Origin of the sequence: Pseudonocardia sp. Ae505_Ps2 (assembly GCF_001932425.1) — a bacterium.
Taxonomy (GTDB): Bacteria; Actinomycetota; Actinomycetes; order Mycobacteriales; family Pseudonocardiaceae; genus Pseudonocardia.
The window spans coordinates 27,790-74,895 of record NZ_MCIP01000003.1; the positions used below are offsets into that span (position 1 = coordinate 27,790).

35 protein-coding genes and 2 pseudogenes are annotated in these 47,106 nt (G+C 69.4%); 27 read left to right on the forward strand and 10 right to left on the reverse strand.

The window, feature by feature from the left end; translation table 11 throughout:
* Window positions 1-1,008: 1,008 nt before the first annotated feature.
* Together dnaB and Ae505Ps2_RS31580 are read left to right on the forward strand one after the other, a co-directional pair.
* Window positions 1,009-2,313: pseudogene (gene dnaB, locus Ae505Ps2_RS29205) on the forward strand (replicative DNA helicase); the annotation flags it as partial.
* Between the two features lie 231 nt (window positions 2,314-2,544).
* Entirely contained in the window at window positions 2,545-3,423 is an 879-nt protein-coding gene (locus Ae505Ps2_RS31580) for a hypothetical protein (RefSeq protein ID WP_139320290.1), read from the forward strand.
* Window positions 3,424-3,492: 69 nt separating this feature from the next.
* Here Ae505Ps2_RS31580 and Ae505Ps2_RS32915 read toward each other — a convergent pair whose 3' ends face one another.
* The 4 genes and pseudogenes from Ae505Ps2_RS32915 to Ae505Ps2_RS30710 form a co-directional block, all read right to left on the reverse strand.
* Complete coding sequence (locus Ae505Ps2_RS32915) at window positions 3,493-6,120, reverse strand: UvrD-helicase domain-containing protein (RefSeq protein WP_075554365.1); 2,628 nt, start codon at window positions 6,118-6,120, stop codon at window positions 3,493-3,495.
* Window positions 6,121-6,236: 116 nt separating this feature from the next.
* Window positions 6,237-6,689, reverse strand: coding sequence for a hypothetical protein (locus tag Ae505Ps2_RS29220; protein WP_139320291.1), 453 nt, complete (start codon window positions 6,687-6,689; stop codon window positions 6,237-6,239).
* 167 nt (window positions 6,690-6,856) lie between these two features.
* Window positions 6,857-7,354, reverse strand: coding sequence for a hypothetical protein (locus Ae505Ps2_RS32920; protein WP_212567733.1), 498 nt, complete (start codon window positions 7,352-7,354; stop codon window positions 6,857-6,859).
* 36 nt (window positions 7,355-7,390) lie between these two features.
* Window positions 7,391-7,564 (reverse strand): annotated as a pseudogene (locus Ae505Ps2_RS30710) (IS5/IS1182 family transposase); the annotation flags it as partial.
* Between the two features lie 900 nt (window positions 7,565-8,464).
* Between Ae505Ps2_RS30710 and mobF the strand changes: the two are divergent.
* Both mobF and Ae505Ps2_RS31590 read left to right on the forward strand, forming a co-directional pair.
* On the forward strand, window positions 8,465-12,655 hold the full coding sequence (gene mobF, locus Ae505Ps2_RS29230) for a MobF family relaxase (RefSeq protein ID WP_075554368.1): 4,191 nt from the start codon (window positions 8,465-8,467) through the stop codon (window positions 12,653-12,655).
* A 49-nt stretch (window positions 12,656-12,704) separates the two neighbouring features.
* On the forward strand, window positions 12,705-13,340 hold the full coding sequence (locus Ae505Ps2_RS31590; protein WP_139320292.1) for a hypothetical protein: 636 nt from the start codon (window positions 12,705-12,707) through the stop codon (window positions 13,338-13,340).
* Window positions 13,341-13,414: 74 nt separating this feature from the next.
* On the opposite strand, the gene Ae505Ps2_RS29235 is transcribed toward Ae505Ps2_RS31590, so the two are convergent.
* The 3 genes from Ae505Ps2_RS29235 to Ae505Ps2_RS29245 all read right to left on the reverse strand — a co-directional run bounded on the left by Ae505Ps2_RS29235 (window position 13,415) and on the right by Ae505Ps2_RS29245 (window position 15,852).
* Window positions 13,415-13,972 (reverse strand): hypothetical protein, encoded by a 558-nt coding sequence (locus Ae505Ps2_RS29235; protein ID WP_349289849.1) that lies wholly within the window; start codon window positions 13,970-13,972, stop codon window positions 13,415-13,417.
* A gap of 78 nt (window positions 13,973-14,050) precedes the next feature.
* Entirely contained in the window at window positions 14,051-15,184 is a 1,134-nt protein-coding gene (locus tag Ae505Ps2_RS31595; protein WP_139320293.1) for a DUF6545 domain-containing protein, read from the reverse strand.
* Between the two features lie 221 nt (window positions 15,185-15,405).
* Window positions 15,406-15,852, reverse strand: a complete 447-nt coding sequence (locus tag Ae505Ps2_RS29245) for a hypothetical protein (protein ID WP_075554387.1) — start codon at window positions 15,850-15,852, stop codon at window positions 15,406-15,408.
* A 1,619-nt stretch (window positions 15,853-17,471) separates the two neighbouring features.
* On the opposite strand from Ae505Ps2_RS29245, the gene Ae505Ps2_RS29250 reads away from it, so the two are divergent.
* The 11 genes from Ae505Ps2_RS29250 (at window position 17,472) to Ae505Ps2_RS29300 (ending at window position 31,313) form a co-directional block, all read left to right on the forward strand.
* Complete coding sequence (locus tag Ae505Ps2_RS29250; protein ID WP_075554371.1) at window positions 17,472-18,110, forward strand: hypothetical protein; 639 nt, start codon at window positions 17,472-17,474, stop codon at window positions 18,108-18,110.
* Window positions 18,110-19,489 (forward strand): MinD/ParA family protein, encoded by a 1,380-nt coding sequence (locus Ae505Ps2_RS29255; protein ID WP_139320294.1) that lies wholly within the window; start codon window positions 18,110-18,112, stop codon window positions 19,487-19,489. The genes Ae505Ps2_RS29250 and Ae505Ps2_RS29255 overlap by 1 nt, the downstream gene beginning before the upstream one ends.
* Window positions 19,490-19,524: 35 nt before the next feature.
* Entirely contained in the window at window positions 19,525-20,646 is a 1,122-nt protein-coding gene (locus Ae505Ps2_RS29260) for a glycoside hydrolase family 16 protein (protein WP_170917174.1), read from the forward strand.
* 290 nt (window positions 20,647-20,936) lie between these two features.
* Window positions 20,937-22,856: a transglycosylase family protein gene (locus Ae505Ps2_RS34370; RefSeq protein ID WP_349289850.1), complete on the forward strand. Its 1,920-nt coding sequence runs from the start codon at window positions 20,937-20,939 to the stop codon at window positions 22,854-22,856.
* Window positions 22,853-23,863, forward strand: a complete 1,011-nt coding sequence (locus tag Ae505Ps2_RS29270; RefSeq protein WP_084786552.1) for a hypothetical protein — start codon at window positions 22,853-22,855, stop codon at window positions 23,861-23,863. The genes Ae505Ps2_RS34370 and Ae505Ps2_RS29270 overlap by 4 nt, the downstream gene beginning before the upstream one ends.
* 41 nt (window positions 23,864-23,904) lie before the next feature.
* On the forward strand, window positions 23,905-24,261 hold the full coding sequence (locus Ae505Ps2_RS29275) for a hypothetical protein (RefSeq protein ID WP_212567734.1): 357 nt from the start codon (window positions 23,905-23,907) through the stop codon (window positions 24,259-24,261).
* Window positions 24,258-25,013, forward strand: coding sequence for a hypothetical protein (locus Ae505Ps2_RS29280; protein WP_139320296.1), 756 nt, complete (start codon window positions 24,258-24,260; stop codon window positions 25,011-25,013). Before Ae505Ps2_RS29275 ends, Ae505Ps2_RS29280 begins: the two co-directional genes overlap by 4 nt.
* A gap of 92 nt (window positions 25,014-25,105) precedes the next feature.
* Window positions 25,106-26,860, forward strand: a complete 1,755-nt coding sequence (locus Ae505Ps2_RS29285) for a hypothetical protein (protein ID WP_075554373.1) — start codon at window positions 25,106-25,108, stop codon at window positions 26,858-26,860.
* Complete coding sequence (locus tag Ae505Ps2_RS29290; protein WP_075554374.1) at window positions 26,860-28,413, forward strand: SCO6880 family protein; 1,554 nt, start codon at window positions 26,860-26,862, stop codon at window positions 28,411-28,413. Before Ae505Ps2_RS29285 ends, Ae505Ps2_RS29290 begins: the two co-directional genes overlap by 1 nt.
* Window positions 28,410-30,158, forward strand: a complete 1,749-nt coding sequence (locus tag Ae505Ps2_RS29295) for an ATP-binding protein (RefSeq protein WP_249265423.1) — start codon at window positions 28,410-28,412, stop codon at window positions 30,156-30,158. Before Ae505Ps2_RS29290 ends, Ae505Ps2_RS29295 begins: the two co-directional genes overlap by 4 nt.
* Window positions 30,159-31,313: a C40 family peptidase gene (locus tag Ae505Ps2_RS29300; protein ID WP_249265424.1), complete on the forward strand. Its 1,155-nt coding sequence runs from the start codon at window positions 30,159-30,161 to the stop codon at window positions 31,311-31,313.
* A gap of 47 nt (window positions 31,314-31,360) precedes the next feature.
* Here Ae505Ps2_RS29300 and Ae505Ps2_RS29305 read toward each other — a convergent pair whose 3' ends face one another.
* Window positions 31,361-31,720: a hypothetical protein gene (locus tag Ae505Ps2_RS29305; RefSeq protein WP_139319165.1), complete on the reverse strand. Its 360-nt coding sequence runs from the start codon at window positions 31,718-31,720 to the stop codon at window positions 31,361-31,363.
* Window positions 31,721-31,807: 87 nt separating this feature from the next.
* On the opposite strand from Ae505Ps2_RS29305, the gene Ae505Ps2_RS29310 reads away from it, so the two are divergent.
* The 3 genes from Ae505Ps2_RS29310 (at window position 31,808) to Ae505Ps2_RS29320 (ending at window position 34,491) form a co-directional block, all read left to right on the forward strand.
* Complete coding sequence (locus tag Ae505Ps2_RS29310) at window positions 31,808-32,164, forward strand: hypothetical protein (RefSeq protein ID WP_075313408.1); 357 nt, start codon at window positions 31,808-31,810, stop codon at window positions 32,162-32,164.
* A 334-nt stretch (window positions 32,165-32,498) separates the two neighbouring features.
* A complete protein-coding gene (locus tag Ae505Ps2_RS29315) occupies window positions 32,499-33,980 on the forward strand; it encodes a helix-turn-helix domain-containing protein (protein ID WP_075554375.1) in 1,482 nt (493 codons plus the stop codon).
* A 169-nt stretch (window positions 33,981-34,149) separates the two neighbouring features.
* A complete protein-coding gene (locus Ae505Ps2_RS29320) occupies window positions 34,150-34,491 on the forward strand; it encodes a hypothetical protein (RefSeq protein ID WP_139320297.1) in 342 nt (113 codons plus the stop codon).
* Between the two features lie 49 nt (window positions 34,492-34,540).
* Here Ae505Ps2_RS29320 and Ae505Ps2_RS29325 read toward each other — a convergent pair whose 3' ends face one another.
* Together Ae505Ps2_RS29325 and Ae505Ps2_RS29330 are read right to left on the reverse strand one after the other, a co-directional pair.
* Window positions 34,541-35,674: a hypothetical protein gene (locus tag Ae505Ps2_RS29325; RefSeq protein ID WP_075554377.1), complete on the reverse strand. Its 1,134-nt coding sequence runs from the start codon at window positions 35,672-35,674 to the stop codon at window positions 34,541-34,543.
* Between the two features lie 280 nt (window positions 35,675-35,954).
* Window positions 35,955-37,073: a DUF2637 domain-containing protein gene (locus tag Ae505Ps2_RS29330; protein WP_083696453.1), complete on the reverse strand. Its 1,119-nt coding sequence runs from the start codon at window positions 37,071-37,073 to the stop codon at window positions 35,955-35,957.
* A gap of 1,752 nt (window positions 37,074-38,825) precedes the next feature.
* Here Ae505Ps2_RS29330 and Ae505Ps2_RS29340 point away from each other — a divergent pair.
* The 9 genes from Ae505Ps2_RS29340 to Ae505Ps2_RS29380 all read left to right on the forward strand — a co-directional run bounded on the left by Ae505Ps2_RS29340 (window position 38,826) and on the right by Ae505Ps2_RS29380 (window position 46,231).
* The gene (locus Ae505Ps2_RS29340) at window positions 38,826-39,047 is read left to right on the forward strand and encodes a WhiB family transcriptional regulator (RefSeq protein WP_249265425.1); all 222 of its coding nucleotides are present in this window, start codon (window positions 38,826-38,828) and stop codon (window positions 39,045-39,047) included.
* 14 nt (window positions 39,048-39,061) lie between these two features.
* Complete coding sequence (locus Ae505Ps2_RS31600; protein WP_139320298.1) at window positions 39,062-39,436, forward strand: hypothetical protein; 375 nt, start codon at window positions 39,062-39,064, stop codon at window positions 39,434-39,436.
* A gap of 111 nt (window positions 39,437-39,547) precedes the next feature.
* Window positions 39,548-40,012 (forward strand): hypothetical protein, encoded by a 465-nt coding sequence (locus Ae505Ps2_RS29350; RefSeq protein ID WP_075554381.1) that lies wholly within the window; start codon window positions 39,548-39,550, stop codon window positions 40,010-40,012.
* Window positions 40,012-40,470 carry a hypothetical protein gene (locus Ae505Ps2_RS29355; RefSeq protein WP_075554382.1) on the forward strand — a complete coding sequence of 153 codons (459 nt, stop codon included), beginning with the start codon at window positions 40,012-40,014 and terminating at the stop codon, window positions 40,468-40,470. The genes Ae505Ps2_RS29350 and Ae505Ps2_RS29355 overlap by 1 nt, the downstream gene beginning before the upstream one ends.
* Window positions 40,471-40,531: 61 nt before the next feature.
* Entirely contained in the window at window positions 40,532-41,497 is a 966-nt protein-coding gene (locus Ae505Ps2_RS29360; protein ID WP_075554383.1) for a hypothetical protein, read from the forward strand.
* A 17-nt stretch (window positions 41,498-41,514) separates the two neighbouring features.
* Entirely contained in the window at window positions 41,515-41,853 is a 339-nt protein-coding gene (locus Ae505Ps2_RS29365; RefSeq protein ID WP_139320299.1) for a hypothetical protein, read from the forward strand.
* 409 nt (window positions 41,854-42,262) lie between these two features.
* Window positions 42,263-44,251, forward strand: coding sequence for a hypothetical protein (locus Ae505Ps2_RS29370; RefSeq protein WP_075554385.1), 1,989 nt, complete (start codon window positions 42,263-42,265; stop codon window positions 44,249-44,251).
* Complete coding sequence (locus Ae505Ps2_RS29375; RefSeq protein WP_084786548.1) at window positions 44,248-44,976, forward strand: HNH endonuclease family protein; 729 nt, start codon at window positions 44,248-44,250, stop codon at window positions 44,974-44,976. The genes Ae505Ps2_RS29370 and Ae505Ps2_RS29375 overlap by 4 nt, the downstream gene beginning before the upstream one ends.
* A gap of 433 nt (window positions 44,977-45,409) precedes the next feature.
* Window positions 45,410-46,231, forward strand: a complete 822-nt coding sequence (locus Ae505Ps2_RS29380; RefSeq protein ID WP_139320301.1) for a hypothetical protein — start codon at window positions 45,410-45,412, stop codon at window positions 46,229-46,231.
* The last annotated feature ends 875 nt before the right edge of the window (window positions 46,232-47,106 follow it).

Below are 47,106 nucleotides of genomic sequence, written 5' to 3' on the forward strand. Positions count from 1 at the left end.
CGACGACGTCGAGCGGGTCGGGTCGGCGATCCAGTCCGGTCTCGACGCCGGCATCACCCTCGTAGAGGCCTCTGAGATCGCCTGTGCGGCGATGAGAGACGCCACGGGTACTCAGCGGTCACCTACGTGTCTCAAGCCTTCACGCGGCATCTGAGCCGGTGGTTGCGGATCATTCAAGTCGCACCTCTCGACGAGAACCCGCTCCCGCTGGCACCCGCCCCGCCGACGTCTCGTGACGCCACCTGTGACACCACCCACGACGTCAGCTGTGACGTCAGCTGTGACACCTCACCTATCGCCGGCGGCGGCGAGACTGGTGCTGAGACCAGCCCTGACCAGCACACGAGCGCTGTCAGTGCTGACCGGGCTGACAGCTCCGGCCAGGATCGCGATGGTGGCCTCTGCGACTCCGCTCTTGCTGACCCGGCACCCGAGCCCGCGACCCGCGCCGGCCGTGAGGCGGCGATGGCGATGATCCGCGCTCACCTCGAGACCACCCCGTCCGGTCGCCGTCGGGCGGCCTGCCACCTGGGTGCGGTCTGCCCCGACCGGCCAGAGCTCGACCGGCCGGTGCTCGACCGAACAGGGGCGGTGCCGGTGTGAACCTGCCGGAGTTGCTGACAGGTGCTGCCGCGCCGCTTCCGGTCCTCGCCGCCTGGGGGCGGCTGCGGTCCGGGTCGGCTTGCCCACGACCCGGTGGGCAGTGGTGTCGCGGGTGTCTGGGTGACCGACCCGGTGAGCGTTGATGGGTGCGGTGCCGGTCAGGATGGCGCGGTGAGCGACCCGTCAGGCACCTCCCCGCATCCGGGGGAAGCGGCGATGCCGGAGGTGGGGGTGGTGCCGTTGCCTCCGGAACCAGACGCTGACGATCAGGTCCCTCCCGACCCTGCCGGCTGGGGCGAGGTGCCGCTGCGCGCGGTGGACGGCTCCTCCACCCGGCCCCCCACCCGGGGGACAAGGCCCCGGTCCTGGGGAACATCCGGATCGTCGAGAGCCGCGGAGCCGTCGGGATTCGATCGTCAGCCCCCGCAGGACCTCACCGCCGAACAGTCCGTGCTCGGCGGCATGCTGCTGAGCAAGGACGCGATCGCCGACGTGGTCGAGGTGCTGCGCCCGGAGGACTTCTACCGGCCCGCGCACCAGACCGTCTACGAGACGATCCTGGACCTCTACGGCCGTGGTGAGCCGGCCGACGCGGTGACCGTGTCGGCGGAGCTGCAGCGGCGCGGCGAGCTCGTGCGGCTGGGAGGCGCGCCGTACCTGCACACCCTCATCGCGACCGTGCCCACCGCGGCGAACGCCGCCTACTACGCCGAGATCGTCGGGGAGAAAGCGATCCTGCGTCGCCTGGTCGAGGCCGGCACCCGGATCGTGCAACTGGGCTACCACGGCAACGAGTCCGGCGAGGTCGAAGAGGTCGTCGACCGGGCCCAAGCCGCGGTCTACGAGGTCACCGACCGCACCACCACCGAGGACTACACCGTCCTCGAAGAGCTTCTCCAGCCCACGATGGACGCCATCGACGCGATCGGCTCCCAGGGCGGAGCGGCAGCGGGTGTCCCGACCGGGTTCACCGACCTCGACCGGGTCACCAACGGTCTGCACCCCGGGCAGATGGTCGTCGTCGCGGCCCGGCCGGGTCTGGGCAAATCGACCCTCGGTCTGGACTTCGCCCGCTCCTGCTCCATCGGCCACGGCATGACCAGCGCGTTCTTCTCCCTCGAGATGAGCAAGTCCGAGATCGTCATGCGTCTGCTGTCCGCGGAGGCCCGGATCCGGCTGGCCGACATGCGCGCCGGCCGGATGTCCGAGGACGACTGGACCCGCATGGCTTGCCGCATGTCGGAGATCTCCGAGGCGCCGCTGTTCATCGACGACTCCCCGAACCTGACCCTGATGGAGATCCGCGCCAAAGCCCGCCGGCTCAAGCAACGCCACGACCTGAAGCTGATCATCCTGGACTACCTGCAACTGATGACCTCGGGCCGCAAGGTCGAGTCCCGCCAGCAGGAGGTCTCGGAGTTCTCCCGCCAGATCAAGCTCCTCGCGAAGGAACTCGAAGTCCCGGTGGTCGCGATGAGCCAGCTCAACCGGGGCCCCGAGCAGCGCACCGACAAACGCCCCATGCTGTCGGACCTGCGCGAGTCCGGCTCGATCGAGCAGGACGCCGACATGGTCATCCTGCTGCACCGCCCCGACGCGTTCGAAAACGACGACCCCCGAGCCGGTGAGGCCGACCTCATCCTGGCCAAACACCGCAACGGCCCCACCGTCACCGTCACCGTCGCCCACCAACTGCACTACAGCCGCTTCGTCTCGCTGGGCGCCGAAGACCCCTTTCAGCAGCGCCCACCAGCGGCCTCGATCCGCCCCGCCGGCCCCCGCACCCTCCGCTCCCACCTATGAGCCTTTTCCAACCTGTTGTCCGTAGTTCAGCCCGGGCCCGGGCTAGGGCGTACCCGCTCCTCTGGTATTCGTCCACCTGACCTGCACAAGCAGGTCAGCGAAGGCTCATACGCCATCATGTGAAATAGGTGATCGATAATGGCTGAGTCCGATTATGTTCGGAAGCTTGTAGGAAAGCATGGTGAGGTGTTCGCCTGGATCGTTGAGATGTCGGCGATGCCGAAATCTATGGTGTGGAACATGTGCGGCGGGCTGACCGGTGTGGAAATGGAGCAGCTGCTGCGCCGGTGGGAGAGAGCCGGGCTGGTCAAAACTGCCACGATCGGTACCGTGCGGTGGGTGTGGTGTACCACGTACGGAAACGAGATCGCCGGTGCGGCTCCCTACCGGGACGAAATACCACCGACGGAAACCACGTGGCGGCACCTTCGAGCGGTCTGTCTGGTTCGTGCCGCGATCGAATCCATGGGCGGAGAATGGATGTCCGGCCGCTATCTACGCTGGGAATCCGAACACCGCGCTCCCGCCCCGACCCGACCGCGGACACCCACTCAGAAAACAGGCAGGACTCCCAACGGGGCGCCGCCCGGCCCGCTGACCTATCCCGATGGTCTGGCCTGGCTGGTTCCCCGCTCGACCGGCACGGGATGGCCGTGGCTGGTCCGCGTCAACCTGAACGCCAACCTGAACGCCAACCTGAACTCGTCCTCGTCGTCGGACCCGTCGTCGGACCCGTCCTCGAATTCGAAGGCGACCCCGGGGTGGGATGAGGACTGGACAGCGCTGATTGCCACCGGTACAGCGCTGACCTCCAGCGAAAAGTTCTGTGTGCTCTACGTCGTCAGCGACAACTCCTACGGCCTCGCTGAGGCGTCGCTGGAAACACGCCCCGACCGAGACCGATTCCAACTCCAACGCCTGAGCGAGCTCGCTCCACTCGGCAAACAATGGTTCAGGACCCGGACATCCAGCACCAACTGGAACCCCCGAACCGGGACACGCCAACCAGATCGGTGAACGCGATTCTTGTCGCATGAGAACGAGAACGGATCACGATTTCATGTCGCTGGGGAAGGTGTGATTCGGTTACCAGCGGGAGGCGAGGCCGGTCATGACCCGGGCCCAGCGGCGGGCCTCAGCGGGGATGGTGGGGTCGGTGGGGTGGCGGGTGGCGGTGCAGGTGCGGTGGGCGGCGAGGATCTCTCCGATGCGTTGCGGGTCGCGGTCGTGGTGCAGGTCCTGGCTGTCGGCGGGGTCGTGGCCGGCCGCCTGATAGCGGCGAGCACCGCCGATACCGCCGCCGCCGCTGTCGGTGTCGGTGTCGATGGTGCCGATGCGTAGCCCGGTGTGGTGCTGGGTGCTGTGTGGTGGGTGCCGGGTGCGGAGGGCGGCGGGTGGGTGGTGGATCCAGTCGAGGCTGCCGGGGTCGAGGTGGTGTTGGGCGCGGGTGACCGCGACGTAGGCGAGGCGGGCGTAGTCGGGGTCGAGCTCGATGATCTTCTCCCCGGGGGTGTCGGGGTCGGGTTGGAGCGGGGGTGGGGGGAAGTCGCCGGCGATCCGCACGACGGGCCATTCACGGCCTTTGGCTTTGTGTGCGGTGGAGACCACGACCTCGGCGTCGGGTTCGGCCGACAGTTGCTCGAGGGTGGTGAGGACGGCGGGGACCCCACGCCGGTCGATGATGTCGACCAGGGGTTTGAGGTCGTGTCCGGCGGGGTCGTGCTCGGCGTAGTCACCGACGGCGTCCCAGCTGGTGAACAGCTGGAGTTCGGGGTGGTTGGTGGGACGCCCGGCTTGGAGGTCCCGCGCGGCCAGGGCCAGGGCGCGTAGTGGGCCGCCGCCGCCGCAGAGCGCGACCCGTCGGCCGGCGGCGAGCAGGGCCATGACCTCGCCCATCGCGCCGCCGTTGGTGCGGCACAACACCGCATCCGGCACATCCCCACCGGCCTCGTCGAGGGTGCCGATGGTGCTGGCGAGGTCGGGGTTACCGGTCAACCGGAGGGTTTGCCCGGTGTAGGGGAGCCAGCGGTTGGCTTCGTCGGCGATGGCGGCACCGAAGCGGAACGACCGCGACAGGGTCAATCCGACACCGTCGAAGTCGGTCATGACATCGCGGGCGCCGCGCCAGCCGTAGATCGCTTGGGCGGAGTCACCGACCATGACCAGCTGCGCGTGCCCGCGCTGGTCGCGGAAGATTTTCTCCAGGGCGGGGTTGGTGTCCTGGGCCTCGTCGAGGAGCAGGAACGCGCAGTCCAGACGGGGTTCGGTCAGCGCCCACATCTTGAAGTAGTGATCGTGGCTGAACGGGAACACGCCGGTGCCGCCATCGCCGTCGCCGGTGCCGTCGGGATGCTGGAGGTCGTTCCAGATGCGGCGGGCGTAGTCCACGACGATCCCGGCGAAGATCCGGTGGGCGCGGCGGTCGGGCATCCCGGTCAGGTGGGGGACGTGGTGGCGGCTGATGGTGTCGTCGGCGGAGTGGCAGAAGTTCAGGACGGTCTTCTGCGCCGCAGCGCACTGCCCGGTCGGGGTCACCCTCCGTTCACCGAAGGTCAACGGGGTGTCGATCCCGAGAACAGGGGCGAGGTCGGTGCTCGGGATCCGGGGTGCGTTCAGGCGGGCCTGGTAGCGGTGCCCGAGGGCGGCGTAGGCGAGGGAATGGGAGGTCACCGCCTGCACCGACGGGGGGAACGAGGCCCCGGCTTCGGTGGCGATGGACTTGTTGAACGCCAGATACAGACCCCGCGCGGTCGTGGTCGCGGCCAGGGCACGCAGGGTGGAGGTCTTCCCGGCCCCGGCCCCGGCCTGGATGGTCAGGTCGTAGCCGGCGGTGAACGCCTCGACCGCGGCCCGCTGCTCACCGGTCAACGGCTTCTTCGACGTCTTTTTCCTCGTTGTCTTCCCTGCTGCCCGGGTGCGCGGCGCCGCGGCGCGTTGCCGGGGCACCGAGGGGGAACCGGTCGTGTCCGGGGCGGGCGTTGTCGGTGCGGGTGTGTCGTGGGCGAGGGTCTTCTCGGCGATCTGCGCCCGTTCCTGTGCCCGGGGTGGGCGTCGCAGGCCGATCCCGGCGGCGGTGAGGATCCCCAGGTCCAGCTCCCACGTCCGAGCCGAGCGCTGTTCCCAGGTCCGGATGGCCTCAGCGATATGCGCGACGGCCTGCTCCTCGGTCCAGCTGTTCACCGTGCACAGGTGTGTCAGGGCTTCCTCGGTGCGGCCCTGGACGTTCGCGTATCCGAAGTGGGTCACCAGGTGACAGTCCGAGCACAGGCACACCAGACGGCGCAACGTTTGCACCCCGGTCGCGTCGTCGTAGGTCCAGCGTTCGTGGACGTGGAGATAACGGGCGATGTCGGGCCGGCGGTCCTCGCCGCGGCCGCAGGCCTCGCAGCGATACCCGGTCCGTCCCAGGACCGGGCGGCGTAGCCGCTCCCAGTCGGCAGGGTCGACACACGAGCGGACGTTGGTGAACCAGCACGAGGACGGGACCAGGTCCACGAACAGCCCGTCCCCGACCGTGCGGTCCTCACCCGGCAGCACCTGGGGCACCTCCGGGCGGGCCGCCCACCGGGCCAGCGCCGCGGTCGGCGGGGCCGGATCGAACCACCGCCGTGCCCGAGCGTCCCAACGGGCCCCCGCCGCTTTCGCGACGTCCTTCTCCACGAACGGCACATCCAGCCAGCACCGGTCGGGGCTGCGATCGGGTCGGGCCACCATCACCTCTCCGAAGGTCCTCACACACCCAGTGCGTCGACCCAGCGTGTCGATGAACACTGTGAACACCGTCCAGGGTCGCACATATCGGCCCTATCGGGTTCCTTCTCCGGGACAGCTCAGGAGAACAGTTCGGCGCGTAACCGGAGTTCGTCGCGGTCGGCCCAGGACACGCTCATCGCGTCCCCGGCGACGGAGGCGAGTAGATCCGCGGCCTGCGCGGGGTCGAACTGGTCGGGTAGCGCGGCGATCGCTGCGCTGATCCCGGCACGGAGTGCCGCGATCCCGCCCTGCAGGCCCGGGTTGATGCTGGTGGCGATGACCTGGACCCGCACGACGAGGACGTCCCCACCCGTCTCGCCCGGGTCGAGGGGGCGGCCGGTGACTCGGTCGTGGTCGGGCCCGGCGTAGCTGTCGACGATCTGGCCGCGGCGACGGGCCCGTTCGAGATGGTTCCCCACGACCCGTGAGATCGCGACGAGGTTCTTCCCCGGCAACGGGAACTTCTGCGACACCGCGACCACCACATCACCCGGCCCCATCCGCGCCGCGATCCGTTTCTCGGCACTCACAGCCCGCTCCCGCCCCGAAAAACACGAACACGAACCAGGGTGGGTGTATCTGCGTCGCCGATCATTCCGGACGCACCGGTGAACCTCATTCGACCCAGGATAGTGCCGCCGGCCGCGCGCCGTTCGAGACGTCGAGCACCGGGCCGTAAGACGTGTGACCGCTGCGCTCAGTCGAGCGAGCCCGGCACCGGTCTGCCGCCCCCGCCGCCGCCCCCGCCGCCGCCCCCGCCGCCGGTGTCGTCGCCGGTGTCGAGGTCGAACAGGGTGGTCTGGAACGGCGGCGCCCGCCGCGCTGCGGTCCGGCTGCCGGCGAGGGCGCATTTACGGCAGTTCGCGGGATCGTCGGTGGCTGTCAGGTCATCGGCGGCGGCGAGCCCCGCCCACCCTTGATTACACGCCGCAACAGGTAAAGCGAGGTCCCCGAGCCACGCCTTCCACGCGACGTCATGCACGACGGCCGAACGACCGACCCGGAGACGCCGGCCGGTGAAACGGCGAGCCTGCGCGGCAGCGAACACGACCGGGTCGATCTCCACCTTGAGCTCCCGTTCCCGCCAGCCTGTCCTCACCAGCACCGACAACGGGCAGGCTGACCGGCTCACCCACCTGCCTGCCTGCACCCGACAAGTGCCACCGTCGCTCACGTGTCGACGTTCGTCGATCACTCGCACCACAATGAGGTGTTCTCAGTAACGGGTTGATCATGCCGTGCGGTCGTACTCGGTGTGGAGCAGTACGAGCGCAGCGGCGGTGATCGCGCCGGTGTGCCAGGGGCATGGCGTGACTCGCCGTAGCGCGGCGAAGGTGGTCTTGGGTAGCCGGTCGACTTCGCCTTCGTAGCCGAGGTCGCCGAGCGCGGCGTGGGTGTCGTCGGTGAGCCTTTTCGATCCGGCGAGCCAAAACAGAAGTCCGGCTAGTCGTAGAGAAGGCCCAGGGCCGCTACGAAATGATGATCAGGATACGGTTCCATTTCGAACCCAGAAGCCCCGCCCGAATAGCATCAAGGGCCGCTCGAAGCGAGTTTGGGGTGTCGTAGTGGCGACCGGGTTGACATTCCTTGCCCTGCTTGCAGCGGCAGGGTTTCTGCTCATGCCAGAAGGCGCTAGGATCCCCATAGAGGGCAAGCTCGTGGGCTTGATGACCGCACCTTCTCGGAAAATTCCTGACGGGTTCACCCCTCTGTCTTCTGGTGGTTGCGCTGGATTCGGAGAATTCGGTGAAATCCGAGCAGGAGCGCAGATCTCGGTGCTAAATTCAAAGAGGGAATTAATCGGCTCTGGACATCTGAAGGATTCCGTCATCGTGGGGAGTTCGTGCCAGTTTAGCTTTAGAATCGATGGTGTCCCGAAAAGTGACTCCTATCGAGTCAGTGTTGCCGGCCGCAAGCCGTTGTCCTGGTCGGCAGCGGAGGTTGAAGCCCCTGGCGGGATTCGAATGTTTCTCGGGGCGTGAGCGCTGGGGAATTTTTGCGGGGAAGGTTCTTCGCGAGGCATCGAGAGGTGTCCGCCGCGGGCTCGGGGCAGAGGGGGGGGGCAGTGCGGGCGGGTGCTGCCGCGCCGCTTCCGGTCCTCGCCGCCCCGAGGTCGACTGCGGTCCGGGGTCGGCTTGCCGTTGCGCGGCGCCGGCCGGTCGCCCCCGTGACGCCGCAGTAGTAGTGGGTCCGCCGGCTGCTGCTGCCTGTGTGCACAGTGAAGCCCACCCCAAGATCAAAGTCAAGGCCACAGGACCTATGCATCATCTGATGATCTTCGGCTGGGTGGGGTAGGGTGGCCGGTGTGTTGCGGGTGATCGCGGTGGGCGCGGGGGCGGTGGAGTACCTGGTGCGTGGGTCGGGTTGCGCCGCGCACGAGTCTCGGGGGGAGGCTGTGGACGGGCCTGGTTATTACGCGAAGGCGGTGGCTCGGGGGGAGCCGGCGGGTCGTTGGTTCGGTACGGGGATGGCTGGGCTTGGCCTGTCGTTCGCCTCGGGCGAGACGGTCGCGGCGGATGACGTTCGTGCGGTGTTCGGGCAGTTGCGGCATCCGGATTCGTCGGAGAGGGATCCGGTGTTCATTGGGTCTCGGCCTCGGAAGTATCTGTCGGCGGAGCAGCGTGTCGAGCGGGCTCTGGGTCGGGAGAAGGGCTCGCCAAGCGCGGAGCGGGTGGAGGAGGTCCGTCGGTCGGCGGAGTCGGATGGGCGCCGGTCGGTGGCGTATTACGACTGGGTGTTCGCGGCGCCGAAGTCGGTGAGTGTGTATTACGCGGCGTTGATCGCGGCGGGTGCGACCGAGGCTGCGGAGAAGGTTCGTGGGGCGCATGAGTCGGCGGTGGAGTCGGCGGTGTCGTTTGCGGATGCGCGGGTGGCGGTGACGAGGACGGGTCGTCATTCGGGTCCGCGGTCGGTGGCGGGTATGGGGGTGTTCGAGCAGGGTTCGGGGACGACGTGGTCGTTGTGGGCGCATTCGACGAATCGTGAGGATGAGCCGCATCTGCACACGCATGCGGCGTTGCTGAATCGCACCTCGACTTCTGGGGGGAAGGTCGGCGCGTTGGATGGGGCGTCTTTTCGTGGGCTGAAGCAGGCGGTGGACGCGGTCTATCAGCAGTCCTTGGAGCAGCGTTTGACGGCTGAGTTGGGTGTGGGGTGGCGGGATCGTCCGGATGGGTTCGCCCGGGAGATCGCGGGGATCGATCAGGCGTTGATGGATGCGGCGTCGACGCGGACGAAGCAGCTTGAGGACCGTGTCGCGGCGATGAAAGCGGAGCTGTCGGCGCGGGCTGGGGGTGGGGAGTTGTCGGCTGCGGTGTTGCATCGTGTGGCGCGGTTGGCGTCGTTGGAGACGCGTGCGCCGAAGTCAGCCGATGCGGGGCCGCGGGCGTTGGCGCGGTGGGCGCGCGCGCATGCTGATGCTGCGGTCGAGGTGTTGTCGGGAGCTGCGGAAGCTGCGGTGGGTGGCGGTGTCAGCGCCGATGAGCCGGTTGATCGGGATGCGGTGTTGTCGGCGGCGGTAGAGCGGGTGTCGGCGTTGTATGCGGTGTGGGACATCGGGAACCTGGCTCTGGCGGTCAAGGCGCAGGTCGGGGATCGGTGGGAGGTTCTCGGGTTGGCGGGGGCGTCGGAGTCTGAACGCGGTGCGGCGTTGTTCGATCTTGCTCGGGAGGCGGTGGGCCGGCCGGATGTGGTGCAGGTGTCGATGACCGAGCCCGCGCCGATCCCGGATGGGTTGCGCCGGGAGCGGGGCGGGCGGGTGGACGCTGACGGGTCGAGGGTGGTCGGGGACGGCGGCTATGTCCTGCGGGGGGCGCATCGTGAGCGTTACACCTCGGCGGCGCATCTCGGGCGTGAGGAGGCCGTGGTCGCGCGGGTGTCGGGGCCGCTGGATGTCGGTCTGGCACCTGGGAAGGCTGCGGGGGTGCGGGCGGAGCTGTCCGGGCACGGCCTGAGCGACGATCAGGTCCACGCCGCCTTGACGGTGCTGACCTCCCGGGTCGCAGGGGATGTCGTCGTCGGTCCGGCGGGTGCGGGGAAGTCGCGCACCATGTCGGCGCTGGCGCAGGTGTGGTCCCGTGAGGTCGGGGGGCGGGTGTGGGGGTTGACGACGTCGCAGATCGCGGCGAACAACCTCGCCGACGCCCACATCGACGCGATCAACACTGCTGTGTTCGGTGGCCGGTTCACCCCCGGCCCCGACGGTCAGGTCCGCGACCGGCTGGGGGCGGGGGATCTGGTTGTCGTCGATGAGGCGGGGATGACTTCCACCGTCGATCTGCACCTGATCACGAGCCTTGCTGCTGAGGCGGGCGCGAAGGTCGTGTTGACCGGGGACCCGGAGCAGTTGGGCGCGGTCGGCGCGGGCGGGTTGTTCTCCCATCTGGTAGGTACGGCGTCGTCGGTGGTCGAGTTGCAGACGGTGCACCGGTTCGCCCAGGAGTGGGAGAAGGCGGCGTCACTGCAGGTTCGGGCGGGGGACACGGCGGCGGTCGCGGAGTATCTGTCCCGGGGTCGGTTGCACGCGGGCTCGGTGGAGGAGATGGAGGCGGGTGCGTCGCGGTCGTGGCTGGCCGACACCGTCGCCGGCCGTTCGTCGTTGCTGATCGTGGCGGGCAATGAGCAGGCCGCGCAGCTCTCGAGGCGGTTGCGGGAGCAACTGATCGGCCTCGGTCGTGTCGACCCGGCCCCGGTCGGGCGGGTGCACGGTGTTGAACCGGGTGGTCAGGCGGTGTCGATCGGCGACAAGGTGCAGGCGCGGCTCAACGATCGGTCGGTGCGGGTGGATCTCCCGGCTGGTGCCTGTGGGGGGGTGCAGCTGTGTGCGTTCGTCACCAACCGGGAGACCTACACGATCATCGGTGCTCACCGTGATGAAAACAATGATCACTTTCTGTTGGGGCGTGACCAGCACGGAGTGATCGCGTATTTCCCGGTCGAGTACGCCGCCCGGCATCTGCGGCTGGCCTATGCGGGGACGGTGCATGCGGCGCAGTCGTTGACGGTTGACACCGGGCACTCGGTCATCACCGAGGAGATGGGCCGGGACGCGGTGTATCCGGCGATCACCCGGGGCCGGGTGGAGAATCATGTGTGGCTGGTCGCCGCCCGCCCGGCGGATGCTCATGATCCGCAGGCCCTAGCGGAGACGGCGAGGTCGCGGTTTTCGGCGGTGATCGAGTTCAGTGGGGCGCAGACCTCGGCGGTGGCTGCCCGTGCCGAGGCCCAGGATCAGGTGCGGTCGTTGGTGACGCTGGCCGGGGACTGGTTCGACCTGGCCCGGATGCAGCACCGTGAACGGGCCGGCCGGCTTCTGACGGGGGCGTTGGGTGCGGTGAACGCGGCCCGGGTCGAGGCTGAGGGCGGTCGCGGGTCGCTGCTGGCGGTCCTCGCGGAGTCGGAGTTGGCCGGGCATGACCCGTTCCGGCTCCTGTCCCAGGTTGCGGGCTCGCGGGAACTCGATAGCGCCGAGTCGGTGTCGGATGTGCTGCGCTGGCGGATCGCGGGTGCGGTGTCGAGGAGGGTGCCGGAGGACCCGGTCGGCGGCGCGGGCCGGTTCGAGTCGTGGACAGTGACCGGTAACAACGTTCATGATCAGCAGCGGAACCTGTTGGCTCCGTTGATCGTCGACCGGATCGCCCAGCTGGGCCGGCAGGCTGCTGAGCAGGCACCCGGGTGGGCGGTCGAAGCGCTCGGCGCGGTGCCCGGGCCCGGTACCGGCGAGTGGTCGGAGTGGGTGCGCCGCGCGGGTGTCGCGGCCGGGTACCGGGAATACAGCGGGATCGCTGATACCGCGGCCAGTCTGGGGCCGGCGCCGGCAGCTGATGACGTCTATGCCCGGGCGTGGTGGACCCGGGCGGTCGCCGCCCTCGGCGTGGATGCCGCGTTGGTGGAGCATCGGCGGCTGCCGGACGCGGTGCTGGCGGAGAAGGTCCAGACCTGGGAACGCGTGCACGCCGGCGCCCCGATCTATGCCGCCGAGCAGTTGTGGGCGGCACACGAGCGGCTGCACGACGCGCGGGTGAACGCGCACCTCGCGGCCGCGGCACGGGACAACCCGACCGGTGGCGCGGCGGCGCGGGAGCTGGCCGAGATCAACGCCCGGACCGCGCAGACCCTGGCCACGCTCGCTCACGACCAGGTCGAGACGTGGACGGCGGCACACGAGCGGCGCACCGGCTGGTACACCGGTGTCCGTGACCTCGCCGAGGACGCCCGGCACGCGGCAGAGGAGCTACACCGGCGGGGTCGCAGCCCGGTGGTCTCTGCGCCAGCTGAGGACGGGCCTCGGTTCAGCGCCACCGCGCAGGATCAGGAACAACAGCATGCCCGTCGTCGCTCCTCCGTGCCCGTCGACTCCGGTACTTCTCTCGTGACGCGGCAGACAGACGCTGGGGCTCGTGAACGGGTTCGGGCCGAAGAAACATCCCGTCAGCGCTATTTCGACCAGCGCGACTCGCCCAGCCTCGGCCAGCACCGCAGCCACGGCCTGAAATAGAAACCTTCTACGATTTTATGCGTTGCGGCGAGAGGGACGTGATATTTTCGTGGGCGATGAGGAAGAGCAGAGCACAGGCATGACCAGAGGAGAACCGACGACGTCCAAGGAACAGAAGTCGGCCGCCACTACGATCGACAACAACGCTGCCAGGACTGCACCAACGAAACAGAGGCGGCGGTCGGGGGCCGCGGCGCAGCGGCCGGTACGGCCCCGCGAGAAACCGCCGGCGGCGGATGCGAGTGTGCCAGAAAAACTGCGTTATCTGCAGAGCAACAAGGTGCAGCGCAGCGGGGAGCGGTGGACGGCGAAGGCCGCGGTCGTGGAGATGACCGCAGCGGGTGCAGCGATCACCGAAGGATATTACTCCGAGATCCGGCTCGGCACTAAACCGAATCCGTCCGTGCGCATGATCCAGGCTCTAGCTGATCTGTATAAGGTGAGTCCTGCATATTTTTTCAACGATCCTGCCGCGGTCGAACATGTCGTCTCACAGGTGGAGCTGGAGGTAGATTTACGTGAAGTTTGTGCCAGCCATGTCAGTGCCTGCGGCGGACAACTCAGCCGGAACCAGTACGCAGCGTTGAACCGCGCGGTGGCTCAAGCGCTCCTCCGAGCTGGCAACGGAGAAGATCCGAACGTAGAACACACTCCAGGCGAGGAATGTTTCAGCACAGACGAGTAGCAGGAACCACGGGGCCTGTCCCGTGGTTCCTGCGCGTCACGAGCGATGAGATTCGGTGCTGCGCCCCGAGCCTTCTACTGTGTTAATAGCGCGAACAATCCAGCGGCGAGCATTCCAGTCAACGCACCGACGATGACCTGTGCAGTCGTGTGATCCTGAAGATGCACACGGGACCACCCTACTGCGCCCACCAGTAGCGTCGCGAACCACCATTCAGGACCGCTTGCAATCGCCATGATCGCAACAGCGCTCATGGCCACAGCAGCGTGGATCGATACTTTCCATTTGAGCGTGATTGCGCTCGTCACGAACAGTGTGGCCAGGAACGTGATATCAAGCGCGATCAGGGGCCACGGCGCGCGGAATACGATGAGCAGAACTAGGCCGATCGCGCTGAATCCAATAACGGCGAGCAGCGGGACCAGTCGCCCCCGCCGGTTACGGACGTGATGCCCATCCCAACGGCCTGTGCGGGCACCCCAGATGATCACTACCATCGGCAGGATGCTGCTTGTGAGCGCGATGAGCAGTCCCCATCCCAACGTAGGTAGCAGCGCTTTCGTGACGACCCAGGCGAGCCCCAACGGTAACACCATGATCACCACGGATGGGGCTAGAATCTCAGTCAGCACCCGAGCGACCCGGTCGATGACTGTGTGACTGCGGCGCGGTGTCTGATCAGGACATGTCATAGTTTGCGGAACGCTACTCTACATAGTTTGCTGATTTCCTGTCAGGTTCACTCGCGCACCTGACAAGGGCGAAGCGAGCATCCTTTGGAACTCTGGCGACGCCTGAAGAGCCCGGTGGACGCGTAGCAGTCGCTGCACTTGGACTTCTATGTCAATGGCAGGAATAGCGTCAGCCTCAGGAAGAGCCTCCTCCTCCTCCTCCTCCTGGAGCTGTTGTTGTTCGATGGACACTCCTTTCGCGAGGACGAAGGCGTCGCTGAGGGCGGACACGCCGAGATACCCGCGTCCGGCGGCAATCTCAACGGCAACTGCAACGTCTTTATCGGCGTCAGTCACATGACGAGAAGCTCGAAGTTCGACGTCGCAGATTTCAACGACCCTTCCGCACAAGCGGGTCGTGGGGCTGACAGACGGATGGTGTCGCGCAGCAAAATACAGGTCCCTGAGGTCGCCTTGGTCGATCAGTTCCCACAGCGGCTCGAGCCGGCGGTATAGATATCGATGCCGATATTCTGTTCGCTTACGGCCGATGAATTCAACGAACTGGGGAGCCCAGAATCGCGAGAGCCAACCAAGGGCACCGAGGATCAGAGCACACAACGGAAGTATCGTGCTGATGACGAGTTCAAGTGAGTCCTTGTGGGCAGTGCCCCACTCTGGGAGCAGCCCGACGGCATGAGCCCCGACGCTCCACAAACGACCAGCCAGGTAGATCAGCACTATGACACACACAGTGCGATGAAGATGCAGGCTGACGCGGCGCCATGGCTCAGGCTCCAGGCGGAGCTGCCTGGAGAGGAGTGCGGTGAGGCCGATTATCGCCCACCCGAAACCGACACTATACAGTGCGTAATACGTTATTACTGAAGGATGCAGGTGGGGAACTAAAAACACGGCCTCGCTGATACGAGTGACAGTGAAGCACCCCGCCATTCCGGCCGCGGCGGCCGCCAGGAGCGCTCCGCGCCGCAGGATTAGCCGCCACGCAGATGCCAAGTCCATCTGGCTGAACGCTACTACGGCAGTAACACTCAGCCCCGCCACAAGAACCAAGACATTACCCAAGAGCTGGGAAATGTTGGGATAGATGATGTCGATGAGCCCTCGACTGGGCGGGGCCATAACGGCCACCGCGAGACCCAGACTCGTCATGTAAAACAACATTGCTCGGAATTCGGGCGGCGTAGTCTTATCCGCTGCGCGTCTGTAATGTGCCCAGCGTATCGCTGCAACGCTGAAACAGACCGCGGGGAAAAGGTAGTACACGGTGGTGTTAGCAACTAGCGCAGGAGACATCTCTTGATCGCATTCTTCTACGTTGAAGCGAAGGGCGTGGCATCGAACTCGGCATCGAACTCGGTGTCGCCGAGGACTTATCCCGACCTCTCTGGGCTGGAATTTTCCCTAGCCGAGAAGCTGCGCAAGATGCGCAAGATAACTGCTCGATCCTGCTCCTCAATTTCAGTACTGCGAAAGAAGATCTCCTTGACCTGAGCGGCCAGAGCCTCCTCTAGGATTTCAAGCTGCTTTTTGATATCTCCCGCTTCTTCGCAGTCGAAGAAGTATCCTGCGGGGATTCCGAAGAACTTCGCCAAAGCGCCTAGAAGATCTAGGGTCGGGTTGGTGCGTCGCCGAGTGCGGAGCATCCACAGGTAGTGGCTTGTCACCTTATATCCGGCTCGCTCCACTCCGGCTGCGACCTCGGCATTCGAATAGGGCCCGCGCCCGACGGGGTAAAGGTTGTCGAACAAATAGTTCAAACGGTCCGCAAACGAATCGCTCGGACCGCTTGCCAGTTTCCGAGTCTGGTTCTCTGGCATGTCCAACGACGCTCCCTCGTAAATGTTGTGATGTAGCGAATCCACTTCAGCTCATCGCTCTTCTCCTGTATTTTCAGCCGCCAAAGGTACCCCTGATTCTGAGGGCTACGGAGTCATTCACTGCGGCTGGCTTCTTGGGCCTTGACCTCGACGTCGCACTCTCGGCAGATAGTAATGATGCGAACGCCTCCGCTTCTCTTTCCGACCGGCACTCGTAAACGCTCCTCCCAAGATATACCGCTAGCGCTTCGGGTGCGATACTAGCCATGCTCCGAAAGAGTGGGGACTCCTCTGGATTCCGTGCCTCCGCATGATCAAATACCATGTGTCCAACTTCGTGCAAAATTATGTGAGTTGCGTGCGGAGCATCCAACGGAAACCCGATCTCGTCGTAGGTTCGCCGAGGGATGAATATTCCACACTCGCTTTCCTTGAGCTCCCTAAATAGGAAGGTCCGCACCCTTATGGGCCGCCCCCGATGCGCTTCCAGCCTTGTCAGATACTCCCGGATCGAGCCGTCAAACGGGCCGATAGATTCATTGAGAGCTGCGATCATACTGGAGCAGCGTTCAAGTACATCTACATCGGATAGATGCTCAGTTGCAGAGCTTGGCGCGTTCCGGGCGGCACCGTGTCGGCGAGAATTGATTCGCGCCTGACTCAGCCGGGGCCAGGGGCCTCTGCAGCAACGAGGAACACTCCAGAATGCCACGTTCATATCGTGAACCTCTTTTCTCGAAGAGGACGAGGGGAAGGTTATTTCGTCAGACTCCAAGAGAGCGGCGAGCCATCTCTCATCATGGGCGCGTAGCGCCATGAGGCGCCGAAAGCAACTTTCGACTAGGCTCCATCGTTCCGCCGGGGCGGTCAGGGAATCTGCGGGGATGCCAATCCCCACCGCGACCCGTACGGCCTGTTCGTTGGTCAGCACGAGATTGCTTCCCGCCGCCGCCTGGTCAAGCACTCTGCGAGCCTCGGGGTCCGGCCACAGAGAGTCGTCGGCCAGCCCTCGCGATCTGCGATCCAACCTCAGGACGGTCGACGACAGGAAGCGAAGTCTTCCAGATAGCGTGCCGCCTGGTGGTCGCGTCATCGCACGCGACCACCGCAGCCGCCGAGCAGCAGTGCTGAGCCCGGTCGGGCGAAGATGATTCCCATCATGTCACTCCCGCGACTCTAACTATAGTTACAAATCTAGCAGTGCTGGCCCTCGCTGGTCAAGGCTAGATCCTACGTCTAGGCAGCTCACCTAGGATTTCTGTAGCTACTTGCGATATGTCTGTTGAGCCTTGCACGTCCGTCGGAGCTCTGTCTATAGTTTGCATCCTCCCGCGAGAGAGGTGCGCGATGACCGCTTCGAGTCGGGCAGTACCCCGCTCTCTGTTTGTTTCCGGCTGCGGTGGGCCGGCCTGATGCCTCGACGAGCTCGGCTTGCTGCGGAGGAGCGGTCGGCGCCGTGGGAGTCTGCGCCAGGCCTCGTCGCTGATGTCTGCACTAGCGCAGCCACGACAGGGCTCGAGGCGGCTCTTCCCGTCGACGGGGCGGCCTCTGTACACGTCATCGCCGCCCGGCGCCGACCAGCTCTCCCGACGTCGGCGGGGCAAGAAACGCTTTCCGCGATGCCAGCTACCGATGTCGAGGTCGCGAAACCGCGCATCACGTTCGACGAGGCGCTCCCGCGGCCAGAGCCGCAGGCCCGCCCGACACTCACTCAGGTACCCGCAGAGTCGTCGTTTCTGCGGTCGGTGCGCTCGTGGGAGCCGGTGTCGGATGTGGAGGCGTCGTCGTTCGCGGGCCGGTTCGCGTGTGACTTCCAGTCCTTCGATCAGGACGCGCCGTGGCGGCGGGCGGAGGTGCTGCGTGAGGTCCTCGCGGATGCGCAGGCGTGTACGTGGGGCTGGTCGGGTTCGGGGCGGCAGCGGGCGGATTCCCCGTTGCCGGGGCGGATCTACCGCCGCTCGGCGACGGTGGTGTTCGTCGAGGTCGTTGTCCGTGTGACGTCGTATGTCCGTGCTGGAGCAGTAGCCGGGGCCGATGGCCATCCCGAGAACGACGGTGAGCGCGGTGAGGTGGTGGAGCCGGCGGGGATGATCGGCCGTTCGTGCGCGCCGCCGGAGGCGGACTCGGCGTGGGCTGCGGCCCAGGCGTGGTGGGTCCGGATGACGGTGCCGGTCACCCGCGCTGGTGAGGACGGTCGTCTGGTCGTCGATCCCGGTCTGCTGTCCGGACCTGCTGGTGAACAGGCAGGTGAGCGCTGATGTCATCGAGCAACCATGTACCGGCGCCGGAGCAGACCTCGGAGAAGACGTCGGCGGGTGAGACGCCGTCGTGGCTGGCTGATGGTGCTGCGGCGTGGGCTGTTCCCGGCTCCCCGGGTGCGGCAGAGTCGCCGGTTCCTGTGGTCCCGGTCGAGCGGCCGGTTCCGGACGAGTCTCCGGAGCAGCTGTTGGCTGCCGGTTCCGGCGCTGGCCTGCAGCCGGGTCGGCCGGTAGCCGAGCCGCCGGCGCCGCCGGCGCCGCCGGCGTCGCCGGTGTCGGCGGCGCTCTGGAGCGTCGACGCCGCCGACGCCCCCGGTGTCGCTGCCGGTCTGGATGCGGGTTTCTCTGATGGTGGTGTGTTCGCTGATGTGGTGCGGCCGCGGCCGGCTGCGCCGACACACGGCTGGCGGGCTGCGCTCTACGCGGTGACCGCTGGTCGCTGGAATCCGGGTTTGTCCGCTACCGAGCTGCGCCTGAAAGACCAGGTCCGGCGGGTCACGACACCACTGTCGGGGCCGTTCTCGGTGGCGGTCGGGTCGATCAAGGGTGGTGTCGGGAAGACGACGGTGACCTCGCTGCTCGGGTTGGCGATGGCCGAGTACCGCGGGGACCGGGTCATCGCGATCGATGCCAATCCCGATGCCGGCACGCTCGGGGACCGTCTGGTCGGGGAGGTGCAGGCTGGGCGGCGGACGGTGCGGGACCTGCTCCACGATCTGGATCGGGTCCAGTCGTCGACGCAGTTGTCGGGTTACACCCACCTCGCCGGTCGCCTGCGTGTGCTGACCTCGGAGCAGGAGCCGGCGTTGTCGGAGATGTTCTCCGAGTGCGACTACGAGGCCGTACTGCGGTTGTTGTCGGTCTATCACGAGTTGCTGCTCACCGACTGCGGCACCGGCCTGGTGCATTCGGCGATGCAGGGAACGCTGCGGCACGCTGATGCGCTGGTCGTGGTGGGTGCGCCGACCAAGGACGGGGCGTCACGCGCGGCGCGGACGCTGCAGTGGCTGGCCACCCACCAGGACTCTTCCGGCGGGTTTCCGTATCGGGACCTGGTCGCTGACGCCGTCGTGGTCCTGTCCTGTGACCGGGCGTCGCGGTATGTCGATGACACCGTCATCGTCGACTACTTCCAGTCCAGGGTGCGGGCGGTGGTGGAGCTTCCCGCCGACCCGCACCTGGCGACCGGGGACGTCATCGACCTGGCCGCTCTGGCCCCGGGCACCCGCGATGCGGTTCTTGAACTGGCTGCGGCGGTCGCCGACGGCTTCCAGGCCCGGACCTGTGGCCTGGCCTCCCACGGCTTCCGCCACCGCACCAGCGACTTCCACACCCGCGCCCGCGCCGGCCACGGCGGCGGTCAGGCCGGTCGGCGGTGATCGGGTCCGGCCCGACCAGCGCCGCAGTAGCGGTGGTGACGTCGCTGGGTGTCGTGTTCGCTCCGGCCGCCCCGACACCGGCGGAGGCGCGGGTGGAGTGCGGATGGCGGATCACCGCGACCCATGTCCTGGCCGAACTCGACGGTGATGAGTCCGAGCGGGCGCAGGTGTGGCGGGCCGCGCTCACCGAGATCGGCGCGGACCGCCCCGGGTTCGTCCCCACCACCTGCTACACCACCCCGAGCCCCCGCGACACCCGCGACCGCAGCGACAGCGGCGACAGCGGGGCGTCCGGTGGTGCCGGTAACACCGGGAACCGGTCAAACGATCATGAAAACGGATCCAGTGCTGCCCCCGACGCTGGATCGCCCGGACCGCCGACCGGGCCGACGTCCGGGACACCCGCATCAGGTGACACTGCTGGTGAGGTGTTCGGGTGGGGTGTCCCGGACGTCGTCGACGACTTCACCGGCACCGGCCTGGGTGCGGGGTGGAATGCCTATGACGGCCCGGGTCATGCCGGGAACGGCACCCGCTCCCCGGACGCGGCGACCGTCGCCGACGGTGTGCTGACGATCGACGGCACCGGGGACGGCACGACTGCCGGGCTGGCGTGGTCGGCGCACTCCCAGAAGTACGGGCGCTGGGAGGTTCGGATGCGCGCCCCGACCGGGTCGCCGTCCTACAACGCGCTGGCGCTGTTGTGGCCGACGCAGGAGAACTTCCCGGTCGGTGGGGAGATCGACTTCGCCGAGATCATGAACCCGGCCCGCGACACGATCGAACTCTTTCTGCACTACGGCGCGGACAACTCCCAGGTCCACGGCGAACTGAACATCGACGCCGCCGCATGGCACAACTACGCGCTCGAGTGGACCCCGCACGGTGTGACCGCGTTCGTCGACGGCCGCGAATGGTGGAAGACCACCGACACCTCCATCCTGCCGCCGGGTCCGATGCACCTGTGTCTGCAGCTGGACTGGTTCCCGCGCGGAGACGGCGAGACCGGGCGGATGCAGGTCGACTGGGTCAAGCAGTGGGGCCTCGCCGCCGGCGAAGGCCCATCGACCGACACCGCCGGCAGCGAAGGGTCGACCGACGCCGACTCCTCCACCACGGTCACCGACGAGATCAACAACAACACCGGCTGGTCCTAGACGCCGTTCCGCCGCCCGACCGACACCCGCGCTTGTTCTCGTCTGCTCCCTTGCTGACCTGGAGGTTTCCCCGCATGTCTCCGCTCCCCCGCCGCGGCGGTCGGCGTGCTGTGCGGCCGTCGTGGGCCGACCACGTCCCTCGCCGCCCTCTCCTGCCGGTCCGTCTGCCGGACGGGTCACCCGCCCGCCGCTCAGCGGTCGCGGTGCTGACCGCGACCGCGCTACTGGGCGTCGGGACCTGGACCACCGTCACCACAGCTACCCGGGCCCCGGAGGCGCAGCCTGTGACAGTGCTCGGGCTGACCGCCGCCGGAACTTGCGATAATCGCACAGCCGCACGTCAACACGCCGCCGCGACCGAAACCCGCACCCAGGCACGCGCGCTGCTCACCGACCTCACACTGTCCGCCGACCCGGCCGACCACGCCCTCGCCGACCAGATCACCGAGCTCGGGTTCCGCCCCGCAACCCAGCCGCCCGGGTGGCGCCAGCACGCCGTGGACGTCGCCGACCACCTCCACCACCTGGACAGTGCCGACCCACACAGTGCTGACCCGCAGCTCAGCGAGGTCGGGGTGCGGCTAGCCGCGGCCGGGCTCGGCCCCACACCCGCCGACCTGATCGACCCGCCACCCGCAGCCGACCTCATCAACGACACCGCAGCCGGGGCCGCGGTCGCCCTCGGCGCTGTCGACCAGGCCCTAGCCGCAGCCACAACTCCACCACCAGCAGCAGCAACGCCGCCGGTAGCCCGGCCGCGGTCTGCGGCGCCGCCGATCCCAGCGGCCTGCACCGACCACCACCCGGGCACGCCTACGGCGCCCCCGGAACAACCACCCGCGGAGGACAAGACCGCACCGGTCAGCCTTGGCCCGACCCGTGAACCGGCACCGGCACCGGCAGCGACCACTGCCGAGCTGCCTGCAGCAGCTCCACCGACCACCATCAGCAGCAGCAAGGACCGGGCCGCCGACACCACCACCGATCTCGCCCCGACCAGCACCAAGCCGGACAGCACCAAGCCGGGCAGCGCGCCGGGCGGGCCCCGAACCTCGACACCACCCGCGACACCGTCTTTGGCGCCGCCTGCAGCGTCGAATCGTGTGGTCACCGATGCCCAGACCGGGCCGGGACAGACACCGTCGGTCGAGGACGTGACCAACGACGCTGCGGCGGCGCGGGCGGCGATCGGGATGGTCAGCGACCTGATGGCCGCGATCGCCGCTGACGGCGGCGCCGACGCCACCCGGATCGGATCGACCATCCTCGACGCTCTGGACACCGATCGTCTCGCCGCGCTCGGCGCCGACCCTGCCGACCTCGACACCCTCGACCACCTCCGTGACACCACCACCAGCGGCAGCAGCGGTCGGAGCGACCAGCCCACGACGGCGTCCCCGAAGCCGACGCAGGCGCAGGCGCAGGCGCGGACATCGGAGCAGGCATCGTCGGGCGAGACCGAGGTCCGTCCCGGCGCGGCGATCACCCGCACCCAACCCAGCCAGTCCAGCCGTGCCAGCACCACCGCCGACGCCGCATCCGGCGATGAGAGCAGCGACGCGAGCAGCGCTGGTCAGCGCACCAGTACGAGCACACCCGAGACCCAGACCCGTAGCCCGGGGTCGGTGTCGGTGTCGGCGGGCATCGAGAAGCTGAGAACACAGGCCCGCGCCGCAGCAGAGGTCGACCCGGTCGCCCAAGACCTACTTGACGCCCTCGACCGCACCGGCACCGGTGCCGGTACGGAGGACAGCAAGGACGGTGTCGAGCACGGTGTCGAGCGTGGTCGGGTCAGCGGCTCGACCGGTGGTACCGCTTCCACCAGGAACGACACCACCGACGGCGACACCGCTGACGGTGCTGACGATGGTGCTGACGGGCTCGACCGCAGAGCTGGTGAGCAGTCGCGCGAGCCCGCGATGAGGGCCGAGCCGTCGCCGGCGACCGGAGATGCAGAAACGGGTCCGGCGACGGACTCGACTTTCGACAACCTAGCTCAGTGCGAGTCCGGCGGGGACTGGAGCACGAACACCGGTAACGGCTACGTCGGTGGCCTGCAGTTCAGCCCGTCGACCTGGCGGGCGTTCGGTGGGCAAGGAGCCGCGCATGAGGCGTCCCGGGCTGAGCAGATCGAGGTCGCGAAACGCGTCCAGGCCGTGCAGGGCTGGGCGGCGTGGCCGACCTGTTCGACACGGCTCGGGCTCCGATGAGCACCACACAGCAGGACCCGGCCCAGGCCACGGGCAGTGTGTTCGAGCTCAACCATCGTCTCGGGGCCGCCGCGCGGGCGCGGGCACCCCATCTGGGTGTGGTCGATGTCGAGGCCATCGTCGATACCGCTGCCGCGGCCGCGGCCGGCGGCGCACCCGGCGTCGACCCGATCGATATCGCCGCTGAACTCGGGGCGGCCACCGACGCCGTCCACACCCGGACTGTGTTCCCCGAGACCCGCCCGGTGTCGTGGGCGGCGTTCGGGGCACTGATCCCGGTCCTGGCCGGGTCCGCCGGGGCCGGCGCGTCGTGTGTCGCCGCGGCGATCACCGACGCGTTGCAAGCCGACCGGCGCTGCGCGCTGCTCGTCGACGCCGACGACCCGGCCCGGTCCGGGTTGGCGTGTGCCTCCACCTGGGAGGGGCCGTGGCAACGGCCGGTCAACGAGCAGGTGTCGGTGCGCTACAGCTGGCGTGACAACGCGCTGCTCGCCCGGGTGGAGACTCCGCTCCCGGCGATCACGCCGGGGATGGTGCCGGTGCCGCCGGACTGGCTGCCCGACCCGCCGCCGACCCCGCTGCACACCACGGTGGTCGATCTGGGTCACGGCGGGTGGCGGGCCGCCGCGACCCCCGTCTACGGCGCCGGGGGCTGGCTGCGCCGCGGCCTACCCGCTCAGCGCCCGATCCTGGTCGTCCGCGCGACCCGCCCGTCGCTGCGCCAGGCCGAGGAACTCCTGGCCCGCCTGGAGCCGTGGGTGAGCAGCGGGGCTGCGACACCGATCTACCAGCTGGTCGTCAACAACGCCCGGAAATGGCCTCCCGGTGTCACCGGCGCCGCCGGCCCCCGGATCACCGCACTCCTCGACGACACCCTGTTCGTCCCCCACGAACGCAGCTGGGAGATCGCCGGTGTCACCGACGACCCCAGCCCACCCAAAGCCGTCGACGCGCTCCGCCCACTCCTCGCCTCCTGGGGCCTGATCACCTCCCCCCGCCACCGCTAACCGTCCCCGCCGCCCCCGGACTTTCGGAGCACCCAGCCACGATGTCGCTTCCCCACCTGCTCACCGACACCCTGCTCACCGACACCCTGTTCAGGGAGGCCGTGTTCGGTCAGGGCCCCGGACACGTGCCGACCCAAGGGATCCCGAACCCGCCGCCGCAGGCCCCACCCGGGGCCGCCGCGATCGAGAACGTCGTGAGCTACGTGCGGTGGGTCGCCGGGATCGCCGTGCTCGGGCTGTTCTTCGGCGGGATCGTCGCCGCGACCGCCGGACGGATGTGGGACCACCACGGCTCCGGACGCCTCGGGGCCCGCATGATCGTCGGCAGCCTCGCCCTCGCCGTACTGTTCGGGCTCGGCTACACGCTGATCTCCCAGTTCGCCGGAGCCACCGCATGACGGGCCACCCGATGAACACCGGCCCGGCACCCGAGCGCGGCGGGAACCGCCGGCGGGCGCTGCTGACCCTCGCCGGCGCCGCACTGCTGGTGCTGGCCCTGCTGGTCGGCGTGGTCGTGTCAGTGACCAGCATGTTCACCAGCAACAGCTCAGAAAGCCCGGGCTCGGCTGGGTCGGGTTCCTCGGCCTCGCCTGGGCCGGTCGGGGCGAGCAGCGGTAGCGGGCCGGAGGCAGAGGCGGCGCTGGCCCGGCGCCCGATGCTCGGCCTCCCCCCGCAGGCGGCGATGCCGCACACCCTGTCGACGCGTAGCGCGGGGCCTCCGATCACGTTGCCTGAGCCCGAGCAGGTGTCCGGCGTGCTCGTCCCGACCGGGTTCCCCGACAGCGAGGAGGGCGCGATCGCGCAGGTGATCGAGCTGGCCCGTGCGGGGTTCTCCGGTGCTGATCCGCAGGTCTGGGCCCAGACCTACAACTCGATGGCCGAGCCAGGTGCCACCACGGCGGAGCAGACGCCCGCCGCGCGGAACTTCGTGGGCCTGCGCCGCGCCGCGCACATGCGCGAGACCGGGCCGCTGAGCTTCGGGATGACGATCTCCTGGACCCCGACCAGCGCACTGGTCAAGGGCCGCACCGACGACGGCACCTACATCGTGGCGTGTGTCCTCGGCGAGCTCGTCGCCGAGGACAAGGGCCGCGTGGTCAACGCCGGATGGGGCACCTGCCTGCCGATGCGCCGCGTCGACGACCAGTAGCGGATCGCCTCCGGCCCGGCGGCGGCAGATGCCCCCGCAGCATGGCCGGGAAGCGACGAGGCAGTCGCCGCCGGATACCGGGACATCATCCGATGACCGCACCGCACTGGCCGGCCCAGGACCCGCCCCAGCCCCCAGCCGACGACGGTGGCGGAGGCTGGAACCCGGTCACGGATCTGGTCGGCGGGTCCCTGAGCGCCATCGCCCGAGACGCGTTCAGTTCTGCGATGCAGTGGGTGTGGGATGCGGCGATCTGGCTGCTCAAGGGCGGGTTCAGCCTCGCGGACACGGTGTCGAGGGTCGAACCGGGCACCCTCACCGGCAACACCGCCGACAACCCCGATCCGTTGCCGGCCCCGGACGGTCCGGCGGCTGCGCCGGCACCGCCGCCGGAGGCGGCCGCGGGCGCGGTGGACCTGGGGGCGTTGTGGTCGATGATGATCTGGCTGGCCACGCTGATCGCGCTCGGGTTGTTCTTCTTCCAACTCGCCTCGGTCGCGCTACGGGGCGGGCGGGGCATGGCGCGGGCGGTGACCGGGCCAGCGCAGTTCGGGATCGCCCTGGCCGTGACCACCGGCGCGGTCGCGATCCTGTTGACCGGCGCGGACGGGCTGACCCTCTTCTTCCTGTCCTTCCTCGGTGAGCAGGGCAGCTTCACCGCGATCCTCGCCCACCCCGCCGTTGTCGACCGGTTCGGCGCCACCCCCGATCTCGGCGCGGAGGTCACCGACGGGGTCCGGGCGATGATCCTGGGGATCGCCGCCCTGTTCGGGGTCGTCCCGGCCGCGGTCGGGTTCGCCCTGGCCATGATCTTCCGCGCTGCGGCGATCATGGTGTTGATCGCGACCATCCCGATCGCCGCGGCGTGCCTGATCGCCGACACGACCGCCCCGATGTTCTGGAAAGTGGCGCGCTGGCTCCTGGCCGCGGTCCTGATGAAACCCGCCCTCGCGCTGGTCCTGGTGATCGGTGTCGCGGTCATCTCCCGCGCCGAAGGTGTAGCCGGGCTGCTGGGCGGGACCGCGGTGCTGCTGATCAGCCTGTTCTGCCCGACCGTGCTCTACCGGGCGCTGCCGTTCGTCGAGCCCGGCACCAACGCCGGGATGGCACTGCGGTCACTGGGCTCCCGCAGCGGAGGCGGTGGTGAGCCCGGCGCGGACAACGGCACCACCGAGGCGATCAACACCGCCCGGATGACAGGCAAGACCTCTGACCTGGCCGGCAGCAGCGCGAACAACGGCGCCGGGGGTGGGGAACTCGGCGGCAGCACCGCCGCCCCCCGCACCGCTCCCGCCGGTGGGGCCGCCGGTGGGGCCGCCGCCGGCGGCGGGAGCGCCACAGCCGCTGGTGGGGCCACCGGCGGGGCTGCTGCTGGTGGTGGGGTGGGTGCGGCGGCGGGCGCAGTGGGGGGTGCCGCCGCGGCGGCGGTGGTCGGCGGCTACCTGGCCACCAAAGCCGCAGGTCACGCCGCGGGCGGCTACGCCTCGTCGCAGATGGCCCAGACCGGCATCGGGCACCCCGGACCCGCACCCGCCGCGAGCGGCGGGCAGATCAGCTCCGCCGCCGGTAGCGCCTACACCGCGACGGCGGGCCACATCACCCAGCCCGCCGGCGCCCCCGATCACCCCGCCGACCCCGATGACCCCGGCAGCTCCGACGGTGACGGTGGCGGTGGTCCGGGGCCGACACCGGTCGATCCCGGCCCACCCGGCGGCGGCCCCACCGGCCCGGAATCGCCCAGCCCCGGCGCCGATCCTGACCCGCCAGGCAGCACCGACACCAGGCGAGCCGACACCGATCGCGCCGGCACCGGGCGAGGCGGCACCGACCGTGAGGACGGCCGGTGATGGCGACCAGCCCGGACCCGGGCCCGCGGGTCTATCGCGGGCTCAACCACCGCGAAGGGATCGGCTGGATCGCCGGGATGACCCCGGTCCAGGCGTTCGGCCTGATCGGGGTGTGCGCACCCGCGCTGATCGCGATGTCACGCAACCAGTGGTCGGCCGCCCTGTCCTGGGCGGTGGTCGCCGCGATCGTCGCCGTACTGATCGTCGTCCCGATCCGGGGGCGGCCCGCGTTCCGGTGGTGCGCTGACCTGGTCATGTTCCAGACAGGAGTGTTCATGGGCTGGTCGCTGTGGCAGTCCCGCGCCGCCGCCGGACTGGCCGGTGACCCCGGCGAACCCGACCTGCCCGGGGTGTTGGCGCGGCTGGAGTTCCCCGACGGCCCGGAGTTGCGCGGCACCCGGATCTGCCTGATCCACGACACCACCGAAGGACGGTGGGGCGCCACCGCCACGCTCACCCACTCCGGAGTCGGGATGCTGTCCGACGACCAGTGCGAACGCCTCGCCGCGCGGCTCGGGTCGATGCTGGTCGGGCTCGGGCACCGCGAGATCGTCGACCGCGTCTCCCTGTGCGTGCGCACCGTCCCCGATGACGGCACCGAGTACGCGGTGTGGCGGGAACGCCACCAACGCCGCGACGCGCCCGCCCTGGCCCGGCGGGTGACCGCGGAGATCGACTCCGACGTCGCCTCGGTCAGCGTGCGGACCGAGTTGTTCGTGACCGTGTCCGGGACCGAGGACGCGCTACGACGCCCCGCCAAAGCCGCCGGCGGCGGAATCGCCGGCCGCGCCTACGCCCTCTACCGTGTGCTGGAAGGTGTCGCCGACGGGCTGCGCGGGCTCGGCGTCACCTCGGTGACCTGGCTGTCGTCCACCGGGGTCGCCGAAGCGATCAAGACCGGGTTCAACCCCGCCGCCGCAGCCGGGCTGTCGCACCGGCACCTGACCAACCCCGCCCCGGACCCCGACGGCGGTCAACCCGGCAGCAGCACTGTCGGGCTGCCGATCTCCCAGGCCGGACCCGCGCTCTCCCCCACCCCGGCCGCGCGGGCTTATCACCACGACGGGTTCTCCTCGGTCGCCTACGCCGTGCAGCCGCCCGAATCCGGCACCATCTTCGGATCGCTCGGCCCGCTGCTGGCGGTACGCACCGCTGGTGAGCGGCGCACCCTGGCGGTGCACTACGAGATCCTCTCCGCCGCCGCAGGCGCCCGGGTCGTGAAATCCGACCGGTTCCGCAACAACGTCCTCGTCGAGGCGAAGGCCCAGCGCGGGTTCACCACCACCGCCATCGACTCGCGGCGCCAGCGCGGCGCCCGCGAGCAGGAGGCCGCCGTCGCCGCCGGGCACGCCGTCATCCGCTACACCGTCGCCGCCGCGATCACCGTCCCCGCCGGCTGGAACGTCGAGGACCACGCCGCCCGCCTGGAAAACGACGCCTCAGGCCGGTTCCGGCTCCTGCGCCTCGAACTCGCCCAGGACTCCGCGTTCGTCGCCGCCGCCCTCCCGGTCGGGATCGGGCTGCCCCGCCAGAAGAGGGCCTTCACCGCATGAGCATCTCGCCTCGCCGCCGCCGCCGCCGGCGCCCCCAGCCCCGTAGCACCGGTGAGCTGCTGGCCCAGTTCACCGACCTCGACGGCATCCCGCTCACCCCGCCCGGAGCCGAACCCGACCAGCCCATCGAGCAGGGCGGACGCAGGTCAGGCGGGCGGCGGGGCGGGCGGCTGCGGGTCAACCAAGCCACCGCGCCCGGCCAGGGGCCACGTGAGCCGGGGCGCGGATGGGCCGCGGTCGACGCCTCCCGGCGCGCCCCGGTCTACCGCGCCACGGCAGCCGAGGTCGGCGGGCTGTTCCCGCTGCTGGCCGCCAACGGTGTCCCCGCCATCGGCGCCCGGCTGGGCTACGACACCCAATCCGGCGGCGCGTTCTACGTCCACCCCACCGAGTGGGTGCTGCGCGGCATGGTCACCAACCCGAACCTGGTCGTGTTCGGCGAACCCGGCCGCGGGAAATCCTCCACCGTCGTCGCGCTCATGCTGCGCATGATGCTGTTCGGTGTCCGCTCCCTCATCAGCGGCGACGTGAAAGGTGAGTACACGCCGCTGCTGCGTGCGCTCGGGATCACCCCGATCGCGCTCGGACGGGGCAGCCCGCACCGACTCAACGCCCTCGACCTCGGACCCATCCGCACCCACTGGACCCGGTGGAACGTCGAACGCCAACGCGAGGAACTCACCGGGATCACCGCCCGCTGGACCCGGCTACTCACCGCCCTGGCCGAAGCCCAAGGCTACCCACCCACCGTCACCGACGAACTCGTCCTGGCCACCGTCCTACGCCGCCTCGTCGGCGCCACCAACGGCAACACCGAGCTGCGCCCCATCACGATCCCGCAGGTCGTCGCTCACCTCGCCGAACCCGCCGACGACCTGTGGCGCGAGCTGCGCTTCGCCGACCGCCGCCAATTCCTCGACCACACCCGCCCCATCACCGACGCCCTGTCCAACCTCGTCGTCGGCCCACTGTCCGGGCTGTTCGACGAGCCCACCAACTTCGACCTCGACTGGGACGCCCCCGTCCAGTCGATGGACCTGTCGCTGCTGCGCAGCCGCGGGGACCAGGCGATCGCGGTCGCGCTGACCTGCCTCGGCTCCTGGTCCTCGATGATCACCGACCTCCACGACGACGGCGGCGCAGACAGCGGCGTGCGCATCGTCGTGCGCGACGAGGTCTGGCGGCAGATGCGCCTCGGCCTCCGGGCGGTCCAGGCCGTCGACTCCGACCTGCGCCTGTCCCGCGCCGAACGCAAAATCCAACTCCTGGTGATGCACAAACCCTCCGACCTGCTCTCCGTCGGCGCCGCCGGCTCCCAAGAAGTCTCCATCGCCCAGGACCTCCTCGCCCTGTGCTCCACCCGGATCCTGCTCGGCCAATCCACCCGCGTCGGCGACGAACTCGCCGACGACCTCGGCCTGTCCGAACGCGAACAGGCCGTCCTCACCGGCTGGGCCATGGAAGGCCCCGGCCGAGCGCTGTGGAAACTCGAGAACCGCCCCGGCATGAAAATCCAGACCGTCCTCTCCGCAACCGAACGGGCCACCTTCGACACCAACGCCGGCCTCCGCGGAGACCGTCGGAAGCCCCCGCACACCCACACTGCCGTCGAGGCTCTGACCAGCCACAACACCACCAGCAACCCGGAGGTCGACAGCGAGCACGCACACAACGCCGGGCACCCCACCGGATCCGCTGGCGTCAATGGAACATTGACAAATGATGCGTTGACGGAGGAGCGGTAGGTGACCCGCCCGGTGCTGATCGCCGGCGGACTCGGCCTGTCAGTAGTCCTACTGATGACCGCTGTGATCGGCGGACTCGCCGCGATCACCGTGCTCGGGATCACCGCCGGGCGGTTCGGGTGCGGCCCGGCCGGCGGCCTCGGCGGCGGTCCGCAGACCGTCGACGGTGTCGACTGGTCGGCCGAGCAGACCGACAACGCCGCCACCATCGTCGCCCGCGTCGTGGAACGTGGGCTGCCGCGGCGGGCGGCGGTCATCGCGATCTCGACGGTGATCGTCGAATCCCGGCTGGTCAACGTGCACCACGGCGACCGCGACTCACTCGGGCTCTACCAACAACGCCCATCCCAAGGCTGGGGCCCACCCGCGACGGTGTTGAACCCGGTCGCAGCCACCGACACCTTCCTCAACCGCCTCACCGCGCTACCCGGATGGCACACCATGGCGCCCGGCGCCGCAGCCCAAGCGGTGCAACGCTCCGCGTTCCCCGACCGCTACGCACCACAAGAAGCACCGGCCGCAGCCCTGGTCGAACAACTCTGGACCGGCCCCGACAATCCCGTACCGCTACCACGCAGCACCGACAGTTCCCACGCCACGAACGCACAGCTCGCCGCCACCGTCTACGCCTGTCCGGATCCAGGTGGCGCCGGACTTCCAGTCCCACCTGGGAACATCGACCCGAAGAAGCTCCCCGCCGGGTTCACCCCGCCCGCCGACCCCGCCGCCCGGGCCGCGGTCACGTTCGCCCTGGCCCAGCTCGGGAAGCCCTACGTGTGGGGCGGGCAGGGCCCGGACGGGTTCGACTGCTCCGGGCTCATGCTCGCCTCCTGGGCCACCGCCGGCGTCCCGCTGCCCGCCGGGACGGTCAGCCAGAAACACGCCGGACAGCCGGTACCCATCCACGACATCGCACCCGGCGACATCGTGTTCATCCCCGGCTCACTCGGCACACCGGACAACCCACGCCACAACGGCATGTACGTCGGGCACGGCATGATCGTCAACGCCTACGACACCACCCGCGGCGTCATCCTCCAACCACTCACCGAATGGGAAAGTGACATCACCCACATCCGCCGAGTTCATGCGGCACCACCCGCGGGTGCGGCCGCTCCGGCTGGCGTACCGGCCTCTGCGGCAGGTGCGTCATGATCCATGACATGCGCGGCGGCGACCCGCGGAAGGACGCTCGGAGGTCCTCAGTCGGCGAGACCAGGCAGCAGCCACGCAGTCACGGTCGCGACGTCCTGGGCGTACGTGCCGGTGCCGCAGTGCGTGGCCAGCACCAGCTCGCTGGTGTCGTCATCGGGAAAGGTCATCTCCACGATCACCCCGGAACCGTCGGGCAGCCCGAGCCCGACGTGGTAGCCACGGCAACAATCCCGAGTCAACCAGTAGGTCTGAGTGATCGAGCAGCGCTGCATCGTCAACGCCGTCCACACCACCCGCGCCACACCCGAACGCCCCGACAGATGCTCGACAGCATCCTGCGCGGCCGCACGCCCGCTCAGCCGAACCCGGTCGATCTGCTTACCGCGCCGCTTCGCCAGCCGCGCCACCTTCCGCCGCTGCGACCGACTCTCCACGACTCCTCCACCCCTCCGAGACGAACCCGAAGCCGCTGCGACACCCGCACCGCCGACGACGTGCTCTGGACCGACACGATCGCCACGACCACGGCAGCCACGCTCAGTACGGAACCGGAGACTACCGGCGACCTGGACCTACCGGATATCCCGGACAGCGCCACCCAGACCGACAGGTCATCACCTTCGGTCTCGATCAACGAACGGAGACCTGTTCACAGGGTGACCACCAGCAACACGATCACTCAGGACGGACCGCTCTGGGTCGGCGGCAGCTACCGCTGCCCGACCTGCATCCGTGAGCTGCGGGCGTTGATGTTCGGGGCAGTCGAGGCGTTCGTCTGTCATGACTGCGCGACCTACTGGCTCACACCCACCAGCAACAAGACCGACGCGGCGGCGGGGTGGGCGGGGTAAATGCTGGTGGACCAGCGAGTTCCTGGTGCAGACGATAGCGGGCGAACCCATCGGGACCCGACCCGCTACCGTCTACATCCAAGTAATGACTGTGGCGCCCCACACCTGACCAGGAAAAAGGCGCCATAGTCATCCACCGAGTAGTCAGTTCCGGATCGACGTGGTCACGCGGACCGCGTATCGCTCGGACTGACTGCTGCGACTCTGCAAGGAGAGCAGTGAAAAGCACTGTAGCGATGCCCCGTCAGACAGTCGAGACGGGGAGCCCCCTCGACCTCGACCAGCTGTACTCGCGGGCTCCGGACGCAACGGCGGACTCGTCCGGGGGTGTGCGGTGAGCGTCGCGGTGATGGATGCGGTGTTCCGGTCTGATGTGGCGGGGTCCTCGCGGCGGGCGGTGTTGCTGGCGATCGCTGACCACGCGAACGAGCGTGGGTTGTGTTTCCCGGCGGTGATGTCGGTGGCGCGGAAGACCGGGTTGTCGCGGGCGACGGTGTTCCGGTCGTTGAACGATCTGGAGCGTGAGGGTGTGCTGCGGCGTGCCCGGCGGCGCCGTAGGAACGGGGCGTGGACGTCGAATGGTTACTGGATCCAGGTCGAGGTGCTCCAGGCCCGGAACCGGGCGAGGCTCCGGGCTCGGGTGGAGCTCGACACCCTCGAGGTGTTGTTCGGCATCGCACCAGCCGCCGACACAGACGCCGAGCCGGACACCGGCTCGGTCCTCGGCTCGGTCCTCGACACGGGCGCCGGAATAGTCGACGGAGCGGTCGGTGCGGCGGTCGGTGCGGGGGCGGATCCGGCGGGTCTGAGGGGTCTGTCCGAGGCTCCTGGGGCGGGTCTCGGCGGGCACACCGCCGGCCTGCCCGAACCGGTGTTTCCGCAGCTCACCCCCCCGTCGCACGGTGAGACCCCCCCCGTCTCACGGTGCGACCCCACGGGGGTCTCACCGCGGGTTGCCTGGAACCGTCAGATGACCATCACGGGGGAGGCCACGCGCGCGAGCGCGCCCGCGACCGGTGTCGACCCGGACCGGTCGGGCACCGCTCGTCCGGACCCCGAGCGGGACACCCCGATCAACGCCCCCCAGGAGTCCGCGACCCGAACACCCCGCCCGGAGGAAGCGGGACCGGCGGCTGCGGATCCGCTGGAGCAGCCCGCCCTGGCCGAGACCTCGGCGGTACTCGACGCGCTACGCCCGGAACCCGCCGCCGCACCTGCACCGCAAGCGGCACCGCCGGCCACCGACCAGGCCGACCAGGGCCCACCGGTCGCCGCTGCTCCGATCGTGCCTGACCTGGTCACCACCGCCGCGGCGCAAGCCCACACCCCGCCCGCACCGGCCGAGCTGGTGCCGGACCCGGAGCGGCGGGAGACTTGGCTCTGCCCGCGTCACCTCGCCCACCCCGACCCCCACGACCGGCCCTGCGGCGGCTGTGGAACGGTCCGCAAGCGGATGCAAGCCCAAGAGGCCCAGCAGGCCGCTACGGCCGCTCAGCGGCGCTCTGAGGCCGCGCAACAGGCACGCCAGCGCATCGCCGGCTGCGCCGAATGCGACGAGTACGGACAGGTCGTCGATCCCGCCACCGGTGACTACCCGCCCCTCGCGCTCAAATGCGACCACGTCACACCCGCTGCCGACCGGATCGCCCGACAGGCCCGCCACCTCGCCGCACAAGCCGCCACCGACGCCCAGGCCCGCCAGATCAGCCCCGCCACCCGAGCACTGATCGAGTCCACCCGCGCCCGCCTGATCGCCCGCACCAGCACCAACGCCCCGACCGGCCGACGACGCCTCAACCCGAAAACCTGGAGATAACCAGACAAACCGAACATGCCCGGATAAATCCGGCCCGGCCCGGGGTGGCCCGGCCCGGGGTGGCCCGGCCCGGGGTGGGCCGGCCCGGGGTGGGCTCGTGGGCGCACGAGTCGGTGACAACCAGCGCCACCGCTGGTGCGCCTGCCTACCGGTCGCGCACAGTGCACCGGTGAACACGCCCCGCGACACCGACGCCCAGGCCGGCCCGGACAGACCGGCCAGTCAGAGTGATCGGCTGGCATGGCCGACCTGGATGTCCGGACCCGACCGCGCGTCCTCCCGGGCAGCGGCCGAAGCCGACACCGCCGTACTCAACCGCGCCGACCTGGTCGACGCCCTCGCACGCGACCACCCGGCCAGGGACCGTGCGGCGGCTCACCGGCGCACGCGCACCCAGGCCCCGACAGCGCCGGAGGGGCCCCGGCCGGCTACCGGGCCGTGGCTCGCCCTGGTGATCTTCGGCTTGGTCATCGTCGCCGCCATGCTCGTCATCACGATGACCTGGACCTGACGTTGTCTTCAGCAGCCAGGGCCCGGCCGCGGTCAAGGAAAAGTGCTCGTCAGGAGGTGGCGGGGACAGCGACCGCACGGGAAGGCGCGCTCACCTGGCCCACCGATGCGTCGACAGCGGCGATCCCGAAGTACTCGTTGACCAGAAACGGTGCGACCGCCGCGACCGGCGTGCGGTCAGCGCCGGTTCGGGCGTCGAGGACGGTTGGAACACCGTCACGGGTGTAGCCGTAGATCGCGCCGTGCCAGACCGTCGAGACCGCAGGTGGGACTCGGGTCCCACCGGTCTGGTTGACGATGCGCCACAGCTCGGCGCCGGATTCGTCGAGCCCGAGCAGGACCTCGACCGACCGTCCACCACCACGCTGGCAGACGGTGACCGAGCGCTGGTCGCCGAAGCAGCTCCACCCGCGCCGATCTCCGTGCAACGGGACCGACGGCACCGGCCGCCCGGACGTGGCGTTGATGACCACCGAAGTGCTGGAGCCGTCGAGCAGGACCATGTCCCGCCCGACGGGGAACGCCGACCCGGCCGAGGTGCTGACCCAGCGTTGACGACCGTCGGCAACCGACAACCCACGCGTGTCCCGCGTGCCGGCGCCCCAGTCGGAGACGGTGACGATCACGGTGTCGCCGACGACCAGCTGGCCGGCTTTCCCCGGCGCGGTCCAGAGGACCTGCCCGGAGGCCAGGTCGACCGCAGCGGTGAACTCGTACTCGTTGGTACGGACATCGACGACCGCAGTCGCCCCGTGAACGCCGACCACCCAGACGTACTCGAACCACGGCCGGGAACCGGGCACCTCGCTTCCCGGAAGCGGGATCAGCGTGCTCTGGGCCTTCTGCCCGGTCGCCGAGTCCGCGGCGACGACCTCGACTCCGATCCCACCCGGGACCGTGCCCCGATCGGGGATCTTGACCGGGAACACGGCCAGCACCAGCCGCCCGACCGGGGTGTCGGCGACGACCGGCGGGCCGGCCGGATCCACGGTGCTGGTGCCGGTGTTGACCAGGTCGAGATCGACCTCCGGGTGCGGAGCATTATCGGGGAACAGGCCGTCGGCCACCTCACCGGTCGTGAGATCAACCCGGACCAGGCCTTTCGCGCCGAGCAGCCACCCGTGCACACCGTCGAGGACCTCGACGATCGGGATGTCACCAGCGCCGCGCCCCATCTCACCCACCGGCGGACCGAAATCAGCGGGCGGATCGAACGCCTCCCGCACAGCAGCCGGAGGAGACACCACCTCGGTCACAGGCCCATCGTCGGTCCTGGCCGGCTCGGCTCCGCAACCGGCCAGGACCAGCAGACCCGCGACTGCAGACAGAAGAACACGAACGCCGCGACTGCACCGCGCACGCCTACCGATCATGGCTCCCAGTATCGCCGGTGATCATCACCGGTTGCGCCGTCACCGTGTCCGCGCCGACCGGTCCGTCGGTGCCCGGGGCGGTATGGACTGGTCAGGCAGGAGTGAGCTGGGTACTCGCCCGGCCTGCGCCGGCCCGCGGCGCGGGCCGGAGATGCTCGGCCGGCGGCAGAAGACCGCGATCACGCAGGCTGCGCTTGGCCTTCGCCGCGGTCCGGTTCCCGCCGATCCTCCGGTCGACCTCAGCCAGCGACAGATCCTCACCCCGGTCCCAGGCCGCCATGAACAACGCTTCGGCCCGGCCCTGCTTCGTCTGACCCGCCACCCCGGACCCACTACCGACGTCGGCGTCAGCCGGTGCCACCGCAGGCAACGGGACCGTGTCGCCCGTGTCGCGGCCGGGCTCGACAACCGCCCCAACCAGCCCCGCCGCAGCCGGAGCTGATGCTGGGGACTGGGCGGGTGAGATCGCCGACAGAGTCATCTGCGGGACCGGTGTCATCTGCGGGACCGGTGCCGCCGCGGGCTCCAGGGCCTCACCGGTGACCGGGCTGTCGACCGCTGCGGTTCCGCCGCGCCCGGCGCGGCCGTGCTGGATCGCCCGGGCCCGTCGGCGGGTAGGGCGGAGCACAATCGCGATCAATTCCAAACTGACCGCGAACGCGACCGGCGGGAACAACGCCACCATCCACGCCGCCACCGCCGCCAACACCGACCCCGGCCGCACCCATTCACTCTCCGGGACAACAGAAGCGGCGTTCGCCAACAACGTGACGATCATGCCGAACGCGAACGCCGCCCACGGCCCGAACCCGACACGCTCACCCCGGGTGCGCCGTGACCACACCACCACCAGTGCGGCGGCGAGGAGCCCGTCCACCGACAACGGCAGCCAATACGCCAGAGCAGATCCGGGGTTGAACCGGGCCGCGACTTCCTGCAAATGCCAATACGACGCCACCGCCGCGGGCAGCCCCACAGAAGCAACCACGAGAACCGCGAGAACACGCGGCCACACCGACGCCCACAAACCTTGTGGCCCACCATCCGCAATATCGGCGAGCTCCGCGGCGTCCTCCGGACCAGACTGTTCCCGCCAGCCCCACAGTTCATCGCTAGAACCAGACAAGGTGCTGTCGGGCGAAGGACCGCCAGGCGTGGTGTCGTCAGATCCGGCGACACCACCGGTGGGCCTGAGTTCGTGAACAGTCATCCCCGCTCCCTCGTCCCGACTGCACGCGCAGTGGCCGCACTGACATTACACGACCCCATCCAGACGAGAATGCGCGATGACCCACGAGTAGGCGTATCGCTGCCGCAGCCGAAAGAAAAACCAGCCACAGGAGATCAGCTCCGGAAAGGTTCACCCCCCCCCGGCTGCGCGGAGGGGGTGCGCGGAGGGGGTGCGCGGAGGGGGTGCGCGGAGGGGGTGCGCCCCGGAAAGAGGGGGTGCGCGGAGGGGGTGCGCGGAGGGGGTGCGCCCCGGAAAGAGGGGGTGCGCGGAGGGGGTGCGCGGAGGGGGTGCGCGGAGGGGGTGCGCCCCGGAAAGAGGGGGTGCGCGGAGGCAACGAGCAGCCCAGAAGAACCGGCCACAGAGCCCCGCACTTGCCTAGGTCACGCTCTGTACTTGTCCAGGAGCTGGACAAACCGCTGGACAAAGACTGGACAGGCAGCTGGACTTCGACGTCCTACGCGCGTCCGGGCCCGCACGCGCGTAGGACGCACGCTAGCACGCCCGGGCCGTTGTCCATCTGGACAACTGGACAATCACGCACCGTCATTCCCACCGTCGCCGCCAGTGTCGCCCGGTCCGCCGCGGCTCATCCCCCGAGCGAGGCTCTCGACGAACTCGATCGCCTGATCCCCACGCCAGCTGTGGCGCTGATAGGCACGGAACCGGTCGATGTGCCGCTGAGTGCTCTCGGGATCACTCTCAGGCGACTCCTTGAGCTCTGTATGCACAACTACGTCTTCCATTCCGCTCTGAGGGGCGAGGTGAATCGCAACGCTGGGCGCATGGTTAATGGGGAGTGGTCCACTGATCGGATAAACGTCAAGAGTTAGTCGACCTTGCCTGACTAGAGAACCGATCCAGATTAGTTGATCCACGAGGACTCTCTGATTTCCAGAAAGCTCCCTCAGGGCCTGCTCTGCCAATACCACTTCCAATCGTGATGGCTGCTCATAAATGACTCGCTGTCGAGACGCTTTTGCGAACATGCGGGCTGCAATTCTCTGTTTTGAGTACTGCGACTCGACTTGAACACCTTGGAGCATGTAGGAAGAGGACTGGAGCAGGTCGGGAATTCCTGATCGGTGCCATACGAGGATTCTTCGGGCCTCAGACTCCAGGGCAGAGAGGTCTCCCTGGCGAGCACTCCAGCCACCAATTGGCACTCCGCGCCATGATATCTGTAGGGGGCCAGTCTTGCAGACTAAGGCGGAAATTTCTGCGCAATCCTCAGCGGAGGCGCCGGTTTCCATTGCCCATCTCTGCGCCTCAGGGTCAGATATTTTTGTTTGACCTGATTCGATTCTGCTTATCCGCGATTGATCGCACCCTAAAATTGCAGCAAGAGAACGCCCTGAAAGATTTGCGGCCAGTCGGAGTTTCTGAAGTGTCTCGCCAAGGTGGCGCTGGACATCGGCGCGGTCACTAGTCAAGCGGTCCGTCTCCCTTGGCTGCCGGACGAGCGGTCCGCGACCGAGGTCAGTGCTTGCCTCTTGACGCCTCGCCGCCGCTGCCACATACTCCGATGCGGAAGGTTGATATGTGCCACGTTAGGCGTGGCGCTGGTGGTCGGGCCCCGGCGGATTGAGCCCCGCCGAGGCCCTTGTAGGCCACCCAGAGTGTGAAGAGGTGACCCACGTGGTTGAGCGTAGTCCTGTCTTTGACGACGATCCGGGACCTGCTGTCCCGGTGGCGCCGGAGTTGTCGTCTCATCCGGGGCGGCACTGTCTCGGTGTGGATACCGAGGTGTTCTTCCCGGTGTCTGAACTGGGTGTGTTGCAGGCCCGCCTCGTGTGCACCGGTTGCCCGGTGCGGGTCGCGTGTCGCGAGTGGGCAACGGCGGCGGGCGAGCACGGCATCTGGGGCGGCACGACGCGCGAGGAACGCGCCGCGCAGCGTCACGCAGACATCACCGCCGCTGCTGTGGCGGTTAACGGTTGGGCGGTGGCGGCCTGATGTCGGCATCGGGGATGCCCGAGGTGGGACGGGATCGTCCGCGGGCCCGTCGTGCGTATGCGGTGCTGCGGCGTGGGCAGGCCCGCCGCACTGTGTTCGTGTCGGCCTATGGGCAGGCGTCCACGCCGACCGAGCGATTGACCGCGGCGTTCGCCGCCGTGCGAGCGACGCTGCCCAAGACCCGCGCCGTGCCACTGGAGGTTGCACGGTGCGTCGATCGAATCGCCGACGACCTTGCCGACCTGTTCATCGAGCTCCACACCGCCCAGGAAGCCGCGGCGCAGAAGGTGGTCCGGACGAAGCAGCGTCAGGCCGCCCGGAACCAGGTGCGTGCTGATCAGCGCCGCGCGGCGGAGACCGCTGCTCTCGACACGGGCGGTGAGCGGTGATGCACGTGCGGGCCCGGTGCATGGTGTGCCGTCGGTCGATCGAAATCCCGCGCGATGGCGGTGTGCTGCCGCGGACCTGTGGCCGGTGCCGTCACCGGCAGAAGGCGGGGGGTGGTCGTCGTGCCACAACCGATCTCTGACCAGCAGCAGGACGAGGCCCCGGCGGAGCGGCACGGCCTCTACGTCGTCGACACGCCCGCGAACACCGCATCGCCCCGGGCCGACGAGGCCCCGGATGCCGGCCCCGCAGAGCGGCCGGGACCGGGTCTGGAGCCGTTGGCGCCGTGGGACCAGCGCATCGCCCAGGCCGTCAGTGACCTCGTGGAGGCCCGGCCGCGGTGGAACCAGGCGCCGCCGTCGTATGCCCAGACCTGGGCCTACTCGCGTACCGGGGACTGGACCACCAGCAGTAACCCGCTGGTCCGCGGCGTGCACGCGGCGCTGACGCTGGCCGCCCTGGCCGTGGTGTTCCCGCTGGACTGGCTGGGCAACGTGATCCGGGACAAACCATCCGGGTTCATGATCACCGTTGTCGTTATCGGGCTGCTCGTTCTGTCTGTGTCGGGTGGTGGGTGATGTCGTGGTCGATGTTCATCCCGTCGTCGATGCCCGCGCTCGGTGCGCTCGCGCTGGTCCTCGCGGTGCTGCTGGTCTTCCTGGATGTGCCCGGTAAAGGCGTGGATTGGGAGAAGGTCGCCGCTGTCCTGGCGGTGGTCGGCGGGTTCGGTGTCGGCGGCGCCTCCGCCGGCTGGTTCGGCGCCCTGTTCCAGAACCTGTCCGGCGGGGCGCTGGCCGGTGCTGGGCAGGCCACCGCCCAGCTGGTCGGTGTGTCCGCGGTCGGTGCGGTCGCGGCCGCCGCTGCCCTGTGGGCCTACTCGCGGCTGCGTGGGTCGGGGATCACCGCAGCGACGAGGTCGAAGTCACTGATGGTCGTGGCCGCCCTGGCCCTGGTCGGGACCGTCCTGGCCGGTGTCCCACGCCTGTACCCGGCCGCGGATGCGTTCATCGCCGCCCTCGCCGCATCCCTCACCTGATGACACCGCAAGTTCTAGCTGTGTGCCGATACGGCGCTAGAGCAGGAAGGAGGTGGGTCGGGTGGAGGCGTTCTTCCTGACCTGTGTCGTGGTGGCGTTCTTCGTGACCAAGGGCCGCACCGACACCGCCGCCTACACCGCGGGCAAAGAACCACCCGGCCTCGCGCGAGCCCGGATGCGCCACGACGCCGGCGGCGGCGCCCGCGCCGGGTCGGGTCGTCCGGTCGGGCGGGGCGCGTTCGGGCTCCTGGTCGCCTCTCGTTGGACCGAGGCCTGTCGGGCCGCGCAGCACCGGGCCGAGCATCGTGCGGCGCGGCGGCGGGCCTGGTACGACGCCACCGCCCCCGGCCGGGATGAGCGGTGGCGGGCCACCCAGCGGCGGCGTCTGGAGCGGGCGGCCCGGGCGCGGGCCCGCTGGGCACAGGCCCGCGGCCTCACCACCACTACCGGTGACAGCCCGATCAGCCGGACTGATCGGGCGGGCAGGGCGGCGCCGGAGCCGTGGGGACGACGGGCCGGGCTGCGCCCGGCCAGTGACACAGGTGGTGACACAGGTGGTGCAGCGGTGACCGCAACAGACGATCCCGGCCCACCCACCTCGGCCGGCGACACACCGGTTCCCCACCCGACCCCGGACGACACCGTCGACACCGTCGATCCCGACCCCGACCCCGACGCCGCCGATTCGACTACCTCGCCGGGCCCGTCCGGGCCGACCCTGGCGACGACCAGCACGACTACTGCTTCTGGAGGCCACGGAATGTATGAGACCGCTGTTGCCCGGCTGACCGCCGCGGCAGATGCCTGCGGCCTGTATCAGTCCCAGCTGTCGGGTTTCGTCGACCGGCTCGCCGGTCAGGGCTGGGGCGGCCAGGTCACCGGGCCTCTCACGGACTCGCTGACGGGGCTGGCCGCGGCTGAGGCGTCGTATCGGGACCTGGCCGGGCAGATGCGCGCCCAGGGCGACCAGGGCCGGGACGCCTACGAGGCGGCGCCCTATGTGCCGGGCCCACACGCCGTCCTCTAACCCGCACGAATCACCACGTGACCAGCGCCAACACCAGCAGGAACGGAGCAGACGCCATGACGGCAGCACTGGATGGTGACGGGAACCACGAATACGCCTCAGCTGCCCTACGGGACGCAGCATCGGACCTGGAACAGCTCATCGCCGGCCACCGAGCGATCGCCGACGAGTTCGAATCCCACGGCTGGACCGGCCTCGACGCCCTCGATACCGCCGGTAGCCGGCTCACCGCGGTCATCGACACGTTGTCGACCGTGGCCGAGCGGGTCGGTGTGGGTGGGCAGATCGTCGCCGACGCCCACACCACCCACCACATGATCGGTCGGGCGTCGAAGACATCCCTCGGCCACACCTGACCTGGTGGGTTCCGAGTCCCGCCCACACCCGAGTGGTGTGGGCGGGCGCTCCGACTCCATCACCACAGCGCAACGCCGTTTCCGCTGCTGACCAGCGGAGAAAGGAGGGAGAACAGTCATGAGGTCCGCATCGATGATCACGCGCAGGACGCGGTTCGAACACGCCGCCCGCACCGCGGCCGCCCGAGCAGAAGCCCGAGCAGAAGCCCGGGCGGCAGCTCGGGCGGCGGTTCGGGCTTGCGAGCAGACCCGGGAGAACGACGGTGCGGGCGAGCCGCCGCGCCCGGCGGGCTCGGCGGCCGGGGCGGTGTGGTCGTGGGTGAAGACCGCCGTCGTCCCGGGCGGCGGCCGGGACGCACCACCCGAGTCCGCCGGTAGTGGTGATGATCGGTGCGAGAACGCGCGGCGGGTGCTGGTCGCGGATCGGAACCGGCGGCGGCGTTGGCCCTGGATCCCGGCCGTCGCGGGTGGTGGTGTCGGGCTCGCTGGGTACTGGCTCGGCGACGCGGCGGTCACGGTCGGCGCCACGACAGACCCGGGAGTGCTCGCCGCACCCGCCGCCATGCTCCCGGTGGGAGCGGCGGTGCTGGTCGCGGCCCGCTACCGCGCTGTGGTGGGCCGGTGGTGGCCCGAGCTGGCCGCGAGCGGTGCAGGCGCATCAGCTCTCGCCCACGGCCTCGCCACGACCGGCCCGTCACCGCTGCTCGGTGCTGCCGCGGTCGCCGGCACCACGATCCTCGGGTCCCGTTGGTGGCGGGCCCATCCGCTCGGCCCGCAGACCGCGCCGTTGACGCCCTCCGAGCTGCCGGCGGTCGCCCCGCCGGACCCGGAGCATGACCGGTACTGCCTGGCGTGGGCGGAGACGAACGGTTCGAAGAACGGGAAGGTCCCCGGGTCGAGGCTGACCAACCGTGTCGACGGGCCCTATACGACGACCTTCGATGTGGTCCTCGCTCGTGGTGTGCACACCGCCGCCGATCTGCTCACCCACCGGGTCCGCCTCGCCGGCGGGCTCGGGGAGCCCGCCGACCGGGTCCTGTTCGCCCCCGCCGCAGCCGGGGAGAGCGCGGCGCGGGCACGGTTGACGGTCATCCACACCGACCCGGTCGCGCAGGTCCGCTATTTCACCGCGCCACGCGTGCACGACGGAACGATCCAGGGTGTGGGGCGGGCGGTCGACGGGACCGGTGAGGTCGACGTCGTCATGTGGAACGACTCCGGGACCGTGCCGACGATGATCGTCGGCTCCACCGGCGGTGGGAAGTCCGGCGCCACGAACATCCTGACCACCGCCGCACTGTCCACCGGCGTCCTCAACCTGCTCTATGCCGACCCGAAAGGGAACTCCTCCACCGCCCTCGCCGCCCGCGCCCGGGTCGCGGTCATCGGCAAACACAACGTCCTCGCCCTCCCGAAGCTGATCGGCGCGATCCTGGAAGCCCGCGCCCAGATCGCCGCCGGCGGCGGCTCGGACCTGATCTTCCCCAGTGTCGAGGTGCCGGGGTGGATGTTCCTGCACGACGAGTACTCCTTCGTCGCCCACGACCCGACCACCGCCGCGCTGTGGACCGAGACCGTGAACACCGTCCGCGCGCTCGGCGTGTGGGTGGTCGGCTGCAACCAGTCCCAAGGCCAAGCCGCCTGGGGCGGGGACCACGCCCGGTCGGCGTTCGCCTCCCAGGTCATCGCGTTCCGCACCAACTCCAAATCGTCCTCGGACCTCGTACCCGGGCTGGTGTTCGACCCGAACGAGCTCCCACTCGACGACGCCCGGCCACGACGCCCGATCCCCGGGATGGCCGTCCACGCCCACCTGGACGCACCCGTCCGCTGGGACTGGCTCCCCAGCGACGCTGACGCCGACCGGATGCGCAGCACCGGCCGCCCGACACCCGAGCTGACCGTGTCGACCGCGTTCGACCGCCACTTCGCCCAACCCGACCTGCACCCACTCGACACCGCCGCGATCACCACCGTCCTCGGACCCGCCATCAACGGGCGCTGGCAGATCGGCGGACTCGGCGGCACCCACCACCTCACCGACGGCGGCGCTGCCGGAGCCGGAGCCGGGGCTGGGAGCGGGCGGGGCGGGCTTCGGCGCAGCCCGCAGCCGTCCTGGGGAACCCGCACCGCCACCGCCGACACCCCACCTGCACCTGCGCCGGCGGGTGCGGGTGGGGTGTCACCGGTGCAGGCCGAGGTCCTCGCCCTCATCGAGGGCGGCACGACCGCGACCGCCGAGCTGGTCGCGGCGGCGGCGGCGTCGAAGGCCGCGGTGCACGACGCCCTCGACACACTCATCGGGCAGGGACGGATCGCCCGGGTCGCCCGCGGCCGCTACCAGGCCACCACGGTGGCGGCCCCGGCTGCACCCGCCGAGACGGGCTCGACATCATGAACCGGATGAACCCGACACACGGACGACAACCGGGACGCCACCCGGGGCTGCGGTCGGGGCGGTGGGCGGTCGGGGACCGCCGCGCGGCGACGCTGCTGATGGCCGTGGCCGCGGTGGGCGTGTTCGTGCTGGTCGAGATCTGGGCACTCTCCGGCGACTCCGGCGACAATTCTGCCGCTGCCGGGTCAGCGGTAGCGGCTGGTCCGAACGGGGCCGGGCCGGTGGATGTGTCCGGGCTGCGGATCGCCCCGGACCGGCACGGTCGTGACTACCGCCGTGAGGCGTTCGGGCCCGGATGGGCGCCCGCGGTCGGGCCGGGTTGCGATATCCGGGACTACGTCCTGGCCCGGGACCTGACCGACACCACCACCCGCAACACCTGCGATGTGACATCAGGCACACTTCGGGATCCGTATAGCGGGCAGACGGTCACCGGGCCGGCGAGACAGATCGACATCGACCATGTCATCCCGTTGGCGCTGGCGCACCGGTCCGGCGCGCACGCCTGGACCGACCGGCAGCGGGAGGTGTTCGCGAATGATCCGGACAACCTGCTCGCCGTATCCGCGCAGGTCAACCGGTCGAAGTCCGACAAGGGACCGGAGCAGTGGATGCCGCCGGTCGATGCGTGTGTCTACGCCCATGACTTCGTCCGGGTCGCCACCCGCTACCAACTCACCGTCACCACCGAGCGTGCCGATGCGCTGCGCCGGGCCTGCACGTGAACACCACCGCCGGCCGGGCCGGTGGAACCTGCTGGTGTCGCAGGTGAACCAGTCGACTACGGTCTGTCCCCCGACAACGACAAACGGCCCCCCCTGGCAAGGAAAAGGGCCGCGAGTCGTTCGACAAAAAAACCCAGCCGTGAGGCTGGAAAACCAGCCGTGAGGCTGAGATGGGAGAAGTCTAACCATGACCGGCCAGCCCCACCACCCCGGCCACCCCGACCACCCCGGCCGTGGGCCGTCTATGCCTGTCGACCTGGGCGTTGATGCCTCCGGCCGGGCGGATGACCGGTTCGTCTCGGTGGCCGGTGACTCCCCGGTCGATGCGGCGGTGCCGTTCTGGATCGCCGCGTGCGTGCGGCTGTCGCCGCCGTGTCGTAGCGACGGGCGGGCCATCAGCACGGCCGCGGACAAGGTCCTGACCGCCGCGCAGGTGCTGCTGGCCGACCGGGTCCGCTCGACTGATCCGGAGCGGGTCGAGCTGGACCGCACGAAACTCGCCCGCTGGTGCGGCTACGAGTCGGCGAACAAAGCCGGCTGGCTGTTCGACTACCTCTCCCAGATCGGGTTCCTGCGGATCGACCGGCACTACGTGCCCGGTCGGCGCGGCCGGGCGGCCGACACGTTCACGGTCTTCACCCAACCACCGGTCGGGTATGTCGGACCGCGGACCTACGCCGAGCTCGACCGCGCCCTCTCCGATCCGACAACACTCACTCGCTTATTCGTCGCCCCGCCCCGCCCGCACCCACCCGGCCCCGGTGCCCAGATGGGCACGAAGATGGTGTCGGCCGCTGTTTCCGCAGGTCAGGGTCTTGATGCCCATCTGGGCATCTTCTCTAGATCGATCGACTCCTCTCCGAGGAGTCGGAGAGGAGAGGAGTCGATGGAGCCCGTGCCGGGCGGTGCGGCGGAGCCGCCCGCCACGGGCCACCGCGACCCGGCCGGGTCGGCCGGCGCTGACCGCGCGGCCGGCGCGGGGGCCGCCGCAGAGGCCGCCGTAGAGGTCGGCGCGGAGGTCGGGGCTCTGGTCGCGCGGTTGCCGTGGGTGGAGTGGGCGCAGACGGCCACGCGGGCGTCGTCGTCGTGGCGGCCGACGGTCGACGACGTCGAGCGGGTCGGGTCGGCGATCCAGTCCGGTCTCGACGCCGGCATCACCCTCGTAGAGGCCTCTGAGATCGCCTGTGCGGCGATGAGAGACGCCACGGGTACTCAGCGGTCACCTACGTGTCTCAAGCCTTCACGCGGCATCTGAGCCGGTGGTTGCGGATCATTCAAGTCGCACCTCTCGACGAGAACCCGCTCCCGCTGGCACCCGCCCCGCCGACGTCTCGTGACGCCACCTGTGACACCACCCACGACGTCAGCTGTGACGTCAGCTGTGACACCTCACCTATCGCCGGCGGCGGCGAGACTGGTGCTGAGACCAGCCCTGACCAGCACACGAGCGCTGTCAGTGCTGACCGGGCTGACAGCTCCGGCCAGGATCGCGATGGTGGCCTCTGCGACTCCGCTCTTGCTGACCCGGCACCCGAGCCCGCGACCCGCGCCGGCCGTGAGGCGGCGATGGCGATGATCCGCGCTCACCTCGAGACCACCCCGTCCGGTCGCCGTCGGGCGGCCTGCCACCTGGGTGCGGTCTGCCCCGACCGGCCAGAGCTCGACCGGCCGGTGCTCGACCGAACAGGGGCGGTGCCGGTGTGAACCTGCCGGAGTTGCTGACAGGTGCTGCCGCGCCGCTTCCGGTCCTCGCCGCCTGGGGGCGGCTGCGGTCCGGGTCGGCTTGCCCACGACCCGGTGGGCAGTGGTGTCGCGGGTGTCTGGGTGACCGACCCGGTGAGCGTTGATGGGTGCGGTGCCGGTCAGGATGGCGCGGTGAGCGACCCGTCAGGCACCTCCCCGCATCCGGGGGAAGCGGCGATGCCGGAGGTGGGGGTGGTGCCGTTGCCTCCGGAACCAGACGCTGACGATCAGGTCCCTCCCGACCCTGCCGGCTGGGGCGAGGTGCCGCTGCGCGCGGTGGACGGCTCCTCCACCCGGCCCCCCACCCGGGGGACAAGGCCCCGGTCCTGGGGAACATCCGGATCGTCGAGAGCCGCGGAGCCGTCGGGATTCGATCGTCAGCCCCCG

What these genes read in the sequence shown, in the direction of transcription:
- Ae505Ps2_RS31580 (WP_139320290.1), top strand. Translation starts at nt 2,545, where the DNA reads ATGGCTGAGTCCGATTATGTTCGGAAGCTTGTAGGAAAGCATGGTGAG.
- Ae505Ps2_RS32915 (WP_075554365.1), bottom strand. Translation starts at nt 6,120, where the DNA reads ATGGTGGCCCGACCCGATCGCAGCCCCGACCGGTGCTGGCTGGATGTG.
- Ae505Ps2_RS31595 (WP_139320293.1), bottom strand. Translation starts at nt 15,184, where the DNA reads ATGACGAGTCTGGGTCTCGCGGTGGCCGTTATGGCCCCGCCCAGTCGA.
- Ae505Ps2_RS29245 (WP_075554387.1), bottom strand. Translation starts at nt 15,852, where the DNA reads ATGCCAGAGAACCAGACTCGGAAACTGGCAAGCGGTCCGAGCGATTCG.
- Ae505Ps2_RS29250 (WP_075554371.1), top strand. Translation starts at nt 17,472, where the DNA reads ATGCCAGCTACCGATGTCGAGGTCGCGAAACCGCGCATCACGTTCGAC.
- Ae505Ps2_RS29255 (WP_139320294.1), top strand. Translation starts at nt 18,110, where the DNA reads ATGTCATCGAGCAACCATGTACCGGCGCCGGAGCAGACCTCGGAGAAG.
- Ae505Ps2_RS29270 (WP_084786552.1), top strand. Translation starts at nt 22,853, where the DNA reads ATGAGCACCACACAGCAGGACCCGGCCCAGGCCACGGGCAGTGTGTTC.
- Ae505Ps2_RS29275 (WP_212567734.1), top strand. Translation starts at nt 23,905, where the DNA reads ATGTCGCTTCCCCACCTGCTCACCGACACCCTGCTCACCGACACCCTG.
- Ae505Ps2_RS29280 (WP_139320296.1), top strand. Translation starts at nt 24,258, where the DNA reads ATGACGGGCCACCCGATGAACACCGGCCCGGCACCCGAGCGCGGCGGG.
- Ae505Ps2_RS29285 (WP_075554373.1), top strand. Translation starts at nt 25,106, where the DNA reads ATGACCGCACCGCACTGGCCGGCCCAGGACCCGCCCCAGCCCCCAGCC.
- Ae505Ps2_RS29290 (WP_075554374.1), top strand. Translation starts at nt 26,860, where the DNA reads ATGGCGACCAGCCCGGACCCGGGCCCGCGGGTCTATCGCGGGCTCAAC.
- Ae505Ps2_RS29295 (WP_249265423.1), top strand. Translation starts at nt 28,410, where the DNA reads ATGAGCATCTCGCCTCGCCGCCGCCGCCGCCGGCGCCCCCAGCCCCGT.
- Ae505Ps2_RS29330 (WP_083696453.1), bottom strand. Translation starts at nt 37,073, where the DNA reads ATGACTGTTCACGAACTCAGGCCCACCGGTGGTGTCGCCGGATCTGAC.
- Ae505Ps2_RS31600 (WP_139320298.1), top strand. Translation starts at nt 39,062, where the DNA reads ATGCCCGAGGTGGGACGGGATCGTCCGCGGGCCCGTCGTGCGTATGCG.
- Ae505Ps2_RS29355 (WP_075554382.1), top strand. Translation starts at nt 40,012, where the DNA reads ATGTCGTGGTCGATGTTCATCCCGTCGTCGATGCCCGCGCTCGGTGCG.
- Ae505Ps2_RS29375 (WP_084786548.1), top strand. Translation starts at nt 44,248, where the DNA reads ATGAACCGGATGAACCCGACACACGGACGACAACCGGGACGCCACCCG.